Raw genomic sequence first — 56,392 nt, 5'->3', positions numbered from 1 at the left:
GGATCTGCCCGGCCCGGCCGCCGCCCTGCTGGCGGGCTGGGACCACCGGCTCGACGCCGCCAGCCCGGCGGCCCTGCTGTTCGAGATGTGGTGGCACAAGCACCTGGCCCCCGCCCTGCTCGATCGCGCCACCGCCGACCCGACGGTGCGGACCCTGCTCGGCGAGGGCGACGTCTCCACCCTGCTCGCGGCGCTGGAGCGCCCCGATCCCGGCCGAGCCGTCCTCCTCGCCGCCACGCTCGATGCCGCCTTCGCCGAATGCATCGGCCTGATGGGAGAGGATACGGCCGCCTGGGCCTGGGGCCGGCTGCATCACGGCTTCTTCGAGCACCCGCTCGACCGCCGCCACGACATCGGCCCGCTGCCGATCGGCGGCTCGGGCTCGACGGTGATGAACACCCATTACCGCCTGCCCGACTTCCGCGCCACCACCGGCGCCTCATTCCGGATGGTGGTGGATGTCGGCGCCTGGGACGAGAGCCGCTTCATCAACGCCCCCGGCCAGTCCGGCGATCCGCGCTCGCCGCACTATGCCGATCTCGCGCCGACCTGGGCGGCCGGGGGCTACCTGCCGCTGCTCTATTCGCGCGCGGCGGTGGACGCGGCGGCGGAAAGCGTGATCGAGCTGGTACCGGCGGAAGCGCAGTAGCGCGAGGCTGCGCCGCACACTGGACTCTCCGTGGCGACCGAGCCTCGGTTCGTCATCGTCGCGACAATCAATCGCCGACATTGAAAGGAACGATAGGGTGATCCGGGGGGCTCCGACGGCCGGCAGGGCTGCAGGGCCCGGTCCGCCCGGCCAAGTGGGAGGCTGCCTTGACGCTACGATCCCCCGCACGCGGCTTCGCCCGGATCGCCCTGGCCTCCTGCGCCCTCGCCATCGGGCTCGGGCTGGCCGGCCCGGCGGCGGCGGCGCGCTACGGCCTCGTCGTCGGCGTCGACGACTACGACCCGCCGGTCAACAAGCTGCAGGGCGCGGTGAACGACGCCCGGGACATCGCCGCGGCGCTGCAGGGCGCCGGCGTCGACCGAATGATCCTGCTCACCGACAAGGCGGTGACCAAGGAGAAGGTCAAGGCCGCCTGGGACAGCCTCCTGGCCGAAGCCGCGGCCGGGGACACCCTGGTCTTCACCTATGCCGGCCATGGCGGCCAGGAGCCGGCCGCGGCTGGCGACCCGAACCATCCCGACGGCTTTGCCGAGACTTTCATCATGGTCGACTACGACCTCACCGGGCCGGGCCTGGCGAACCGGATCCTCGACGACGAGATCACGGCCTGGATCAAGGACGCGGAGAAGAAGGGCGTCCATGTCGTCTTCGTCGCCGATTCCTGCCATTCCGGCGGCATGACCCGCGGCGTCACCCTGGGGCTGACCTATCGCGCCGTGCCCAGGCTGAAGATCTCCCGCGAGGACCTCCTGAAGTTCGCGCCGCCCGTGCCCTCGCAGGACCGCACCGTAGCCGAGGCCGACAGCGTCACCTTCCTGGCGGCCGTCGCTGCCGACCAGCTCTCGCCGGAGATCCAGATCGACGGCAAGCCCCGCGGGGCGCTGTCCTACGCCTTCGCCCGTGCGCTGGAAGGCGCCGCGGACGCCGACCGCAAGGGCGCCACCACCGAGCAGCAGCTCACCGCCTTCGTGCGGGCGACGATCCAGCAGCGCACCGACAACCAACAGTTTCCGCGCTCCCTGCCGGCCCTGCCGCGGCCGATCGTCGTGCTCGCGCGCCGGGACGTGGCCGCGGCACGGCCGCCGGCCGACACGGACCTGACCAAGGCGATCGCGGTCGCCGAGCAGGTGGCCCTCGACGACACGCTGAAGCTCGCCTATCGCGGCGGCGCCGGTCCGGCCGAGGTCAAGGGCGCCGTCGTCGTCCCCGACGAGGACGCGGCCGATCTCGTCTACGACATCGCGGCGCGCACGGTGGAGAAGCGCGTCGCCGGCATCGTCGCCGAGGATGTGGCGCCGGAGGGGCTGCCCGGCATCGTCGCCAAGTGGCGCGCCATCGCCTTCCTCAAGGCCGAGGCCGGACGCGGCATCGTCCCCTTCGACATCGTCGAGGGCGCCCGGGCGCACCACATCGGCGAGCGGGTGACCGTGCGGCTCGACGACGGCCCCCACCCCTTCATGACGCTGTTCAACCTGCCGCCCGACGGCAAGGTGGAATTCCTCTATCCCGCCTCGCCCGCCGAGCGCGACACCGCCTGGGCCGGCAAGACCTTCAGCTTGCCCCTGCAGGTGAAGGACCCGCCCTTCGGCTCCGAGCACCTCGTCGCCGTGATGACCGACCGGCCGATGGACGACCTGCACCAGGCCCTGCGGACGCTCACCAGCCCGCAGGCGGCGACCGACCTGCCCGCCATCCTGCAGCAGGCGCTGCAAGGCCAGGCCGTCTCGATCGGCATCGCCAACGTCGTCACCAGCGGCGCGCCGTAGGGAGCCGGCCGCTCGTCCTGTCGCCGACATTGCCCGGCGACCTCCGTGCCGGCGTTCCCGGCATGATCCCGCAATCCCGGGGCCTCGGAACCCCGGTGGCTCTCCTGTGCGGCCCATGGGCCGACTACGGCCCCGTCGGCGATCGCCCCTCGCCGAGCGCTCATCGGACCAGCCCCTGTGTCCTCACCCCGGAAAGTGGCACGCCACCTTTCGCCCCGCGCCATGCTCGGCCAGGGCCGGGCGCTCGGTACGGCAGCGGTCCTGGGCGATCGGGCAGCGCGGGTGGAAGCGGCAGCCGGCGGGTGGCTTGAGCGGGCTCGGCACGTCACCCGACAGGATGATGCGCCGGCGCCGGCCTCCGGGGGTGGCCTCGACCACCGGCACGGCCGAGATCAGCGCCTGGCTGTAGGGGTGGGCCGGGGCGTGGAACACCGCCTCCGAGGGGCCCTCCTCGACGATGGAGCCGAGATACATCACCGCGATGCGCGTCGACACCTGGCGCACCACCGACAGGTCGTGGGCGATGAAGATGTAGGTCAGCTTCAGCTTGTCCTGCAGGTCGGCCAGGAGGTTGACGATCTGGGCCTGCACCGAGACGTCGAGGGCCGAGACCGGCTCGTCCAGCACGATCAGGTCGGGGTTGAGCGCGATGGCGCGGGCGATGCCGACGCGCTGACGCTGGCCGCCGGAGAACTCGTGCGGGTAGCGCTGGACATGGTCCGGCAGCAGGCCGACGAGGTCGAACAGCTCGGCGACGCGGGCGCGGATGCCGGCGGCGTCAAGGCTGGTGTGGACGCGCAGCGGCTCGGCCACCAGGTCGCCGACCCGCCGGCGCGGATTGAGCGAGGCCGAGGGGTCCTGGAACACCATCTGCAGGCGGCGGCGGAACGGACGGAGTTCGGCCGCCGAGCTGGCGGTGATGTCGGCGCCCTCGAACAGGAGCTGGCCGTCGCTGATGTCGTAGAGCCGGACCAGGCAGCGCGCCAGGGTGGACTTGCCGCAGCCCGACTCCCCCACGAGGCCGAGGGTCTCGCCGCGCCTCACCGTCAGCGAGATGGTGTCGACGGCATGCACGGTGCGCCGGCCCTCGGCCGAGAAGCGGGTGCCGATGGAGAAGCGCTTGGAGAGCGCCCGCGTCTCGAGGATGGGCGGATGCGAGCTGGTCATGGCGTCGCTCCGGCTTCGGCCACGCGGAAACAGGCGGCGGCATGGGCGCCGTCGCCGAGGGCGGGCTTGCCGGCGGCGCAGGGCTCGTAGGCCACCGGGCAGCGCGGCGCGAAGGCGCAGCCGGGCGGCAGGCGCAGCAAGGACGGCGGCGAGCCCGGGATCGCCGGCAGGCGATGCGGCTTCTCGCCGGTCAGCGGCGGGATCGAGCCGAGCAGCGCCCGCGTGTAGGGATGCCGCGGCTCGGCGAAGAGCGCCGCCCGGCTGCCGCGCTCGACGACGCGCCCGGCATACATCACCATCACCCGGTCGGCGAGCTCGCAGACCACGCCCATGTCATGGGTGATGAATACCACCGCCGAATTGTGGGTGGCGCGCAGCTTGCGCACGAGGTCGAGGATGCCAGCCTGCACCGTGACGTCGAGCGCCGTGGTCGGCTCGTCCGCCACCAGCAGCGCCGGATTGCAGGACAGAGCCATGGCGATCACCGCCCGCTGGCGCATGCCGCCGGAGAGCTGGTGCGGGTAGCGCGACATCGCCTCGCGCGGATTGGGGAAGTTGACCTCGGCCAGCAGTTCCTCCACCCGCGCCAGCGCCGCCGACCGGGAGATGCGCCGGTGCGCCCGGATCTGCTCGGCGATCTGCCAGCCGATGGTGTAGACCGGCGTCAGCGCCGTCATCGGGTCCTGGAAGATCATGGCGATCTCGTTGCCGCGCAGGCGCCTGAGCTCGCGCGACGGCAGCCCGACCAGTTCGCGGCCGCGATAGCGGATCGAGCCCTCGATCACCGCGTTGGGGTCGGTGATCAGGCCCATCACCGCCAGCAGCGACACCGTCTTGCCCGAGCCGGACTCGCCGACGACGCCGAGGATCTCGCCCTCGCCGAGGTCGAACGACACGCCGTCGATGGCCTTGACCACGCCCTCGTCGGTGCGGAAGGAGACCCTGAGGTCGCTGACCGACAGCATCATGACGTCTTCACACGCGGATCGAGCAGGATGTAGACGAAGTCGACCACGGCATTGGCGATGACCACGAACATCGAGGCATACATCACCGTGGCCATGATCATCGGCAGATCCAGGCTCTGCAGCGCGTCGTATGTCAGCTTGCCGATGCCCTGGAGGCCGAAGACCACCTCGGTCAGCAGGGCCGAGCCGCCGACCAGCGCGCCGAAGTCGAGCCCGAACAGGGTGACGAAGGCGATCAGCGAGGTGCGCAGCGCGTGGCGCAGCAGGATGCGGGTTTCCGACAGGCCCTTGGCGCGGGCCGTGCGGATATAGTCCTCCTGCATGGATTCGATGATCGCCGCCCGCAGCACCCGCCCGTAGATGCCGATATAGAGGATGGCCAGCGTGATCCAGGGGATCACCAGGGTCAGGAACCAGCCCTTGGGGTCGTCGGAGAAGGCCTTGTAGCCGAGCGGCGGCACCCAGGAGAAAGCCCAGGTGTCGTGGTAGCGGCTCTGGGTGATCAGGTTCATCACCTCGCCCAGCCAGTAGACCGGCATGGAGATGCCGATCAGCCCGAGCGCCATCAGCAGCCGGTCGAGCCAGCTGTCGCGGGTGGCCGCGGCGACGACGCCGATCAGGATCGAGAACACCACCCAGAGCACCGCGGCGCCGAAGACCAGCGACAGCGTCACCGGGATCGAATCCAGCACCGCCGGCACCACCTTCCAGCCGCGGTTGACGAAGGAGGTCAGGTCGCCGGTGATGAAGATCTTCTTCATCATCAGGGCGTACTGCACGTAGAGCGGCCGGTCGAAGCCGAAGCTGTGGCGCACCGCCTCCAGCACCTCCGGCGCCGCGTTGCGGCCGGCGATGCGCGCCGCCGGATCGGCGCCGGGCGTGGCGAAGAAGATCAGGAAGACGATGACGGAGATGCCGAACATCACGAACAGCATCTGTCCGAGGCGGCGCAGGATGGCGTAGATCATGCACCGCGCCCCAGCCGGATCTTCGAGCGCGGGTCGAGCGCGTCGCGCAGGCCGTCGCCGAAGACGTTGAGCGCCATCACCGAGACCGCGATGGCGATGCCGGGGGCGAGCGCCACCACGGGCCGCGTGTAGAGCAGCGCCTGCCCGTCCTGGATGATGGTGCCCCAGCTCGCATCGGGCGGCTGGACGCCGATCGACAGGAAGGACAGCGCCGATTCCGTCAGCATGTTCAGCGCCATCATCAGCGGCACGAACACGATCAGCGTGGTGGTGATGTTGGGCAGGATGTCGCGCCAGAGGATGCGCGGGCCGGGCACGCCCAGATTGACGGCGGCCAGCACGAACTCGCTGCTCCGGAGCGCCAGCACCTGGCCGCGGATGGGCCGAGCCACATAAGGAATGTAGACGATGCCGATGATGATGATCGGCAGCCACAGGCTGCCCGATTCGATGGTGATCGGCCCGATGGCGATACCCTGGGCGATCGTGACGATCGAGAGCGAGATCGCCAGGAGATAGATCGGGAAGGCCCACAGGATGTCGAGCAGGCGCGACAGCAGCGTGTCGGTGACGCCGCCGAAATAGCCGGCGACCAGGCCCGCGGCGGTGCCGAGCAGCAGGGTCAGCACCGTGGCGACGCCGGCGATCATCAGCGAGTTGAGGCCGCCGTAGAGCAGGCGCGCCATCACGTCCCGCCCTTGGTTGTCGGCGCCGAGGAAGTAGTTGCCGAGCCGCCAGGTCGGGCCGAGCGGCGTGTAGCCGAGCCCGAGCCCCTCGGTGGACTGCTCCATCACCGGCACCTCGGCGCCGTCGATGGTGATGACGGCATCGAGCGTCGACATGAAGGGATCGACGCCGGCCCAGCGCGCATAGAGCGGCGCGCTGAGGCAGGCGACGACGATGATGAGGAAGACGGCCAGGGCTGCCATGGCCGTCCGGTTGCGCGTCAGCTTGGCGAAGGCGAGGGCCCAGGGCCCTCGCGTCCGGCGCGGCGCGGCGACGACGTCGGTCGACACGAGAGCCACCCGTCAGCCTTGCGTCACTTCACCCAGGACTGCGTGACGATCCAGTAGAACTGGGCGTTGAACTGGAAGTTGCCCAGGCGCTTGCTGACGAAGTCGACATGCTTGGGCGTGAACAGCGCCACCGCCGGCGCCTTGTCGGTCACCTCCCTGTCGACTTCGGCCCACAGCTTGTTGGCGCCGTCCTGGTCGGTGACGCCGAGATCCATCGCCTGCTTCATCTTGGCATCGATGTCCTTGTCGCAGAAGCCGGAGATGTTGATGGAGGAATCGGAGCCCTCGCGGAAGCTGTCGCAGCTGAACAGGATGTTCAGGAAGTTCGAGGCGGCCGGATAGTCCTGGTACCACTGGCTGACCGACATCTGCACCTTGTTGTTGGTGTTCTGGATGTAGGTGAACTGCAGGTTCGGCGAGATCGGCTTCACGTCGGCCTGGTAGCCGATGCTGGTCAGCACGCTCTGCAGGTAGACGCCGATGGCGCGCGACACCGCCGTGTCCTCGACGATGACCGTGACCTTCTGGCCCTTGGTGCCGGACTCCTCGACCAGTTGCTTGGCCTTGGCGAGGTCGGGCGCGGTCCACTTCGTGCCCGGATCCTTGGTGAAGGGGCAGTAGTCGACATGGCCGGGGAAGTTCGGCGGCAGCACCTGGCAGACCGGCGTCGCCAGCACCTTGCCGCCGAACAGGTTCACCAGCGTGTTTCGGTCGACGGCATAGGCCACGGCCTGACGGGCCTTCTCGTTGTCGAACGGCGCGAGGCGGGTGTTGAGCGGGGCGTACCACCAGGCGGTCAGCGGCGAGATGTGCACCTGGTCCTTGTACTTGGTGCCGATCTCGACCAGGCGGTCGGTCGGCGGCTGGTCGTACATCCAGTCGGCCTCGTCCTTCTGGATCGCGGTGACGGCGGCTTCCTCGGTCAGGCCGAAATCATACTGGACGACGTCGGGATAGCCGTCGGGCTGGGCTTCCTCGCTCCACTGTTTGAAGTGGGGGTTGCGGGTCAGCGTCATGCCCTTGTTCGGATCATAGGCCGAGATCATGTAGGCGCCGGTGCCGGGCAGCGGGTTCGAGCCGACGTCCTCGATCGGCGAGCCGGCGGGCAGGATCACCGCATGCGGCATCGCCAGCTTGTCCATGAACTCGGCATCCGGCTTGGCGATGTTGATCGTGATCGTGCCGGCGGCCTCGTCGCCGCTGATGCCGCCCTCCAGCGTGCAGTCCTTGGGCGCGGCCAGGCATTTGTCGGCGCCGAGGATGCCGGCATAGAAGGTGCCCGAGGTCGGGCCCGACACCTTGAAGATACGCTGGAACGAGGCGATCACGTCCTTGACGCCGAGATCGGCGCCGTTCGAGAACTTGATGCCCTTGCGCAGCTTGAAGGTGAAGGTCTTGCCGTCGTTGCTGACCTCCGGCATGGCCTCGGCGAGGTCCGGGACGATGACGAAGCCGTCCTTGCCGGCAGCCTTGCGGAAGGCGACCAGCCCGTCATAGAGCGGCTGGAACACCTGCCAGTACTGCAGCGTGTAGTTGATGTGCGGGTCGAGCGTGCCGGCGGCCGAACGCGCCAGCATGCGCAGCGTGCCGCCGCGATGCTCCTGCAGATACTCGGCCTTGGCCGGAGCCTGCCAGCCCGCGGCCAGCAGCGCGGCGGCCGACGCCGCCAGGAACAGTCTCTTCATCATCATGCGCCCCTTCTGGTTGTCACGCCGCTCAGCGTCGTTTGGGAACAAGTGCTTCGGTTATCGATCGGGTGCAACCTTTCAGCCGTCATGGCCGGGCCGGCGCCCTGTTTCCGAACGGCGGCTCACCGGTCGTGCCGGTCGAGGAACTCGCCGACGATCCGCATGCATCGTTCCGTCTCCTCCACATGCGGCATGTGGCTGGACTCCTCGAAGATCTCCCAGCGCGATCCGGCGATGCCGTCCTTGTAGGGCTGCACCGTCGCCGGCGTCGCCTCGTCGTGGCGCCCGGAGAGGATCAGGGTCGGGACGTCGATCGCCGGCAGGCGGTCGATGATGCTCCAGCTGCGCAGCGTGCCGATGACGAAGAACTCGTTCGGCCCGTTCATGGTGTTGTAGACGGTCGGGTTGCGCTTGACCTGCTCGAAGCTCGCCGTCACTTCCGGCGGGAACGGCGCCACGCGGCAGACATGCCGCTCGTAGAAGGCCATGGTCGCGGCCTCGTAGTCGGGATGGTCGGTGGTGCCGGCCTGCTCGTGCCGCGCCAGCGTTTCGCGCACGTCGGCCGGCAGGTCGGCGCGCAGCCGATTGGCCTCGCTCACCCACAGCTCCATCGAGGCCGGCGAGTTGGCGATGGTCAGCGACCGCAGCCCGCTCGGCCGCCGCACTCCGTATTCGGCGCCGAGCATGCCGCCCCAGCTCTGGCCGAGCACGTGGAAGCCGCCGCGGATGCCGAGATGGTCGACGAGGTTCTCCAGCTCGTCGACGAAGAGCTGCGGCGTCCAGAACTCGGCGCCCTTGTCGGGCAGCAGCGTGGAGTTGCCGCAGCCGAGCTGGTCGTAATGGACAACCGCCCGGCCCTGCAGCGCCAGGAGCTTGTAGGAATCGACATAGTTGTGGGCGACCCCCGGCCCGCCATGGAGGATGACGACCGGCGTCTTGCCGGCGCCGAGCTCGCCGGACACCCGGTACCACGTCTCATAGGAGCCGAACCCGGCCCGTCCTTCCCTGCTTGCGATCGAAGACACCGTCCCGTCCCCTCCTGCCGTCCGAACCTATGTGCCGCCGCCCGGCGCAGCGCCGTTCCAGCCCGCGTGAACCCACTGCTCCAGCAATTGCACGCCGAAGCCGCGCGCGCCCTGCCGGCCGAGCGGCCGGTCGCCGTCGGAGAATTCCTTGCCGGCGATGTCGAGATGCACCCAGGGACGGTCGGCGGTGAAATGCCGGAGGAAGGCGGCGGCATAGGGGGCATCGCCGTCCTCGAGGTTCCTGGCATGGTGCCTGAGATCGGCGAAGGGCGAGTGCAGCCCCTCCTCATAGGCCCGGTCGAGCGGCATGCGCCAGAAGCGCTCGCCGACCGCCTCGCCCGCCCCGATCAGGCGCGCGGCGATGGCGTCGTCCGTGGCGAACAGCCCGGCGAAGACGCTGCCGAGGCCGCGCATCACCGAATAGGTCAGGGTCGCGAGATCGATCATCGCCGCCGGCTGGAAGCGCGTCGCCGCGTAGTGGAGGCAGTCGGCCAGCAAAAGCCGCCCTTCGCAATCGGTGTCGAACACCTCCACCGTCTGCCCCGACAGGGTGGTGATGATGTCGCCGGACTTGAACGCCTTGCCCGACGGCAGGTTCTCGGCGAAGCCGAGCACGCCGACGGCGTCCACCGGGCTGCCCTGCCGGGCAAGGGCCAGGAACAGGCCGGCGACGGCGGCCGCGCCGGCCATGTCGCCCTTCATGTCGAACATTTGCGGCCCGGTCTTGGCGCACAGGCCGCCGGAGTCGAAACAGATGCCCTTGCCGACGAAGGCGAGCGGCGCGCCGCCGCTCCCGCCGCGATGGCGCAGGACGACGACGACGGGCGGGTGCTGCGACGACGAGCCGACCGCCAGCAGCGCATTCATGCCCAGCCGCCGCAGCTCGGTCTCGTCGAGCGCCTCGATCTCGACGCCGGCCTCGCGCAGCGGGCCGAGATGGTCGAGGACGTTGCCGGGATGCAGCATGTTGGCCGGCAGGTTCACCAGCCGGCGCGCGAATTCGACGCCTTCGGCGATGGCGCCGACCCGCGCCATGTGCGGGGCGAGCTCGACCTCCGGCACGCCGACCAGTTGCACGCGCCAGGCCGCATCCGCCGCGGCCACCGGACGCTGCCGGCGCAGGTCGAAGCGGTAGCGCCTGAGCCTGAGGCCGAGCGCCAGCCGCGCCAGGACTTCCCCCGCCGGCAGCGCGGCGTCCTCGGCGGCGTCGAAGAGGATCGTCGCGGCGTCCTCCTGCTCCCGCTCCAGATGCGCGGCCAGGGCGCCGCCTGCCTCCGCGGCCGACAGGGCGGTCACGGCCCGCGCCTCGCCGAGGCCCAGGACGACGATGCGGCGTGCCGCCACGCCGTGGGGAGCCAGGATGTCGACGCATTCCCCGGTCCCGCCGCAGAAGCGCGGGCCGGCGCAGGCGCGCGCCAGGGCTCCGCCGGTCTCGGCGTCGAGCGCCGCGGCCCGCGGCCCCAGCCCGGCCTGCCCCCAGCGCAGGACGACGATCACCGGCGCATCGGCGGCAATCGCGTCGGCGGTTTCAAAGACGGGAGGCGGCGACTCGGGCATTGCATGGTCTCGAATTCATCTGACAAAGCGTTATCGCAAGGAGGCAGGCCGGAACAAGCACGCCTTCGCCGGGATCCGCCGACGCAGTCCGGAATTTGCCGGGCGCCACCCGGCGCCGGGCGAACCGGCCACAGCGCCGGGACGACACGCCGATGCGCCGGTCCGCGCCCCTCGGACGGAGCCTTGCGGGACGGGCGTCGAAGGCCTTCGAGGATCCGATCATTCCGTCATGTTTTGCGCGCAGTGGACGGCGGGGGCCGTGGCCTTGGCAAGGCACTTGCAGTACAGGCTCGATCATGCGCCGGGCCTGACGAGGCCGGCAGGGACGGGAGCGGACTTGACCCATGATCGCGAGACCTCTCGCCGTCGCGCGCGCTGCATGCGGCGCACCGCGCGCCCGGCCAAGCCACGCGGGCGGTCATCGCCGGCCATCGGCGAAGGCGCGGATGCGGCCGGCCGCCGCCCCCTCCCCTGACGATGCGCTGGACTGGAAGGATTTCACGCCATGAAGGACGTTTCTCCGAAGGCTCTCATCGCCGGCCTCGCCCTCGGCGCGGCGGTGACCGGCCCGGCCCTCGCCAACGACACCAGCGCGGTCATCGGCGTCGGTGGCCTGGAGCTCACCAGGTCCGACGACATCGCAATGGCGAGCGAGGACCTCTACCTGTCGCCGAGCGAGGTGCGCGTGCGCTATGCCTTTCGCAACGAGAGCCGGCGCGACATCACCACGACCGTCGCCTTTCCGCTGCCCGACATCGACCAGGACGATTTCGGCACGATCGTCTTCCTGCCGGCGGACAAGGAGAATTTCGTCGACTTCCGGGTGACGATCGACGGACAGCCCGTCCAGCCCAGGCTGGAGGAAAAGGCGATCGGCGGCGATGGCGCCGACGTGACGGAAGCCGTCAAGGCCGCCGGCCTGCCGCTCAATGCGCGGCTGCCCGGATGGAGGGAGAAGATCGCCGCCCTGCCCCGGCAGGCCCGCGAGAAGCTCGTGCACCAGAAGCTCCTGCAGCGCGATCCCGGCGCCGAATCCGGCGATCCCTCCCCGGACTACTTCGCCACCTGGACGCTCAGGGCGGCCTTCCACTGGGACCAGACCTTTCCGGCCGGCGCCACCGTGGCGGTCGACCATCGCTACAAGCCGATCGCCGGCGGCGTCTCGGTGTTCGCGGACCAAGGCCAGCTCAAGGACTACAAGGCCTATTGCCTCGACGACCAGGGCAAGGCCGGCCTGCGCCGGCTGCTGAAGCAGACCGCGCAGGCCGCCGATGCCGATCCGCAGGCCCCGGCGGGCATCGCCCCCCTCGAGGTGGCCTATGTGCTGAAGACCGGCGCCAACTGGAAGGGACCGATCGGCGACTTCCGCCTGACCATCGACAAGGAGAAGCCGGACGCGATCCTCTCCCTCTGCCTGCAGGGCCTCAGGAAGACCGGGCCGACGACCTTCGAGCTGCGGCAGACGGACTTCACCCCGAAGGAGGACATCCGTTTCGTGGTCTTCAAGCCGTAGGGCCAGCCGACATCGAAACCGATGGTGCCGGCATTGCCGGCCTCCCGAAGCCCTGCGCTCGATCCGATTGCTCAATCTCCAGGCTGTCGCGTGCGGCCCGTGCCGGACCCCGGCGCCGGCGAAGATCGGCGGCGTATGCCGCGACCGGGCGTCGGACGCCTGCGAAGCCCCCTGCGCACGACCACATCGACGATCGTTTTGTGACAAATGATCGCCCTGTGACAGACCCAGAATACCCTATCGGCACCCCTCGGAGACAGCACGCCGGGGCCAACGACAGATCTGCCAAGATATCCCGCACAATGCTCAAATATGCAGCAGACAACTTATACGTGCTTTTCGCCCTGAGATATCAGTGTCATATTCATCTGCGACAGTGCTTCTGTCGTTGTTCGCAGTCTGGAAATGGGGATACTATGGACGATCAAGCCGTAGCAGCAACGTTGACCGCCGCCATTCTTGCCAAGACTGAGTTCCCGACCGGCAAGGATCCCGTCGCGGTCGCCGTCTACTCCTATCGGCGCGTGCTGAAGAGCGTGGCAAGAGTCCATGCCGCCGAAGACCGCTTGGCCGCCCAAGCTTCGATCGGCGTCGTGCGCGACGACAAGCCGGCCCTCCTCAAGTCCTGGCAGAAGAAATGAGGCCGCACGGCTGACCCCTGCTTCAGGGGCTCCGTCGCGTCCTCCGGCGGCGGCCCGAGTTCCGATCCGTCGCTGCCCGCCGCGGATCGCCTCTCGGGCCGCCGCCACGCCAGGTTTCCCCCCGAGGCTCACCATCGGCCGTCCGCCGAGCTGCTCAGGAGAATTCCGATCGTCCCGGCGCCCAGTCCCGGGCAGGCCTGCGGACCGGCCAGCCACTGGAATGCTCCGGTGCAGACGTCGTCGACGAACGGGTCGAGGAGCCCGGCGACATCCGACCATGCCCGGCGCGTGAGACGCCAGGCAAAGCCCGGCTGCCGCCCGCATCGAACGACGCCGTCGTCGGTTCCGGCTGCGATCATCGTCAGCGTGCAACCCGCGACCGGGAAAAAGCCGGGCAAGGCATCCACCACACAAGATTGCATCGCCCCTGCGGCCAATCCTTCGGCTGCGCTGCGCAGGGCCAGGAACTCCCGTCGCGCGGTCCCGTGGATCCGGACCAGCGGACAGGCTGCGGCGCCCTGCTCCAGGAATTCCAGGCGCATAGCCCCTCGTCCCCCTGCCGTTGATCGGGCGGGCAGATTACGCCGGTTCACGGGCGTCGGCCGGGCTTGCGATCGCCGACGATGGAAACCCGATCGATCGATTGTCGCCACGAACCATCGGGGAGTAGATGTAACACTTGAAAATGGGCGTGGGAGGGTGCGGCAAGGCCGGCGGTTCCCCGCGCAGGCGAAGCCGCTCGGGGACTGCGGATGCAGGAGATGCCACATTGGTTTGCGCGCCGGTATAATTCGGTCTCGGCCCGCACCCGCGAAACCGATCCCGACGCGCAGTTCCAGATCCGGCAAATCCATGCGGAACGCCACTCTTCCCGCCTGTCGACCATCGATGTCGACGACGTCTATGTCCTCGGCCTTCACGACCGGGGCGGGATTGCGATGGCGGGCGCAATCCATGACGATGCGCTGACGGCCGTCTTCCTGTGGGGCGAGGGAACGACCTTCAATCGGCAATTGAGCGACGTGCCGCGCCTTCGCGTCCTGGGGCCGGGAACGGAATTCGACCTGAATCTTCCGGGCCGCTATCACCTCATGCGGATCGGATTGCGCGCCGAAAGGCTCGACGCGCTGCGCGAGGCAAGCCCGGCCGATTCGAGGCAGCGCCTCTGGCAGATGCCGGGCGTGCACGAAGGGGGCTTTGCCCCTGGTGCGGAACTGGGACTCCAGCAGCGGCTCCTGCGCACGACCGCCTTTGCCGAGGCGGCGGCGCGCAGCGGCCATGACTTTCACGACGCCCTGGCGGCCGCCGCCAGCGAGACGGGAGCCGCGCTCATGCGCACGCTCGCCGGCACGGAGGAACCGCCGACGCAAGGCATGCAGAATTACAGCCACCGCCGCATCGTCGACGCCGCGCTGACCATCCTGCACGGCAGCCCCTACGCCCCCGTCTCGGTCAGCGCCGTCTGCGAGACGCTCGGCATCGGCGAGCGGATGCTGCAGCGCGCCTTCGTGGACCGCTTCGGGATGAGCCCGCGCAGCTACGAACGGGAAAGGCGGCTTCGCGCGGCGCATGGCCTCATCCTGACCGACGGCAATCAGCTTTCGATCACCGATATCGCGATGAGCTTCGGCTTCTGGCATCTCGGCCGCTTCGCTGGCGCCTATGCGGCGCTCTTCGGGTGCTCGCCGAGCGAGACCCGGCGGCGCATCTGGGGCATCCCAACGGAGACGTCATCGATGCTGCCGGCCTGAGTCGAACCGCCGGCCGCCGATCATCGCGGGAGCGACGATGGCATCGGCGGCATTGCATGCCGGACAGGACCGGCTTGTCGGAAAACGGATAGTGGCATGCCGGGTTTGGGGCGATCCTCGAAGCCCGGCCATCGGCGTGGCCGGGGCGGGAGCTTTCCCCTCTGCCTGCCCGTCAAGACAGGCACCCCGGTGGGAGCATCGCCGATCATAGTGTGGACGACCGCCCCCGGACAGGGACGGCCGGCCTTTCGCGAGGAGTAGACATGGGGAGAACAGCAACAACCCGATTGCGCTGCCGACAGGATGCATCCTGGAAAACCCGGCATCCCTGAAACGCAAGCTTATCGATGCAAAAATTCAAAATTGTAATATATAATTATTATAACTTTCTGGACAAAACATCATTATACTGTTCCATTTTTTAAAAACATTCAAAATTCCTGCGAACATCATTCGGTAAACAAGCATGGTCGTGCAATCTTCGCTGGTCTTCTCGACATGTGATTTGCCCAGGCGGGAGCAGTTCGACGCCTGGCGCAGCTTCATGGCCCCGGTCGTCGATATGGAGCTGCTCGAAAGTCCGTCCGCCGGCTTTCCGGCCGAGCAGACCGTGTGGAACCTCGGCAGCCTCGTCCTGACCCGGGCGCTCCTGCCGGGCGGGCAGTACCGCCGCCGGTTCCGGCATTTGCGCAAGAACCCCCTGGACCATTGGTGCCTGGTGCTGTCGGACGACCGGGGACGGCCCGGCGACGCGGCCTGGGACGGGGCGGGCGGGAGCCGGCAGCTCGGCATCCGGTCGCTGGCCCGGCCCTTCGAGGGCGAGGCGGCGGACTGCTATGTCCTGTCCCTGTTCATCCCCCGCGACCTGTTCGGGGGCGCGGCCAGCGCGCTCGATGCGATCCAAGGCGAGATCGGCGATGTCGGCGCCAGGGGGATCCTGGCCGACTACCTGCTGAGCCTGGCCGGCCGCATGCCGCAGGTCGGCGTCGACCAGGTCGGCCAGATCGCCGAAGCGACGAGGGCGCTCGTCGCCGCCTGCCTGGCGCCGAGCACCGCGGACATGGCCGTGGCGCGGCCGGTGATCAGCCTCACCATCCTCGACAAGGCCCGCATCGCGATCCAGAACAATCTGCAGAAGCCCGGCTTCGGGCCGGGCCAGCTGTGCCGGACGGTGTCGGTCTCCCGCTCGCGGCTCTACCGCCTGTTCGAGCCGCTCGGCGGCGTGACGCACTACATCCAGCGCCAGCGCCTGCTCCAGGCCCACGGCATGCTGTCGGACGGCAACAACACCGAGACCATCAATCGGATCGGCGAGCGTTTCGGCTTCCTCGACGCATCCGGCTTCAGCCGGTCGTTCCGCAAGGAGTTCGGCTACAGCCCGAGCGATGCACGCACGGCTGCGCTGTCCGGCTTCCCGCGCTCGCCCTCTCCGCCGCGCAGCTTCCGGGCGCCCCCGCCGAGCGCCAGCCCCCTCGGCGACACCCTGCGGGCCCTCCACGCCTGACCGGGGAATGCCGCCTACCCCTCGAACGTCACCCGCCCGTCGCAGATCGTCACGCGCGGCCGCACCGTGTGCAGGGCTTCCGGATCGGTCGCCTCCAGGTCGCCGCCCAGCACCACCACGTCGGCGAGCAGGCCCGGCGTCAGACGGCCCTTGCGGTGCTCCATGAACTCGACATGGGCGCTCTCGCTGGTGTAGCTGCCGAGCGCCTGCATCAGGGTCTGGCGATGGTCGGGCAGGCCGGGCTTCCAGGGCCTGCGCACCATAGCCGCCTGGATCGAGCCGATCGGATCGAGCGGCGACACCGGCCAGTCCGTGGCGAAGACCATCGGGGCGCCGGCGGCGCGCAGGGTGTTCCAGGCATAGGCGTAGGGCCAGCGCGCCTCGCCGATACGCGACAGCGTGGGCTCCAGCGGCAGGCCCATCGTGCCCGGAGGATGCGGCGGCTGCATCGAGGCGACCACGCCGAGGGCCGCGAAGCGCGGGATGTCGGCGGGGTGGATCACCTCGATGTGCTCGATGCGGTGGCGGCTGTCGCGCCGGCCGTTGGCGCGCCGCGCCGCCTCGTAGCCGTCGAGCACCATCCGTACCGCCCCGTCGCCGATGGCGTGGACGGCGATCTGCAGGCTGCGCCGGTCGGCCTCGACGGCGACGGCGTCGAAGGCCTCGGCCGAGAACAGCGGCTCGCCGCGCCAGCCCGGCCGGTCGGCATAGTCCTCCACCATCACCGCGGTCCAGGCGTCGAGCACGCCGTCGACGAACAGCTTCACCAGGCCCGAGCGCAGGTGCTCGGAGGCGTAGCGCTCGCGCATCGCCTCGGCCTTGTCCAGCATGTCGAGCGTCATGAAGGACTTGTAGTGGAACGGCACCCGCGCCCGGCTGATGACACCGCCGTCGCGGTTGACCTCGTCGATCAGCTCGAGCTGGTAGAAATTGCCGTCCATGGCCTGCAGGCTGGTGATGCCCAGGCTGGCGCAATAGGCGAGGCCGCGCCGGATCGTCGCCCGGTCATGCGCCCGCTCGGCCGGGCTCGGCGCCGGGTCGGGCTCGCCGCCGGTGGAGAGGCCGAGCCGCTCGCGCGCGCCGGATGCGCCGCGCTCGATCACCGGGGTGAAGGCCTCCATCTCGCGCAGCTCGCCGGCGGCGAGGCCGTCCTCGGCCATGACGATCTCGTTGCCGGGCCGGAGCCGGCGCCCGTCGAGCACGCCGCCGAGCGCCAGCGCCGCGGTGTTGGCCCAGGCGGTGTGGTGGTCCGGGGCGAACATGATGAAGGGCCGGTCGGCGATGATCGCGTCGAGATCGTGACGCGTCGCCCGCTCGGTCTCGGAGAGGATGGTGTAGTCCGCCGACTGACCGATCAGCAGCGGCTCGTTCGGCCGCGCCGCCGCGAAAGCCCGCACGGCCTGGGTCAGCGCCTCGCGGCCCTTGACGCCGAGGAGGTGGAGTTGCTCGAGCTCGGCCGCGCCGGAGAACAGGTGCAGGTGCCCCTCGTTGAAGCCGGGCAGCACGGTGCCGCCCCCGGCGTCGATCACCCGCGTCGCCGGCCCGCGCCACGCGGCGATCTCTGCATTCGAGCCGACTGCGGCGATGGCGTTGCCGACGACGGCGACCGCCTCGGCCCGCGGCGCCGCCGTGTCCATGGTGAGCACCCGGCCATGGGTGATGATGATGTCGGCATGAGCAGGCATGGCGATCGTCCGGAAGGCAGGGTTGTGCGCGGGCTTATGCGCCGTGGCTGTCGAGAGATGGAGCGGCGGCCGGGCTGGCCGCGGCTACGAGACCGGCACCGGCCGGCCGAGACGGGCCGCCGTGCGGATCGGGCCGGCGGCACGGTGCGTCACCCGCCGAACGAGGCCGGCGGCCGGACAGTTCCATCCTTCGCCGATGCCGGCGAACCGCGTCACGCGGATGGTCACCGAACCCATTCGCCGCCCTCCTGCCTTGCGTCTGTTGCAGAGAGCGCCACCGATGTCGAGCCCGCTGTCACAGTTGCGGCCCCGCGCCGCGCAGCCGCGGCACCGCCGCGACCAGGGCCTGCGTCGCCTCCGCCTGCGGCGCGGCGAGGACGGCCCCGGGCTCGCCGGCCTCGACGATCCGTCCGTCCTGCATCACCGCCATCGCGTCGGCGACGGCGCGCACCACGGCGAGATCGTGCGAGATGAAGAGATAGGCCGTGCCGATCGCCGCCTGCAGGTCCTTGAGCAGGTTGAGCACGCCGGCGCGCACGGAGACGTCGAGGGCCGAGACCGGCTCGTCGAGCACCACCAGGGCCGGCCGCGTGGCGACGGCGCGGGCGATGGCGACGCGCTGACGCTGGCCGCCGGACAGCTCCGACGGCAGCCGGCCGGCAAGCTCGGCGGGGAGGCCGACCTGGGCCAGCAGGCCGCGCACCGCGTCCGCCAGGCCCGCCGGCGGCGCCGGCCGGTGGAGGCGCAGCGGATCGGCCAGGATGCGGCCGATCGAGGCGCGCGGGTTGAAGGCGGCGAGCGGGTCCTGGAACACCATCTGGAAGCGCGGCCGCAGCGCCCGGAGCCGTGTCCCCGCAAGGGCGGTGATGTCGGCGCCGCCGAGACGGATCGTGCCGGCGTCCGGCTCGATCAGCCGCATGACGAGGCGCGCCAGCGTGGTCTTGCCCGAGCCCGAGGCACCGACCAGCGCCAGCGTCTCGCCGCGCCGGACGGCGAGGTCGATGCCGGCGAGGCCGCCGGCGCCGCGCCCCGGCCGTCGGGCGATGCCGCTGAGCTCCAGGACCGGCGGCTCAGCCATGCCGCGTCTCTCCGAGCAGGGCCGTGTCGATCTCGGGCAACCGCGCCCGCCGCGGCGTGTCGAGGCCGATATGGGTGGCGATCAGCGCGGCGGTGTAGGGGTGCCGCGGCGCCGCCAGCACCGCGGCCGCCGGCCCCTCCTCGACCAGCCGGCCGCGATGCAGCACGGCAATGCGGCCGGCGCGCTCGGAGGCGAGCGCGATGTCGTGGGTGACGAAGACCAGCGTCAGCGCCCGCTCGCGCACCATCTCGTCGAGCAGGTCGGCGATGTGGCGCTGCACCACGCTGTCGAGGGCGCTGGTCGGCTCGTCGGCGATCAGCAGCACCGGGTCGCCGGCGAGCGCCGCGGCCAGGGCGATGCGCTGGCGCTGGCCGCCGGAGAACTCGTGCGGGAAGCGCCGCGGCCGCTCCGGGCCGCCGGGGATGCGCACCCGGTCCATCAGCTCGGCCGCCCGCGCCAGCGCGGCGCTCCGGCTGCCGCCGCGATGAGCCCGGACCACTTCGGCGATCTGGTCGCCGACCGGCATCACCGGGTCGAGGCTGCCGCCGGGGTCCTGGAAGACCACGCCGATGTCGCGCCCCGGCCGCGGCACGCGGCCCAGCGCCGGAAAGGCGATGGCGCCGGCCTGGCGGGCCGTGCGCGGCGTCAGCCCGGCGACGGCCATGGCCAGGGTCGACTTGCCCGAGCCGCTCTCGCCGATGATCGCCAGCCGCTCGCCCGGCATCAGCGCCAGGTCGACGCCGGCGAGCGCCGGCGCGGGAGCTCCGGCATAGGTCACTGTCAGGCCGCGGACGTCGAGGAGGGGCTCAGCCATGCGCCCTCCCCGGCTCCGCCGCCAGCCCCCGGCCGGCGAGGTGCACGGCCAGCACGCTCGTCACCAGCGCGAGGCCGGGCACGATGGAAAGGAAGGGCGCGGTACGCAGCACGGCCCGGCCCTCGGCGATCATGCTGCCCCAGCTCACCCGGTTGGGATCGCCGAAGCCGAGGAAGGACAGAGCCGCCTCGATCAGGATGGCGGCCGCCACGGTCACGGCGGCGAGGGAGGCCACCGGGCCGAAGGCATTCGGCAGCACCTCGCGGAAGGCGATGGCCAGGGGATGCATGCCCATGGTCCGCGCCGCCGCGACGAAGTCGCGCTCGCGCAGCGACAGCACCTCGGCCCGCATCACCCGCGCCGCCGGTGTCCAGCCGCCGAGGGCGATGGCGAACACCAGGGTCGGCACGCTCGGTCCGGTGACGCTCACCGCCGCCAGGGCGAGCAGGAAGCCGGGCACGGTCTGGAAGGCCTCGGTGACGCGCATCAGCACCTCGTCGGCGAGGCCGCCGAGGAAGCCGGCCAGCGTGCCGACGACGCTGCCCGCGCCGAGCGCGGCGGCAGCCGAGGCCAGTGCCACCAGGAGCGTCGTGCGCGAGCCGTGCAGCAGTCCGGCCAGCACGTCGCGGCCGAGCCGGTCGGTGCCGAGCGGATGCGCCGCATCGGCGAAGGGGCGCAGCAGCGGCTCGCCGACGATGGCCAGCGGGTCGCCGGGCGCCAGGAGCGGAGCGGCCAGGGCCAGCAGCGCGAGCAAGGCCAGCAGGGCCGCGCCGAGCCGTCCCTCCCATGTCGGCGGCCAGGCGAGCCTCATCGGCCGGTGCTGCCGACACGGGGGTCGAGCCGGGCATAGGCGAGGTCGACCGCAAGATTGGCGAGGATGACCGCCACCGCGCCGCAGAGGATGACGCCGAGCAGCAGCGGCATGTCGCGCCGCGCCACCGCCTCGGCGGCGAGGCGGCCGAAGCCGGGCACGGCGAAGACGCTCTCGATCACCACGCTGCCGCCGAGCATCGAGGCCGCCTGCAGCCCGAGCATGGTCACCACCGGCAGCAGGGCGTTGCGGGCGACGTGGCGCCAGACGATGCGGCGGCGGGCGAGGCCGCGCGCCTCCAGCGCCCGCACGAAGGGCTCGTGCCAGAGCGCGGCCATCCGGTCGCGCATCAGCCGGAGATAGAGGGCGAGATAGACCAGGGCCAGCGCCGCCACCGGCAGGACGAGGTGGACGGCGATGTCGGCGAGGCGCGCCGGGCCGGTCTTGCCGGAGGCGATCGTCTCGATGCCGCCGACCGGCAGCCAGCGCAGCTCCACCGCGAACACCGAGATCAGCACCAGGCCGAGCCAGAAGCCCGGCACGGCATAGAGGGCCAGCGAGGCGAGCGACAGGGTCCGGTCGCGGACCGATCCCGGCCGGGCGCCGGCGAGGACGCCGAGCAGCGAGCCCAGGCCGAAGGCGAGCGCCGTGGCCAGGCCCATCAGGGCGAGCGTCACCGGCAGGCGCTCCACCACCACGTCGCGCACCGGCCGCCCGAAGGCGGTGGACCAGCCGAGATCGCCTTGCGCCAGGGCGCCGGCATAGGCGGCGAAGCGCTGCAGGGGGCCGCCGTCGAGCCCCCATTCGGCGCGCAGGGCGGCGATATGCGCGGCGTCCGCACCGCCGGCGCCGGCGAGATAGGCATCGACCGCATCGCCAGGCGCCGCCTCCAGCAGGAGGAAGCTGCCGACCAGCACGATGGCGAGTACCGGCACCGCCCCGGCCAGGCGGCGCAGCACCGCGCCACCGAGATGCGCGGCCGCCGCCGCTCGCCGCGTTCCGGCGGAGGGGATGAAGAGCTCCGGATCGGCCGGGATGGCGCGCCCTCCTCTGTCGATGCCCCGCCCCCGGAGCGCCCGGCGACGGAGCGGAGGACGGCTATTGCCGCATCCAGGTGTCGGCCCAGTTCGACACCGCCCAGCGCGGGTTGTCGGAGACGTTCTGCACCTCGTCGCGCGCCACGGTGATGAAGCTGAACTCGGCGACGTTGATCAGGGGCAGGTCCTTGGTCACCGCCTGCTGCAGCGCCTTGTAGAGGGCGATGCGCCGGGCATCGTCCAGCGTCGAGGCCGCCTCCTGGATCAGGCGGTCGATCTCGGCATTGGCATAGCCGTACTGGTTGGAAAACGGCACCCCGGCGGGCAGGCCGCTCTGGAACAGGATGGTGGTGGAGATCGCCGGGTCCTGGCGGTAGACCGGCGTCGCCACGGCGATGTCGAAGGCATGGTCGGTGTAGACCGCCTTGAGATGCGCCGGCGTATCGTTGGCGACGATCTCGGCATCGATGCCGATCTTGGCGCAGGCCTGGCGCAGATAGTCGCCGAACTGCTTGGTCTCGTTGAAGAACGGCGCCGGCAGCAGCTTCAGCCGGAAGCGCACGCCGTCGGCGCCGCGCTTGTAGCCGGCCTCGTCCAGCAGCGCCTCGGCCCTGGCGGGGTCGAAGGCCGGCAGCGTCGCGCCGGGATCGTGGAATGTCCCGTCCGAGGCCGGCACCGGACCGTTCGAGGGCTTGGCATAGCCCAGGAAGATGGTCTTGACCACGAAGTCGCGGTCGATGGCGTGGGCGAGAGCCTGCCGCACCCTGAGATCCGCCAGCTCCTTGCGGCGGTGGTTGATCTCGACGATCAGCTGGTAGGTCAGCCCCTCATAGCCGTTGGTGTAGACCTTGAGGCCCGGCACCTTGGCGATGCGGCCGAGGTCGGCCAGGGGCACGGCGGAGAAGGCCGCGAGCTGGATCTGCTCGGCCTCCAGCGCCGCGGCGGCCGAGGCCCGGTCGGGCAGCACCTGGAAGACGATCTCGTCGAGCAGCGGCGCGCCCTTGTCCCAATAGGCGTCGTTGCGCTTGAGCAGGTAGTATTCGCCCGGCCGGTGCTCGGCGAGCTTGAACGGGCCGGTGCCGATCAGGGCCTGGTTGGCCGGGTTCCTGGCGATGTCGCCGCCCTCGTAGACGTGCTTGGGCACGACCGAGGTGACCACCGGCAGGGCGTTGCGGATCAGTTGGAACGGCGTCGGCGTGGAAAAGCGCAGCACGGCGGTGCGCGCGTCGGGCGTGTCGACGGCCTCCAGCGCCTTGAACACGACGCGGCCGAGGTTCTGCAGCTTGCGCCAGACCTCCAGGGCGGAGAAGGCGACGTCGGCTGAGGTGAAGGGCTTGCCGTCATGCCAGGTCACGCCCTCGCGCAGGCGGAAGGTGACGGACTTGCCGTCGGGCGAGCCCTCCCAGGCCGTGGCGAGGCGTGGCGAGAGCCCGTCCTTGCCGTCATAGGATTGCTCGGCCAGGGCCTCGACCACCTTGCTCGCGACGAAGAACACGCCGTTCGAGGCGATGATGGCGGGGTTGAGGTTCGGCGGCTCGCTGTCCGCGGCGACGACGAGACGCCCGCCCCGCACCGCCTCGCCAGCCCGCCCGGGCCGCGGCAGGACCAGCAGCGCGGCGGCGCCGGCGGACCCGGCAAGGACGAAGCGGCGGGTGATCGGCGTCATGGCTCGGCTCCCGGACGGAAGATCGGCAGTGCCCGCCGGGCTATCGGGCCTCGAGGCCACGGCGGGACGGCTTCGGGCGAAGCGCCGGCACGATAAATCCCGGCCGTCGGCAAAGTCCAGCGCGCTCGGGAGCGAAATCCCATGGCTTCGGGAGAGGCCCGGGCCTCACCAGTGGAAGGCGTCCGTCATGTGCCGGCGGCCGAGCAGGAAGGCGTCGGCGACCAGGCGCAGCGGCGCCTCGTCCACGTCCGAGCCGCCGGCGGCGATGAGCTCGGCCCAGCGCTCATAGATGCGCTCATATTCCTGCGACGGCGCGCCGACGGCGGGCTGACCGTCGACCGCCAGTCGCGTGCCGCCCTCGGTCAGGCGCAGCGCCAGGCCGTCGGCGGTCTCGACCTCGATGGTCCAAGTCTGCTCGCCCTCCTGGCGCCAGTCGAAGGCGGCCGTCAGGCTCGCATCGTCCGGCCCCTGCGCCGCCGCGAACGCCAACGTGGCGGCGATCGGCGTGTCGCTGTTGTCGGGGAACACGAGGTCGGCCCGGGCGATCGAAATCGGTCCGGGCAGGATCTCGGTGACGATCGACAGGGCGTTGATGCCCGGGTCGAACACGCCGAAGCCGCCGGCCTGCCAGACCCAGTCCTGGCCGGGATGCCAGTGCCGCACGTCTTCCTTCCACTGCACGTCGAGCCGCCGCACGACGCGTCCCGCCAGCAGCCGGCGCGCCTCGACCACCGCCGGGTTGAAGCGCGAATGCCAGGTGGCGAACAGGCTGCGATCATGCCGGGCCGCGGCCGCGACGACGGCTGCGAGCTCGCTCAGCGTCGTCGCCGGCGGCTTTTCCAGGAGCACGTGCTTGCCGGCGGCGAGCGCCTGCAGGGCGATATGCGTGCGGGCGTCGGGCGGCGTGCAGATCGAGACGGCGTCGATGCCGGGCACGGCCGCCGCCATCTCCTCCAGCGTCCGGAAGGTCGGCACGCCCGGCACGGCGACGCCGCGCTGGCTGACGACGGCGGCGAGCTCGAACGCCCCGCTTGCCGCGATGACGGGCAGGTGCTGGTCATGCGCGATCTTGCCGAGACCGACAATGCCGACGCGATAGGGAGCCATGGTCGATATGTCCTCACGCTCGCCAGCGGCGCTCGGCCGAGCGCCACGGGTCGGCCGGCTATGCCACGATTTGGCAGGCGAGGCCAGCCGCCGCCGGCCTGTGACCTGCCCGGCGTCCTATGGCAAAATCCGCCATCCCCTCCTAAAACCGGAGCAGGACGGCGCGGAGCTCGCGGATACGGTTGACAAATCGGAATATTTGTCTGACAAATCCACCGAATGGTGGATCCGGCATTCGCACCGCACCCGCCCGGACAAGACGATGGGACGTTGCGGGGGAGAACTGGGATGGCACGAAGCCCTGACGGGGCCGGCGGTGGCCGCACGCTGCACAGCCAGGCGGCTGCTCGCATCGGCGAACGCATCCTTTCCGGAGAATGGCCGACCGGCACCACCCTGCCGACCGAGGCGGATCTGTCGCGCGAGCTCAGCGTCTCGCGGGCCTCGCTGCGCGAGGCGATCAAGCTGCTCGCCGGCAAGGGGCTGATCCGCTCGACCCCGCGGCGCGGCACCGTGGTGCAGCCGCGCTCCAACTGGAACCGGCTCGACCCGGACGTGCTGGTCTGGCAGGCCTTCGACGGCCCTTCCGCCAGCTTCGTGCGCGACCTGTTCGAGCTGCGCCGGATGATCGAGCCGCAGATCGCCGCCTTCGCCGCGGAACGGGCGAGCGAGGAGGCGCGCAAGGCGATCGCCGACGCCTTCCGCGACATGGAGGCGGCCGGCGACGTCCAGGCCTCGATCCTGGCCGACCTCGCCTTCCATCGCGCCATCCTGCTCGCCTCCGGCAACGAGCTGCTCGCCTCCTTCGCGCCGGCGATCGAGGCCTCGCTCTCCGTCTCCTTCAAGGTGTCGCGCGCCAACATGATGACGCAGGACCATGTCGTGCCGCTGCACCGCGCCGTGGCCGAGCCGATCCTGGCCCGCGACGCCGAGGCCGCCCGCCAGGCGATGATCGCCCTGCTCGACCGCTCGGAGCGCGATGCCGCCGCGGCGGTGACCGCGACCCGAAAGGGCGGCAAGCCCGCCTGAGATCGATGATCGGGAGAGGACGGCCTGCGCCGGCCGATGGCGCCGAGCATTCGCCCGGCGGCGGAGGCGCGATCGAAACGAGGGGCGGACGCCGTGCGCAGGACGATAGAGACCATTGAAGGCGATACGGCCGGCGCCAGCTATTCCTTTTCCGCCTATCATTTCGACGGCCCGGCGGACGGGCCGTCCGCCTACGTTCAGGCGGCCCTGCATGGCGACGAACTGCCGGGCGTGGTGGCAATTCATGCCTTGATGCCGATGCTCCGGAGAGCCGAGGACGAGGGCCGCCTGCGTGGACGGATGACCGTGGTGCCGTCGGCCAATCCGATCGGCCGCGCGCAATATCTGTTCGGCTATCCCCAGGGGCGCTTCAAGCTCGACAACCGCACCAACTTCAATCGCGAATTCCCGCTGCTGGCGACCCCCGGGGAGATGCCGCCATCGAGCACCGATCAACGCCTCACCGCCGATCAGCGCCTGAAATGCCGTTTGCTCGAATTGTCCAAAGGGCACGATATTGTCCTCGATCTGCATTGCGACGACGAAGGGGTCCCGTTTCTCTATGTGCCGAAGGCCCTCTGGCCCGCGATGGCCGATTGTGCAGCGGCGATGAACATGGCGGCGGTCGTGCTGTGGGAGGGCAGCTCCGACGCGACGTTCTACGAAGCGGTCTTGCATCCCTATCTGTCCGCGCCGCCGGACGTCGCCAGACTCGACACGCGCGTGGTCGCCACGGTCGAATATCGCGGCATGGCCGATGTCGACGAGGGCCTGGCGCGATCCGACGCGGCGGGCCTGTACCGGCTGCTCGTCCGGCGGGGCGTGATCGAAGACGATGCGCCCGAGCCGGTCGGCGCCTTCACCGGCATCGTCGCCCCCAACGAATGGATCGAGATGGTTCGAGCACCGAGGGCCGGAGCGGTTCTCTACCACGTCAAGCCGGGCGACCGGGTCGAGGAAGGCGCGCCGCTGGCGACGATCGTCCGGGATCCGGGCGAGGACGATGGAACCGTCACCATAACGGCGCCGCAGGCAGGATACATCCTCACGCGTCGCGTTCAGCGCGGACTTCGCGCCGGCGACGATGTCGTGAAGCTGGTCGGCCGACGGCCGAGCGCCTCGCACAAGGAGGGAGCGCTCGAAAGCTAGGGCGTGTGATCAGATATGGTTTCGGGCCCGGTTGCCCCCCGTGTTTGCGGCGCTCTTCCTCACGGCCCGTGCGGGTTCTCGACCCGCGGCCAGATCTCGCGCGCGAGCTTTTTGTAGTCCGTCACCCGCGGGTTCGAGGGATAGGGCGCGCCGGCATCGATATAGACCACCTCGGCGGCGATCGGCGCGAAGCCGGCGTAGAAATGGTTGGTCGACTTGATCAGCAGGATATCCCTGGCGGCGAAATCGATGCCGAGATTGGAGAAGATGTCCGGCTCGAAGGTCTGGGTGCGGTTGGTGTTGAGGATCACCGCGACGTCGTGCCCGACCAGCCGCACCACGGCGCTGGCCCCCAGCGTCACCCGGCTGGCGCCGAAGCTCTGCCAGCCTTCGGGCACCGCCCGCACGACGTCGACCAGCGCGTCGACCGGCGCGCCGCCGTCCGGCCCGGCCTTGCCGCCGAAGCGCAGCTGCAGGCGCGCACCCTCCCCCGCCGCCAGGCAGAAGGTGACGGCGACCGGATCCCAGATCGTCGCCACCGCGACATTGCCGATGCCCCGTTCGAGGATGCGGCGCAGGATCAGCGTGCCGTCGCCGGCGACGCCTCCGCCCGGATTGTCCCAGACGTCGGCCACCACCACGGGCTTGCCGGGCCGGCCCGCCGCGACGGCCACGGCCCGATCGAGCCCGGCATCGATGCCGAGCATCGGCATCGAGGTCCGCCCGCGCAGGGCGAAGAGTTCCAGGCCGAGCCGGCGCGCCAGCGCCGCCCCGGCCGCCGGGTCGCCGTCGCTGACCACCAGCATCTGCGTGCCGAGCTCGGGCACGTCGCCGGCCATGAAGCCGTGGATCAGCGACACCGACAGGATGCCGTCCCGGCCCTGCAGCGCCTTCATCCGGTCGACGAAGCCGCGCATCGGCTCGCGGCTGGTCGGGAAGACGTCGATCATCCGGCAGTCGAAGGTCGAGATCACCGGCCGGATCTCGCCCCTGAGCGTGCGCAGGGCGAGGTCGACCACGTGCTCGGCCCGCTCGACGAAATCGGTGTGCGGGAATTCCAGGAAGGCGGCGAGGATGTCGGCGTTGGCGACGCGCCGCGCCGTCAGGTGGCTGTGCGGGTCGAGCTCCGCGGCAACCAGCACATCCGGCCCGACGATGGCGCGCACGCGCTCCAGGAGGTCGCCCTCGCAATCGTCATAGCCTTGCGCCACCATCGCCCCGTGCAGGCCGAGGATGACCGCGTCGACCGGCAGGGCCGCGCGGAGTTGCTCGAGGATCTCGTCGCGCAGCGCCTCGTAGGCCTGCCGCTGCAGCAGCCCGCCGGGCTCGGCCCAGGTGGCCGTGCCCTCGATCAGGGTGAAGCCCTCCTCGTGCGCCCGGCGGCGGAGCACCACGACCGGCGCCGAGCACAGGGTCGGCGTGTCGGGATGCTCGCCCGGCCCGGCATAGAACGCCGCCTCGAAGCTCGCCCGGTCGGTCGGGACCGGCGAGAAGGTGTTGGTCTCGGTGGCGAGCGAGGCGGTGAAGATGCGCATGGCGAGACCTTTCCTGTCGGCCGGGCCGGCCGTCACTTGACCGCGCCGAGCGCCAGCCCGCGCACGAGATAGCGCTGCAGCCAGGCGAAGATCACCGCCACCGGCACGGAGGCGAGCACGGCCGCCGCCATCACGTAGTGCCACTCCACGGTGTAGCGCCCCGCCACCAGCGAGAACACCTGGATCGGCAGGGTGTAGCTGCCCTGGGTGCGCAGCATGGTCAGGGCGATGACGAACTCGTTCCAGGCATTGATGAAGGTGAAGATCGCCGTCACCACCATGGCCGGCACGGCGAGCGGCAGGAAGACGACGATCAGCGTGCGCCAGCGCCCGGCCCCCTCCATCCAGGCCGCCTCCTCCAGGTCGCGCGGGATGGTGGTGAAATAGCTCTGCAGCATCCAGACGCAGAAGGCGATGTTGAAGGCGACATAGACCAGGGTGAGAACGTTGAGGCTGTCGATCAGCCCGACGCCGACGACCAGCCGGAACAGGCCGATCACCAGCACGATCGGCGACAGCATCTGCGAGACCAGCAGGAACTGGCGAAAGGCGCCGCGTCCGGCGAACTCGTAGCGGCTGAGCGCATAGGCGGCCGGGATCGACACGGCGATGGTGACCAGCGTGGTCAGCACCGAGACGTAGAGCGAGTTGGCGAGCGCCGGGCCGAAGCCGGAGGAGACCCACATCTCCGGAAAATTGCTCCAGGCGATCTCGCTCGGCCACCAGGTCGGATCGTGCACTTCGGTGGCCGGCTTCAGCGCCGTGATCAGCATCACCGCGAAGGGGAACAGCACCACGACCACCACCGGCGAGAGCAGGACCCAGAAGACCAGCGAGCGCACGAGCTTCCTGCCACGGGTCGTCATGCCTTCTCCTCCCGCATGGCCAGCCGGACATAGATCAGGGTGAAGACCAGCAGGATGGCGAACATGATCAGCGACACCGCCGCCGCCTCGCCCAGCCGCCCCAGCCGGAAGCCGAGCTTGTAGAGATAGGTGACGAGGATGTCGGTGGAGTTGGCCGGCCCGCCCTGCGTCGTCGCCCAGATGATCGGGAAGGAGTTGAAGACGTAGATGGTGTTGAGCACGAAGGCGATGTTGACGAAGGGGCGCAGCAGCGGCAGCGTGATCAGGCGGAACTGGTCCCAGCGCCCGGCGCCCTCGATCGCCGCGGCGTCGTAGAGGTCGTCCGGCACCGAGGACAGGCCGCCGAGGAAGATCGTCACCGTGAACGGCACCGAGACCAGGATGCCGATCAGGATCTGCATGGGGAAGGCCGTCGTCGCCTCGGCCAGCCACTGGATGTTGGTGTCCATCAGGCCGAGCCCGCGCAGGCCCGAATTGAGCATGCCGCTCTCCCCGTTCAGGGCCCAGCGCCAGACGATCGCCGTCATGGTCAGCGACACCGCCCAGGGCAGCATGATGATGATGCGGGCAAGGCCGCGGCCGTAGAAATCCTCGTTGAGGATCAGCGCGATCGGCACCGAGACGACCAGCGTGCCCAGCACCACCGCCGCGGTCCAGACCAGCGTGCGCCAGAGGGCGGCGATGAAGTCGGGGTCGGCGAAGACGGTGCGGAAATGGTCGAGGCCGATGAAGCCGCGCATGATGCCGAAGCGGTTGACGTCATGCACCGCCAGCGCGCCGATCTCGTAGAGCGGCATGACGATGACCAGCACCGCGAGCAGGAAGCTCGGCAGGATCAGGACATAGGGGGCCGGGGTGCGTCCCATGGCGGCTCGGAGCAAGGAGTGATCGTGGAACGATGATCGCGAGCGGCCTCGCTCGGCACACCCCTCTCCCGGCCGGACTGGTGTCGGCACATATCCTGAGGATCGGGCGAGACGGGTGGAGACAAACTGAGGCAGGACGCTTGCGTCTTCCCTCCCCCTTGCGGGGAGGGATAAAGGGTGGGGGTCGTCGAGAACAAAGCACGCCCTTTCCTAAAGGACCCCGACCCCTTATCCCTCCCCGCAAGGGAGAGGGGATTGGCCGACGCCCCGCCTGAAGCCTCATGAACGACTTGCGCGCCCATTTTAGCCGGCCGGGAAAGGGGGGTCTTGGGTCGCGCCGGCCTAGCCGCCCCGCCTCTACTTCTTCGCCAGCACGGCGTCGGCCTTGGCGGCCGCCTCCTTCAACACCGGCTCGATGTCGGCAGGCTTGCCGAGATAGATCTTCTGCAGGGCGTTGGACGTCTCCTGCGCGATCTCCTCCCAGCCCGGGATCACCGGGGCGAAGCGCGCCTTGGGCAGCAGCGAGGCGAACACCTTCAGGTCCGGATCGTCGGCGAACATCGGGTCGGCCGCTTCCTTGGCGTTGACCGGCAGGAAGCCCTCGACCTTGTCGAAGGCGGTGCGCTCCTCGGTGGTGAACAGGAAGTCGAGGAACTTCCAGGCCTCGTCCTTCACCTTGGAGTTCTCGAACAGCACGATCGAGTCGGTCACGCCATAGGTGCCCTGGTCGCCGTTCGGCCCGGCCGGGATCGGGGCGACGCCGTAATTGAGCTTGGGCGCCTCCTTCTTGATCTGGCCGGACAGGAACGGCGCGGTGATCACCGTGGCGACCTTGCCCTGCTTGAACAGGTTCTGCACGTCCTCGCGCGCATAGGAGGTGACGCCCGGCTGGGTCAGGCCCTCGTCGATGAAGCTCTTGTAGAGCTTGGCCGCATCCAGCGCCGCCGGGCTGGAGAGGCCCGACTTGCCGTCCTTGACGATCTCGCCGCCATAGGACCACATCCCATAGTAATAGTAGACGTCCGTCTCGATCTCCTTGCCCTGCAGGCCGAAACCATAGGTCTCGCCGCCGAGCGCCTTGATCTTCTCGGCCGCGGCCTTCAGGTCGGCCCAGGTCTTGGGCGGCTCGGTGACGCCGGCCTTCGCGAAGATGTCCTTGTTGTAGTACATGGCGCGGGCCGAGGCCGCGATCGGCAGGCCGTAGACCTTGCCGTCCATCACCGAGGGCGACAGGAAGGTATCGATGAAGCGCGCCTTGAACTCGGGCGTGACGTAGCTGTCGAGCGGAGCGACGATGCCCTGGCTGACATAGTCGAGCAGCCAGCGCGTGCCGATGATCGACAGGTCCGCATTGGCGCCGGCGGAGATGTCGGTGGTCAGCTTCTGCTGCAGGTTGTCCCACGGCACCACCTCGATCTGGATCTTGGTGCCGGGGTTGGCCGCCTCGAAGGCCTTGGCCGCCCTTTCGAAATAAGGGCCGGTGCCCTTGGAATATTCGGCGATGGTGACGCGCACCGTGCCGGCCTCGGCCGCGGTGCCGAGCGCCAGCAAGCTCGCCCCGGCCAGGAGAAGGAGGTTTCGTCCGAACATCATGTGAAGCAGCCCTTCTGTTTGCGATGGCGACGGACGGGAACGGTTTTTCAAGGTCCGGCCCCGGCCTTCCGGACGGGCCGGAGGCACGGCGCACCGGGTTCCCGGCACATGGCCCCTGCCCCGGGCGCTAGGCCGGCAGGCGGGAGGTAGGACACTGTTCTATGTAATTTAATTTCTTGCAAGCGAGAAATTTCTGCCAATCCTGTCCGATCTCATGTTGCTTTTTTTCACAAACGGTCCTTCACTCCACGCTTGTCCCCAGCGCCACCCTCCCGCGGATCCCCGATGACGGCAGCCCCGGACCGTTCCTCCCCCTTCCGTCTCGACGGGCAGAGCGTGCTGGTCACCGGCGCCGGCGGCGGTCTCGGCCGCGCCATGGCCGCCGCCTTCCGCGCCGCCGGCGCGACCGTGTCGGGCGCCGACCGCGAAGCCGGCCTGCTCGACGGCCTCGGCCTTGCCGAGCGCCATATCTTCGACCTCGCCGACGCCAGGGCGGCGGCCGCCGCCGCGGAGCGGCTGCTCGCCGGGCGCGGCGCGCCCGACATCCTGGTCAGCAATGCCGGCTATACCCGCGCCGAAACCCTGGACCAGGTCGACAGCGCGGTGTGGGACAGCGAGCTTGCAATCAACCTCACCGGCGCCTTCAACTTCGTCGCGCCGCTGGTCGAGGCCATGGCCCGGCGCGGGCGCGGCACCGTCCTGTTCATCGCCTCGGTCAACGGCCTGGCCCATTACGGCAATCCCGCCTATTCCGCCGCCAAGGCCGGCCTGATCGCCTATGCCCGGGCGATCGCCATGGAGCGCGGCGCCGCCGGCGTGCGCTGCAATGTCATCTGCCCCGGCTCGGTGCGGACCCAGGCCTGGGATCACCGGTTCGAGCGCGACCCCGCGATCGCCGGACAGGTGCTGCCGCATTATCCGCTCGGCCGCATGGTGACGCCCGACGAGGTGGCGAACACCGCCCTGTTCCTCGTCTCGCCCGCCGCCTCCGGCATCACCGGGGCAGTGCTGCCGGTGGATGGCGGCCTGACCGCCGGCAATCTGCGCTTCGTCAACGACGTGATCGCCGGAGGACGCTGACATGGCTTCCCTGAAGATCAGCAACCTGGTCAAGGCCTACGGCACGGCGCGCGTGCTGCACGGCATCGACCTCTCGGTCGCCGACGGCGAGTTCATCGTGCTGGTCGGCCCGTCCGGCTGCGGCAAGTCCACCCTGCTGCGCATGATCGCCGGGCTCGACGACATCTCCTCCGGCCAGATGTGGATCGGCTCGCGGCTCGCCAACACGCTGCCGCCGCAGCAGCGCAACATCTCCATGGTGTTCCAGAGCTACGCCCTGTTCCCGCACATGGACGTGCGTGCCAATGTCGGCTTCGGCCCGCGCATCCGGCGCGAGGCGCCGGCGGCGATCGAGGCCAAGGTGCAGAAGGCGGCCGCCACCCTCAACCTCGGCGACTATCTCGCCCGCCTGCCGCGCCAGCTCTCCGGCGGCCAGCGCCAGCGCGTCGCCATGGGCCGCTCGATCGTGCGCGAGCCCGACCTGTTCCTGTTCGACGAGCCGCTGTCGAACCTCGACGCCAAGCTGCGCGTGCAGATGCGCACAGAGATCAAGGCTCTGCACCAGGCGCTGAAGACCACCATCGTCTACGTCACCCACGACCAGATCGAGGCCATGACCATGGCCGACCGCATCGTGGTGATGAACGGCGGGCGGATCGAGCAGGTCGGCTCGCCGCTCGACCTCTACGACCGGCCGGCCAACCGCTTCGTCGCCGGCTTCCTCGGCTCCCCGGCCATGAGCTTCATTCCCGGCACGCTGGAGCGCGGCGACGGCGCGCCTCGGCTGCGCACCGAGGCGGGCTTCGCCCTGCCGGTCGGCGAGACCACGGCCCGCTCGGGCCAGGCGGTGGAGATCGGCATCCGTCCCGAGCACTACCGCCCGGCCGCCGACGGGGAGGGCTTTCCCTACGCGGTGGAGGTGATCGAGCCGACCGGTGCCGAGACCCATCTCTTCGGCGCCATCGCCGGCACGCCGGTGCGCTGCGTCTTCCGCGAGCGCCTCGCCGTCGGCCCGGGCAGCACGCTGATGCTGGCCGCCGACCCGCGGCACGTCCACGTGTTCGACGCCGAAACCGGTACGAGGCTCTAGAAGCGCCATGTCGCCGCCGCCCATCGACATCGTCGCGCGCCTGCGCGAGATCGCCGAGCAGGGCAGCCGATCCGACCAGCGCGTGGCCGCGGCGATCCTGGCCGATCCGGAGTTCGCCACCCATGCCGCCATCGCCCGCCTGGCCGAGCGCGCCGAGGTCAGCGAGCCGACGGTCACCCGCTTCTGCCGGGCGCTCGGCTGCGAGGGCCTGCGCGACTTCAAGGTGCGGCTGGCCCAGGCCGTGGCCATGGCCGGGCGCTATCTCGCGGTGCCGGCCGAGGGGCGTGACACCGGCAACCGCGTGCCCACCGCCATCGCCGCCGGCGCCTGCGGGGCGATCGAGATGGTGTGCGCCGGCGTCGACACCGGCGACCTCGCCGAGGCCGGCCGCATCCTGGCCGCCGCCCGCATGGTGCGCACCTACGGCTCGGGCGGCGCCTCCTCGCTGGCGGCGATCGAGATGGAGAACCGGCTGTTCCGCCTCGGCCTGATGGCCTCGGCCTGCATCGACGGCGAGATGCAGCGCATGACCGCCGCGGCCGCCGACGCCGGCACGGTGATCATCGCCTATTCCGTCTCCGGCGACGTCCGCCCGCTGATCGACGCCGTCGCCATCGCCCGCCACTACGGCGCCCGCACCATCGCCGTCACCGCGCCGGGCTCGCCGCTCGCCGCCGCCGCCGGCCTGGTGCTGCCGTTCCGCATCGACGAGGGCACCAATGTCTACCGCCCCTCGCCCGCGCGCTATGCCCTGCTCGCCCTCACCGACATGCTGGCCATGACGACTGCCGAGCATATCGGCGCCCCGGCGGTGGAACGCATGCGGCGGATCAAGCATCATCAGGGCCTGGTCAAGCGCAACGCCCTGCACCTGCCGCTCGGAGACTGAACGCCATGTCCCTCGACACCATCGACACCCCGGCCGTGCTGATCGACGTCGATCGCGTCGAAGCCAATCTCGCCCGGGCGCAGGCCTATGCCGACGCGCACAAGCTCGCCCTGCGGCCGCATATCAAGACCCACAAGCTGGCGCGCTTCGCCCGCCGCCAGGTCGAGCTCGGCGCCGTCGGCATCACCTGCCAGAAGATCGGCGAGGCCGAGGTGATGGCCGACGCCGGCATCGCCGACATCTTCCTGCCCTACAACATCCTGGGCGCGCGGAAGCTTGCCCGGCTCGAGGCGCTGGCGCAGCGGGTGCGCCTGTCGGTCACCGCCGACAGCGCGGTGACGGTGGCCGGCCTGGCCTCGGTCTTCACCGACCCGGCCCATCCGCTCTCCGTGCTGGTCGAATGCGACACCGGCGCCGGCCGCTGCGGCGTGCAGACGCCGGAGGCCGCGCTGGCGCTGGCGCGGACGATCGATGCGGCGCCGGGCCTGCGCTTCGGCGGCCTGATGACCTACCCGCCCGCCGGCAAGGCGGCGGAGGTCGGCGGCTGGCTGGCCGGGGCAGCGGCGCTGCTGGCCGAGGCGGGGCTGAAGCCCGCCGTCATCTCCAGCGGCAACACGCCGGACATGTGGCACGTCCATGACGGCGCGTCCGTCACCGAGTCCCGGCCGGGCACCTACATCTATCTCGACCGCTACCAGGTCGCCAAAGGCGCCGGCAGCCTGGAGGATTGCGCCCTGACCGTGCTGGCCACCGTGGTCAGCCGGCCGACCGAGACCCGCGCCGTCATCGACGCCGGCTCCAAGGCGCTGACCAGCGACCTGCTCGGCATGACCGGCCACGGCCTGATCCTGGGCTATCCCGAGGCGGTGATCACCACGCTGAGCGAGGAGCACGGCGCCGTCGACCTCAGCGCCTGCCCGGTGAAGCCGGCCATCGGCGAGCGCCTGCGCATCGTCCCCAACCATGCCTGCGTGGTCTCGAATCTGTTCGACACGGTGACGCTGGTCTCCGGCGATGACGTGGTCGAGGTGGTCAAGGTCGACGCGCGCGGCCGGGTGGGCTGAAGCGGCGCCGTTCCCGGTCGAGGCGCCCGGCCGCCACGGCCCGCCGCCGCGATCCCGATGGGCGACGCGCCCAAACGGCCGCGAAAGGAGAAGGCCGCCGACCATGCCGGGCCGGCCCGGTTCGCGACCGGCCGCGAACGCTCGTTGCCGTCGCCGGCGTTCACTTCAGCCGCATCGCCCGGAGGGCCACGCGCACCTCCCGCGTCAACTGGGTCAGCGAGCCCATCAGCAACGCCAGCGCGAGCACGAAGAGAACAGCGACGCCCCGTTCGTGCTGAACGGCGAAGAAGGCGCAGACGAAGGCGACGATCAACAGGGCGGCGGTGCTCAGCGCGCTGAGGACGGCCAGATAGATCGCATGGTTCAGCAGGACGATTCGACGCGTGAACAAGGCCGACAGCATTGCCGCCGCCTCCTCGGACCGTCCGGCGGTGGCCTCGGCCTCCCGGCTGCGATCGATCACCCGCTCCAGGCGGGTAATAAGGATCGAGAGGTAGCCGGCCACCGAGCCGAGCAGAAAGGCCGGCGCCGTGGCATGGCTGATGACCTGGGTGAGGTGAGCGATATCGGGCGTATCATGCAGCATGCGATTCAGCCACGAAGCGATTCAATGTCCCCGTCACCGCGATCGGGTCCCCGATCGCCGGCGGCCGGGCCGGAATTCGACAGCTGCAAACAATGTCCTTTCATCCATCTCGGCAGTGTCCCTGTCGCCGGCGCGAGGACGGCCGCGGCACGACCATCGCAATCCGAACAGGGCTCCTTCCACGACAAGTATCGCCAGCGCCTGCGCATCATCGCCAGTATCTTACGGTAGCGTACGCTGAATCCGTCGGACCGAGGTCGCCTCCACGCAAGATGGCCCCATGTTCGAAAGGCGGCGATCCCGGGCGGACGGGCATGCCATCGGAGCAGGCAGCCCCGTTGCCGTCAATCCCGCATGAGGCCCGAGCCGGGCTGGATCGCATCGAGGCCCGGAAGTCCTGCTCGCCCGACGGCGTGGAGGTTCCCCGCCCGTCATCATCGAGTGCCTCGATCGATCGGCCCGGATGCGGCTCATCACGAAAACTTGCGCAGGCCGGTATCGGACTGGTCGGGATCGCGGCGGCGCCTCATCGGGACAGCCCTGCCCCTTCGGGACGGCCGGCAGCGGCGCCCATGGAGCTTCTGCCCGGGATCGGGGAGTCCGGCCGGATATCGCCAGCTCCCCTCCCAGCCGGGCGCGAGGCCGGTGGGAAGACCGGGAAGCCCTGTTTCATTTCGAGTTAAGGCGTGGATACTACCGTTCCGCAAGGTGCGGGATGGACCGGGAATTTGTCGTTCTTCAAATTCCGTGATTTCGGCTTGACCGTGAAGCTGCCGCTGCTGATCGTCGCGACGGCGGCGAGCATCGCCGTTGCCGCAGCGCTGACGGCTTCCTACACCGCCTATGTCACCTCCGAGGGGCTGATCCGCACCCGCCTGGCCGTCGTCGCCTCCACCAAGCGCGACCAGCTGGCGGCGCTGCTCGATTCCGTGCGCAGCGACCTGCAGTCCGCCGCCAACAATCCTGCCGTGGTGCGATCGCTGGACAATGTCGCCATCGGCTTCAAGATCCTGTCGCCGGTCGAGCGCCAGGGCCTGCGGGCCAAATATGCCGGCAACGTCACCCTGTCCAACGACGCCGCCAAGGGGCTGTCGGACTTCTACGGCTCGGCCTATGGCGCGCTGCACCCCTGGATCAGCAGCTTCGCCGCCAAGCACGGCTACCAGGACATCGTCTTCATCGATCGTGACGGCAACGTCGCCTACACCCTGGCCAAGCGCAGCGATTTCGGCACCAACGTCGCCGATCCCGGGCCCCATCCGACCGTGCTCGCCACCCTGTTCGAGCGCCTGAGGACGGCGCCGGAGAGGGAGACCATCGTCACCGACTTCGCCGTCTACCCGCCGGCCCGCACCCCGGCCGCCTTCGTCGCCGCCCCCGTCCATCAGACGCTCGGCAGCGTCACCAGCTTCGTCGGCGTGCTGCTCTTCCAGCTGCCCGAGGCGGGGATCGACCGGATCCTCAAGCAGGGACAGGGCTTCGGCTCGCGCGGCGAGGCGCTGCTCGTCGGCCGGGACGGCCTGCTGCGCTCCGACTCGCGCTTCGGCTCCGGGCACGACGTCCTGTCCACCCGCTTCGACGACCCGGCGCTGATCGCCGGCGGCGAGGAGGTCCGCCTTGCCTATACCAGCGGCTATCGCGGCCGGATGATCGCCGCCGCCGCGCCCTTCGTCCAGGACGAGTTCAACTGGTCCGTCGTCGCCGTCGAGCCGACGGAGGAAGTGTTCAAGCCGGTCGACCGCATGATGTGGTCGATCATCGCCGCCTGCATCGTCGCGGCCGCGATCCTGACCGCGGCCGCCATCGTCGTGGCGCGGCGGATCGCCCGGCCGGTGTCCGAGCTGGTCGACCGCTTCGGCGCCGCCCTGCAGAACATGCCGCACGGGCTGTGCATGTTCGATGCCGAGCAGCGCCTGATCCTGTGCAACGACCAGTATCGCAGCATGTACGGCCTGCCGCGCCACCTGACCCAGCCGGGCACGCCGCTCGACCGGATCTTCGCCTGGCGCATCGGTGCCGGCAACGCCCCGGCGGACGTGCCGGCCTATCACCGGGAGATCATCGCCGCCGGCCAGGGCGCCGCCTCCAGCATCCGCGCCGCGCTCGCCGACGGGCGGACCGTGCTGGTCATGTACCGGCCGATCGCCAGCGGTGGCTATGTCGCCACCCACCAGGACGTCACCGAGGCGATCCGCGCCGAGGAGCGCATCCGCCACATGGCCGCGCACGACGCCTTGACCGGCCTGCCCAACCGGATGCGCCTGCGCGAGCGGATGACGGCGGCGCTGGCGCGTCTGCAGCAAGGCGAGCGCTTCGCCGTGCTCTGCCTCGACCTCGACCGGTTCAAGGCCGTCAACGACACGCTCGGCCACCCCGTCGGCGACCTTTTGCTGCAGGAGGTGACGCGCCGCACCGGCTCGTGCCTGCGCGACATCGACACGCTGGCGCGCCTGGGCGGCGACGAGTTCGTCGTCATCCGCCCGGGCCTCGACCAGCCCGAGCAGGCCGGAACCCTGGCGCTGCAGCTGATCGAGGAGCTCGGCCGCCCCTTCGAGCTCGCCGGCCATCAGGTGGTGATCGGCGCCAGCGTCGGCATCGCCCTCGCCCCCGACGACGGCACGGACGTCGACGACCTGCTCAAGAATGCCGACATGGCGCTCTATCGCGCCAAGGCCGACGGGCGCGGCAGCTATCGCTTCTTCGAGCTGGAGATGGATGCGCGGCTGCAGCGCCGCCGCCAGCTGGAGCTCGACCTGCGGCACGCCCTCGCCGAGCGGGAGTTCCAGCTCTCCTACCAGCCGCTGATCGACGCCCGCAGCCTGGAGATCGTCGGCTGCGAGGCGCTGCTGCGCTGGAAGCACCCGCAGCGCGGCACGGTGCCGCCGGCCGACTTCATCCCGCTGGCCGAGGAGACCGGCCTCATCATCCCGCTCGGCGAATGGGCCGTCCGCACGGCCTGCGCCGACGCGGCGCTCTGGCCCAAGGGCAAGAAGGTGGCGGTGAACCTCTCGCCGGTGCAGTTCCGCAGCCCGGTTCTGGTCCACACCGTGGTGTCGGCCCTGGCCGGCTCCGGCCTGTCGCCGGCCTGCCTGGAGCTGGAGATCACGGAATCCGCTCTGCTCGCCGACCAGGACGCCACGCTGATAACTCTGCACCAGTTGCGCAGCCTCGGCATCAAGATCGCCATGGACGATTTCGGCACCGGCTATTCCTCGCTGAGCTATCTGCGCGCCTTCCCCTTCGACAAGATCAAGATCGACCGCTCCTTCGTCGGCGAGAGCGACCGGGCGCCCGACAGCCGCGCCATCATCGCCGCCGTCGCCAGCCTCGGCCAGACGCTCGGCATGGTGACCACGGCCGAGGGGGTGGAGTCGCGGGAACAGTTCGAGGCGGTCCGCCGCAGTGGCTGCACCGAGGTGCAAGGCTATTACTTCAGCCCCCCCTTGCCGGCCGACGAGATCGGCGCGTTGATGCGGAGGGGGCTGGCTGCAACCGCCTGACAAGGCCGGCCTCGGCCGTGGAGACCGTTCGATGATCCGATGGCTTGCCGCCGTCCTTGCCGCCGCCCTCCTCGCCGCAGCGCCGGCGCGCGCCGACGACGCCGCGGCCCAGGCGCCCGACCCCGGTCCCTTCCGGCTCGGGACCCAGCCCTGGATCGGCTACGGGCCGTGGGCGATTGCCGCCCGCGACGGCCTGTTCGACAAGCAGGGCCTGACCGGGGTCGATCTCGTCGGCTTCGGCCAGGACAAGGAGATCAACGCGGCGCTGGCCAGCGGCCAGCTCGACGGCGCCAACGTCGCCACCCACACGGCGATGGGCATGATCGCCGCGGGCCTGCCGGTGCGGATCGTCATGCTGCTCGACGTCAGCACCACCGCCGACGCCGTGCTCGCCACCGGCGACATCCGCTCGGTGGAGGACCTGCGTGGCCGGCCGGTCGCCTTCGAGCAGGGCAGCACCTCCGACATCCTGATCAACCGCGCCCTCCTGGCGCACGGCATGAGCATCGCCGACATCCAGCCCGTGCCCATGCCTGCGGCGGATGTCGGCGGCGCGCTGATTGCCGGCCGGGTCCCGGCGGCCGTGACCTACGAACCCTACCTCGCCGCGGTCCGGGCCCAGGGCCGCGACGTGCGGGTGCTGTTCACCGCCGGCTCGGAGCCCGGCCTGATCAGCGACGTGCTGATCGTGCGCGAGGACGTGCTGCGCCGGCGCCCCGGGCAGGTCGTCGCGCTGCTCAAGGCCTGGGACGCAGCGCTGGACCGCTACGCCGCCGACCCCGCCCGGGGCCGCGCCGTCATCGCCGAAGCGGTCGGCTCCAACGCGGCGGAACTGAGCGCGGCCTTCGACGGCGTCAAGTTCTACTCGCTCTCCGACAACAAGTCCGCGCTGACCGGCAGCTTCGCCTCCGCCACTCTCCGCGACATCGCCGATGCCGCCCGCGAGGCCGGCATCTTCGCCACCGACATCTCCGCCGCCGGCATGATCGACGGCAGCTTCGTCGCCGCCGCGTTCTGAGGAAGCCGGCGGCACGGCCGGTCCGCACCATGCCGGCATTCGCGTCCTTGCCGCCTGCGGGGCCGCACGCCATCTCTCCCTTCACCGCCGATCGCCGGAGCGTTTCCCGGGCCGCCCGGCGGCAGGGCCCGTCCGGCGGGCACAGTTCAGCGAGGCTTCCTTGGCTCTCAAACGGCAATTGCGGCTCGGCGCCTTCATGCGGCCGACCACCATCCATACCGGCGCCTGGCGCTATCCCGGCGCTTACCCCGATGCGAACTTCAACCTCGCCCATATCCAGCGCTTCGCGCAGACGCTGGAGCGGGGCAGGTTCGACGCCTTCTTCATGGCCGATCACCTGGCCGTGCTGAACATGCCGATCGAGGCGCTCAAGCACAGCCATACCGTCACCTCGTTCGACCCGCTGACGCTGCTGCCGGCGCTGGCGATGGTCACCCGCCGGCTCGGGCTGGTCGCCACCGCATCCACCACATTCGAGCAGCCCTATCTCATCGCCCGGCGCTTCGCCTCGCTCGACCATATCAGCGGCGGCCGGGCCGGCTGGAACATCGTCACCACCTCCAACCCCGATGCCGCGCTGAATTTCGGCATGGAGGAGCACATGGAGCATGACGAGCGCTATCGCCGGGCCCGCGAGTTCTACGACGTGGTCACCGGCCTGTGGGACAGCTGGGCCGACGACGCCTTCGTGCGCGACGTGGCGAGCGGCGTCTACTTCGACCCGGCCCGGCTGCATGTCCTCGGCCACAAGGGACCGTATCTGTCGGTCCGCGGCCCGCTCAATATCGCCCGGCCGATCCAGGGCTGGCCGGTGATCGTGCAGGCGGGCTCGTCCGAGGCCGGCCGGCAGCTCGCGGCCGAGACGGCCGAGGTGGTGTTCGCCGCTCCCTCGCAGCTGGACGACGGCCGGGAGCTTTATCGGGACATCAAGGGCCGGATGGCGGCGCTCGGCCGCGATCCCGACCATCTCAAGATCCTGCCGGCCGCCTTCGTCGTCGTCGGCGACAGCCTGGAGGAGGCCCGCGACAAGCGCGCCCGCCTCGACGGCCTCGTGCACTACGAGAGCGCCCTCGCCTCCCTGTCGATCGCGCTCGGTCACGACGCCGCGCGCTTCGACCCGGATGCGCCGCTGCCGGAGATCCCCGAGACCAACCAGAGCAGGAGCGGGCGCGAGCGGGTGATCGCCCTGGCCAGGCGCGAGAACCTGACCGTCCGCCAGTTGGCGCAGCGCCTCGGCGGCTATGCCGGCCTCGCCTTCGTCGGCACGCCCCGGACCATCGCCGACGCCATGGAGGAATGGCTGGCGAACGAGGCGAGTGACGGCTTCAACGTCATGTTCCCCTACCTGCCCGAGGGCCTCGACGACTTCGTCGACAAGGTGGTGCCGGAATTGCAGCGCCGCGGCCTGTTCCGCCGCGAGTACGAGGGCGCGACCCTGCGCGAGAATCTCGGCCTGCCCCGGCCGGAGAACCGGTTCTTCCCGGCGGGCGGATGAGGCCGCACGCCGACCCGAGAGGGGCGGGCCGAAGCCCGCCCCTCCCGCTACTCCACGATCCGGGTGACGATGCCCGAGCCGATGGTGCGGTTGCCCTCGCGCATGGCGAAGCGCGCGTTCACTTCAAGGGCGACCGGCTTGCCGAGCGCCACGGTGAAACTGGCGGTCTCGCCCGGCAGGATGCGATCACGCTCGGCGCCGAGCTCGATCGTGCCCATGACGTCGGTCGTCCGGAAATAGAACTGCGGCCGGTAGTTCCGGAAGAACGGCGTGTGGCGGCCGCCCTCCTCCTTCGACAGGATCCAGGCCTCCGCCTCGAAGCACCGATGCGCCGCAAGGCTGCCGGGCTTGGCCAGAACCTGGCCGCGCTCGATACTCCTGCGCTCGACCCCGCGCAGGAGGCAGCCGACATTGTCGCCGGCCACGCCCTGGTCGAGGATCTTCTGGAACGTCTCGACCGACGTCACCACCGTGCGCCGGGTCTCGCCGAGGCCGACGATCTCGACCTCGTCGCCGGCCCGGACCACGCCGCGCTCGACAAGGCCGGTGACCACCGTGCCGCGCCCGGCGATGGAATGCACGCCCTCCACCGGCATCAGGAACGGCCGGTCCTTCGGGCGCTCGGGCAGCAGGATGTGGCTGTCCAGCGCCTCGAAGAGCCGAACGATCGCCTCGTCGGCGAGCGGTCCCCGCTCGCCGGCCAGGGCCTTGAGGGCAGAGCCGCGCACGAACGGGGTCGCGGCGCCGTCGAAGCCGTGCCGGGTCAGGAGCTCGCGCGTCTCCAGCTCGACCAGGTCGACCAGCATGGCGTCCCCGGCCGCATCCACCTTGTTGACGAACACCACCAGCCGCGGCACGCCGATCTGGCGGGCCAGCAGGATGTGCTCGCGCGTCTGCGGCATCGGCCCGTCGAGCGCCGAGACCACCAGGATGGCGCCGTCCATCTGCGCCGCGCCGGTGATCATGTTCTTCACATAATCGGCGTGGCCGGGGCAGTCGACATGGGCGTAGTGGCGGCTCGCCGTCGAGAACTCGACATGCCCCGCGGCGATGGTCAGGATCTTGCTGGCATCGCGCGTGCCCTGGGCGGCCGAGGCGCGGGCGACGTCGTGGTAGGGCACGAAATCGCCCCAGCCGCGATCGGCCGAGACCCGGGTCAGCGCCGCCGTCAGCGTGGTCTTGCCGTGATCGACATGACCGATCGTGCCGACATTGCAGTGGGGCAGGCTACGATGAAACTTCTCCTTCGCCATGGGAATGCTCCTGGCAGGCTCTCGTCTGGATTTTTCAGCGATATCGGCACCACGAGAGCCATCCGGTGCCCGAGACCGCGTCTGCGGTCGGGCGGGAAGGCTGCGTCAGGACTGACGGGCGTTCAGGCTCGAGGCAGAGCGAATGCGGCCGGGGAATCGATGTCCCCGGATATCGTCAGCGCTATGAGCTGCGACAGCCGCATGGTTCGGGCGCCCTTTCGGCGTGAAGAGTGGGCGTGGCATATAGCGTAGCGGCAGGTCGGAGACAAGGTTGGGTCGCATGGGCTGGGTCGCATGGGGCAGCCTGCCGCTCCGGCCCTCGAACGCGTCGAAAAGGCGGAACCGACGAGCGCGATCGCCGACCTGTTCCTGAAGCTGGCCTTGAACGGCCCGGTGCACAGGCGCGAGCTCGTGGGCTGCTCGGACGAGGAAGTGGCGGCCGCAGTCAACGTCATCCGGCCACGTTCGAAATGAGATGGGTCTGCCGGCCGCAGCCCGCCGGGACACTCCGGCGGCCTGGCCGCCACAGCCTGCGAGCCCGGCCGATGCCGGGCTCCGATCCTTCGCGTCGTCGTCCTTCCCGTCACCAGCGCGCCAGGCCGAGCAGCTTCTCGCCGAGCGGCGTCAGCCGGGCGGTTTCGGCGTTGTACTTCTCCCAGTCCCGCGGATCGCCCGGGAAGGCATCGCGCTTGGGATGGTCGCGCTCGCGCCACAGCCGGATGCGCTCCTCGCGCCCGGCGTCGTCCTCCCACTCGGCCGGATGCATGGAGATGTACTGCGCCATGCGCACGCGCCCGTCGGCGTGGTTGGGCCGCACCCCGTGCGCCAGCAGCGAGTTGAAGATCAGGAGGTCGCCCGCCTCCATGTCGATGTTGACGACGGAGAGGCCGGCCATGTCGGGATGCATGGGGTCCCGATCGGCGGGCTGGGTGCGCTCCCAGGCGTCGAAATTCTCGAACAGCTCGGGCACGCACTGGAAGCCGCCGACGTCGCCGTCCTGCCGCTTGAGGCTGAGCACGCCCTGCACGCCGACGGGAAGCGGCCGGATGGAGGTGTCGACGTCCCAGTGGATGAAGCCGTGCGGATTGCCCTTCACCCGCTTCGGCGGATTGAGGTTGGCCCGGTCGATGGTGACCCAGAGATCCTCACGGTCCCAGATGTCGACGAAGGCTTCGTAGACGCGCTGCTGCATCCGGTTGTCCCAGAGATATTGGTGATTGTAGATCTCCAGCATCCCGGTGTTGTTGAGTTCCTTCATCTTGTGCTCCCGGCGCTGCGGTGCGTACCAGGTCGCGGGATCGTCCGGATCCTTCTCGTCGAAACGCCAGAGCAGCTCGACGAGCCGCTCGACATTGGCGGCCGGCACGGCCTGGCGGACGATGACATAGCCCCTGGTCGTCCAGTGACGCCAGTCCGCCTCGGACAGGACCCGCAGCGGCAGGGTCTTGCGGATGTCCTTCAGCTGGGTCGTGGACGTCGTGGTCGGATGGGCGTCGCGCTTCACGGCTGCGGTGGCCTGCAAGGTCTCCTCCTCTTCCTCGAATGCGTGGGCGATGGGGACAGGATAGGCCGACCCCGCCCGCCATGTTGGCTGAGGCTGGCAATCTCTGATACTATTCTGGCGTCCTTGCTCCCGAGCACGCCGCGTGAAGGCCTATCTGGAAAGACTGCAGCCCCCAGCCGACGCGTCATGGAGCATGCTCAACCGGCGCCTCGACGACGGCATTCCCTTCGAGTGGCACCACCATCCCGAGTTCGAGCTGACGCTGACGCTCAATTCGCGCGGACAGCGCTTCATCGCCGACCATGTCGGCCGCTACGACGATGGCGACCTGGTGCTCGTGGGCCCCAACCAGCCGCACAGCTGGGCCTCGACCGACAGGATCGACCCGGCGCAGCCGCACACCGCCCTGGTGTTCTGGTTCACCCAGGCCTGGATCGACCGCTTCGGCGCCGGCGTCCCGGAGTTCGAGCCGATCCGGGCGCTGGCGGGCCGGGCTGCCGCCGGCCTCCAATTCTCGCCGGAAGCGGCCGCGGCCGTGCGCGACGACTGTCAGCGCATCTTCGACCTCGCGCCCGCCGGGCGCCTTCTCGCCCTTCTCGACATCCTCGGCCGCCTCGCCGGCGACCGCGGCGCCGTCCCGCTGGCGCACCTGCCGGTTCCCGTGGTCGCCGGCGGCAGCCGCGAGCGCATCGATCGCCTGCTGACCCATATCCACCGGACCTATCGGCGCAGGCTCGCCCTGGAGGATCTGGCCGAAGTCGCGGCGCTCAGCGTCTCGGGCATGCACCGGATGTTCGTCAAGCACACGCAGCGGACGATCTCCGCCTATGTCGCGCAGTTGCGGATCGGCGACGCCTGCGCCCGGCTTTCGGACACCACCCAGCCGATCCGCCACATCGCCGGCGTGGTGGGCTATGCCTCGCTCGCGAATTTCAACCGGCGGTTCCTCGCGCTCAAGGGCATGACGCCCCGGGCGTACCGGGCGATGTTCGCCGCGCCGCCGCGTCGCCGGCTCCGGACATAGGATGAGGCCCGCGCCATGCCAGATCCATGCGGGTTCCCCCCCGATGCGTCCACAGTGCCGTCACAGGTTCGCGTCAGGCTCAGCACGGTACCGCGTGAGCCGGGAGGATGCGGTCATCGTCGATGCCATCGCTCCCGCGGCTCCCGCATACGGCCCCTCGGATTGCCCGACCCAGGATCGAACCCATGGATATCAAGCGCAACGGGTCCCAGCCCTCCCGCAAGGGGCCGGCCGAGTATTTTTCCGGCACGGTGCGGGTCGACCCGCTCTCCCATGCCGACGAGCCGGCCCGCGTCGCCGGCGCCAGCGTCACCTTCGAGCCCGGCGCCCGCACCGCCTGGCACACCCACCCGCTCGGCCGGCCCCTGATCGTCACCGCCGGCTGCGGCCGGGCCCGGCGCTGGGGCGGCCCGGTCGAGGAGATCCGTCCGGACGACATCGTCTGGTTCCCTCCGGGGGAGAAGCACTGGCACGGCGCCGCGCCCTCCACGGCCATGACGCATATCGCCATCCAGGAACAGCAGGACGGCAAGACCGTCGACTGGCTGGAGCAGGTCGGCGACGCACAGTACAAGGGCGAGGGCAAGACGGCGTGAACCGCAGGCCCCTGCCCGTGATCTTGCCCGCCGCCAGACGCCACAACGGTCCAAGGAGCCGCAGACCCGATGAAGAGCGCAGCCACCGCCGGCGAGTCCCCGTCCCGGCTGATCGATGCGAGGATCGAGGAACTGGGCGACTGGCGGGGCATGACGCTCGCCCATGTCCGCGCCCTCATCCGGCAGGCGGACCCCGACGTGGTCGAGGAGTGGAAGTGGCGGGGCGTCCCGGTGTGGTCCCACGCGGGCCAAATCTGCACCGGCGAGACCTACAAGAGCATCGTGAAGCTGACCTTCGCCAAGGGCGCCTCGCTCGAGGACCCGTCGCACCTGTTCAACGCCAGCCTGGACGGCAATGTCCGGCGCGCCATCGATCTTCGCGAAGGCGATGAGATCGATGCGGATGCCTTCATGGCGCTCGTGCGGGCTGCGGTGGCCCTGAACCGGCCCCGGAGCCGATAGCCGGCTCGGGAGCCGGACGCAGGTCGCCGTTCCGCGCGCCCCTCAACTCTGCGCCTCCTCGCCGGCGGACTTGGCCGTCCGCTTGCGCGCGGCGACGGCCCGGCCGAAGGTCCGGTTGATTTCCTTCAAGCTCGCAATCGTGGGGCCGCGCGGCGGTGAGCCCGCATCCGGCTCCTTTGCACCGGCTGCGCCGACGCGCTCGCCGAGCCTGCCGCACAACTCGCGCATCAGCACCGCGGCCATCAGGTTCTCGCCCGCCGACAGCCGCTCAACCTCGGCGAGAGCCAGCGCGATCAGGTCGGCGTCGGTCATATGATCGGATCATCGGCAGCGGCGCATAGGTACTAATCCGTATCAGTTGCCGCGCGATTCGTACCGCCGACGAGCTTGCCAGCCAGGAACGCCATCACCGGATCGTGGCGGAGCTGTCTGCATCGGGGCGTCTCCCCAAATTCGTAAGAGGGGCAAAACCCCGGGCAGGTGTCGGCGAAACGGGTATTGAGAAGGCAGTACGGCCAAAAAAACTCTGTGCTTTCAACGGCACAATTTTCGTTGTGACCCGATGCCTTGAGTGTGTGCCCGGGGTTTTGCCCCTCTTGCTAAAATCGAGTCAAGTTGTTGTCGCAACTCAACTTTCTCAAATCTGACGCCGATATGCCTGTCCGCCGTGAGATATCCGGGCTAAAGCGTTTTGCGATTCGACGGATCCCATCAAGTCGCAAAGACGCGTCGAAACAAGGAGTTAGAGCAAAGCGCGTCTTCACCAAAACGCGCTTTGCTCTAGCCCTGCCGCGCCGGCCAGCGCTCGAACACCGCCCGCGCCGACGCGGGGATCGGGGTCGGCCGGCGCGAGGCCATGTCGATGGCGACGACGACGCAGCGCGCCGCCGCGGCGCAGGCGCCGTTGGAGAACAGCGCCTGGCGCAGGCGCATCGAGCTCGTGCCGACATGCTCCACGCCGCTCGCCGCCTCGACCGTGCCGGGCCAGTTGAGCTCGCGGAGATAGTCGATCTCGAAGCGCACGATGGCAAAGCCGATTTCGGCGGAGAAGGAGATGCCGGCCTCGAACACCAGCGCCGTGCGGTTGCTCTCCATCAGCGAGCCGAAGGCGCCGTTGTTGATGTGGCCGAGGCGGTCCATGTCGGCAAAACGCAGCTCATGCCGCGTCCGCCAGGGCAGCGCGTCGATCGCCGGAGCCGGTTCGCGCATGGTCGTTTCCTTCGCTCGGCCGCCGCGCGGCCCTGACGCCTCAGGCCTCGCGCGGCCGCTTGTGGCCAAAGCCCTTGCCCTTGCGGTGGGGCGGCTTGCCACCGCGGGGGCTCCGGGCCGACCGGTCGACCGGGCCGGGCGGCGCGGCGGCCGGCTCGATGCGGGCGTCCTTGCCCTCGCCCTGGCCGCCGCCCTGGCGAACGGCGGCGGCGAAATGCTCGGCGGCCGCGGCCGAGACCTCGAACTTGGTCTCGCGGTCGAAGATACGGATGGCGCCGATGGCTTCGCGATCGACATCGCCGCGCCGGCACAGCATCGGCAGCAGCCAGCGCGGATCGGCGTTGCTGCGCCGGCCGACGGTGACGCGGAACCACACGCTGCCGTCCGCCCCCTGCGATGGCGCCGTCCTGCCGCGATCGCGCGGACCGGCGGCCCGCGGCTCGCGCGCGTCGCGGCCGAAGCCGGGATCGCCGACCTCCTCGGGCGCGGGATGGCGCAAGCGATAGACCCGCACCAGCGCCGCGGCGATCTCCTCGGCCGAGCGTTCGGCCAGCAGCGCCCGCGCCGCGGCGATGTCGTCCTCGCCCGCCTCCTCCGTCAGCAGCGGGTCGACCAGCAGGCGTTCCTGGTCGAGCCGGCGGATCTCCTCGGCGGTCGGCGGCGGGGTCCAGTCCGCCTTCAGCCCGGCGTCGGCCAGCAGCCGCTCGGCCCGGCGGCGCTTCGAGGGCGAGGCCAGGATGACGCTGATGCCCTTGCGGCCGGCCCGGCCGGTGCGGCCGCTGCGGTGCTGCAGCGCCTCGGCATCGTGCGGCAGGTCGGCATGGACGACGAGCCCGAGATTGGGCAGGTCGATGCCGCGCGCCGCCACGTCGGTGGCGACGCAGACCCGCGAGCGCCCGTCGCGCAGCGCCTGCAGCGCCTGGTTGCGCTCGTGCTGACTGAGCTCGCCCGACAGCGCCACGGCGGAGAAGCCGCGTTCCTGCAGCGTCGCCTGCAGGTGGCGCACCGCCTCGCGCGTGTTGCAGAACACGATCGCCCCCGGCGCCTCGACGAAGCGCAGCACGTTGACCACCGCGCGCTCCACTTCCTGGCCGTGCACGCGGATGGCGCGGTATTCGATGTCGGCATGGCCGGACTCGCCGCCCATCACCTCGACGCGCAGGGCGTCGCGCTGGTAGCGCCGGGCCAGCGCCACGATGCCCTTGGGCAGGGTGGCCGAGAACAGCAGCGTGCGCCGTTCCGCCGGCGTCGTCTCGAGGATGAACTCCAGATCCTCGCGAAAGCCCATGTCGAGCATCTCGTCGGCCTCGTCCAGCACCACCGCCCGCAGCGTGCCGACCTTGAGAGCGCCGCGTTCGAGATGGTCGCGCAGCCGCCCCGGCGTGCCGACGACGATATGCGCGCCCTCGCCGAGAGCCCGCTGCTCGCGCCGCGGATCCATGCCGCCGACGCACGACACCACCCGCCCGCCCGCTGCGCCATAGAGCCAGGCCAGCTCGCGCTGCACCTGCAGGGCGAGCTCGCGCGTCGGCGCGACCACCAGGGCCAGCGGCTCCGCGGCCCGCCCCAGCGCCTGCGCCTCGCCGAGGAGGTCGGCGCCGATCGCCAATCCGAAGGCGACCGTCTTGCCCGAGCCGGTCTGGGCCGAGACCAGGAGGTCGCGGCCGACCGCCGCCTCTTCCAGCACCGCCGCCTGAACAGGGGTGGCGACGGTGTAGCTGCGTTCGGCGAGCGCCGACGCCAGCGCCGGGTGGGTGGGAGGAAAGGTCACGTCAGGGCCTCGAATTCGGCGCAGCCATTGCGGGTCCGGAGCGGGCCCCCGGGCTTCGACACCGCGATCGGATCTGCTCATAGAGGGAATCTCGCGGCCGCGCCATGGCGGTGCCCATGGCGTTCACATCGATTTCGCCGGCCGGGGTGCCGGACCGGCGGCGTTTTCCTGGCGGCGATGCGGCCGCAACCCGCCGGCGACGGCGCGGCGCCGCCGCCGTTTGCCGCCGGCAGCATGCGGGAATTTCGACGCAACCGAACGGGCCGGACACAGCGCCCGCGGCAATTCCGCGCAACACTGCGCGCACCCCGGGCGCAGGCGGCCTGCAACGCGCCGGCGGGAGAGCCGTGCAAGGCCGGGGGTGGACGGCCGGGACGGTCGCCGGGCTCGGCCCCTTCGTCGCCCTGCTCGGCGAGGATACCGGGGTCCTGTTCGAGACCGCCGACGCCGCCCTCTACCGGGCCAAGGGACTGGGCCGGAACCGGGTGCAGGCCGTCAATCTCGACCAGCCGGCGGCGCCGGCCGTCGCCCTGGAACGCTGATGCCGGCCTTGGCCGCGACGGCGGCGAGTGCGCCGTAGTCGATCTTCGAGCGGTGCCGGCGGTCGAGCGGAATGGCTTCGACCGGCACCGCCCTGAGCCCGCCGAGCGCCTCCGCGCCGGCTGTCCAGGCGGCGCGATGCTTCATGTCGCCGGCAATGGCCAAGGCCGGCGGGTCGCTTCCGGGGATCAGCGCCGCCTGTCGCACGCCCGGCCAGAACCGCGCCGCCGCTTCCACGGGGAAGGGGTGGAACCGCCCGGCCCCGGCGCCCTTGCGGCCGAGCAGCCAGAGCCGCCCCTCGTCGTCGAGCCGGCCGGCATCGCCGGTGCGGTGCCAGATCGCGCCGTCGCGGGCGAGCTTGGTGGCGGCGTCGGCGGCGGGATCGAGATAGCCCTTGTTGACGTGGTCGCCGGTGACGATGATCTCGTCCTCGATCAGCTCGAGCCGGATCGCCCCGATCGGCCGGCCGGCCAGCAGGCCGGCGCCGCCGCGCATGGCGGACCAGTCGCCGGCCGAGATCGCCGCCAGGGCCTGGTGGGCGATCGGCTCGGCTTCGGTCGAGCCGTAGACCGCGACGATGTCCTCGGTCCGCAGCCGGTCGGCGAGGCGCTGCAGCAGGTCGGGGAACACCGGCCCGCCGCCGGTGAGCACGGTGCGCAGCCCCGGCACCGGCGTGCCCTCGGCCAGCACGGCGCAGATCGAGGGCGGCACCAGGGCCCGGGTGACGCCGCGCGCCGCCGCCAGCGCGGCGATCGCCTGCGGGCGCACCCGGTCGTGCCGCGCCAGCTTCCAGTCCGGCAGCACCGAGGTGATGCCGAGGCCGAGATTGGCGATGACGAAGACGGGAAAGGCGACGAGGTCGACGGCGGGCTCGCCGCCGACATCGAGCAGCTCGCCGACGCAGGCGTTCTGCGCCGCAAGGAAGCCGTGGCTGCGCAGGATCGCCTTGGGCCGGCCGGTCGAGCCGGAGGTGAAGGAGATCAGCGCGGGATGGCCGGGACCGGCGGCATTGACGGGATCGCCGGCGCCGGCCGCCGCGTCGAGGCCGAGCCGCAGCGGCGCGGCCCGCAGCTCCGGCAGCAGGAGGCCGAGACCCCGGTACCAGCCGCCGCCGAGAAAGGCCTTCGGCGCACTCGCCCGTGCCGCGTGGCGCAGCCCGGCGAGGCCGAGCGCCGGCTCGGGGAACACCACCACGGCGCCAAGCCGCCATAGCGCGGCGATGGCGGCATAGAGGTCGATGCCGAGCGGCATCGCCATCAGCACCCGGTCGCCCGGGCCGATGCCGCGGCCGCGCCAGGCGAGCGCCAGCCGGCGCGAGCGCTCGGCCAGCGCCCCGAAGCTCGCGGCTTCGCCGCGCGGGGCGACGATCGCCGTCCGCCCGCTCCAGCGCTCGGCATTGGCGAGGAACGGCGCGAGCAGGTTCACAGCGGCCGGCCCATCAGGGCATAGCGCCGGAAGACCTCGGCGCCGTAGCGGCTGCTGCGCTGGCACAAGACATTGTCGACATGCATCAGCGCATGGATTACCGTGTCGTAGCCCAGCTCCAGCGCCCGGCGGTGAAAGCTGTCGGCAAGGACATGGCCGACGCCGCGCACGCCGCTGGCATAGGTCTTGAGGATCGCCGTGCGCGGCGCGGCGCCCTCCAGCCGGTCCGGCAGGCCGAACAGGAAGCCGACGAGCCGATCGTCCGGCGCATGGGCGAACAGCACGAAGCGCGGATCGACCAGCGGCAGCACCGGCTCGTAGAGCTTCAGGAAGGCCTGCCGCTCGATCGGCTTGAAGAAGCGGTTGCCGGCGAAGCTCGCCGCCGACATCTCGAACAGCCGGTCGACGAAGCCGGCCGCGTCGCGCCCGTCCCAGGCGGCGACGCGGATGCCCGGCATGGAAGCGGTCTCGCTGCCGACGGCGTCCGCCAGCCGGGCGCGGGCCGAGACATAATCGGAGATCGCCGAGAACCCGGCCGCCCGGAACGCCGCGAGGTCGTGCGCAGCGCTGACCGGCTCCATGGCGAAAGGCGGCGAGCCGTCGCTTTCGCAGACGAGGCGGTAGCGGTGCCAGGTGTCGCCGTCCATCGGCCCGACCAGGGCCTGGAAGCCCTCGGCGCGCAGGAGGTCCGCGGCCTTGTCGAGCAGCGCCCGCCCGCTCGCCGCGTCCTCGCAGGAAAAGCCGCCGAGCGCGGCCGTGCGCAGCCCGTTCCAGGATGGCCCGTCGCGATGGATCGTGCCGGTGGCGCCGGCAACGGCCAGGACTTGCGGCAAGGCGCTCATGCGAAGACTCCCTTGGTCAGGAACAGGGCGAGCGGGGCGACGATGGCGACGGCGAGGACGCGCGGGCTGCGATAGCGCTCGAACAGCGCGGGCCGCAGCAGGCCGGCGGCCGTGGCGAGACCGAGCGCCGCCGCGGTCCAGGGCCAGAGCGGCCCGTGCCAGGCGGCCTCGTCGGCCTTCCAGCCGGTGAGGAGATGCGCCGCCGCCATCAGCGCGGCGAAACCGGGCACGGCGAGCCAGCGCCGGCGTCCGCCGAGGGCGAGTGCCAGGAAGGCCGCCGCCATGGCGGCGAAGGTGAGGTTGAACAGATCCACGGTCGGCCGCTCGAAACAGCGGCCGACGAACAGCCAGAACACGCTGGTCCCGGCGATGACCGCGAGCACGTCGAGGTCGGGATAGGGGCTGCGGCAGGGCCGCAGCCGCCGCGCCGCCAGATGCGCCAGGATGGCGACGACCGGCAGCACGGCGTTGCGCGGCTGCACGATCGAGCAGACCAGGAAGATCAGCACGGTGTAGGCGCTGGCCGCATGCCGACCCAGATGCAGCGCCGGCGCCAGGGCCAGCATCAGGGCCGTGGCGGCGACGAACAGCAGGGCGAGCCCGGCCAGGGCCGGGGCGGGCGTGGCGAGATGGCTCGCCAGCAGGAAATGCAGGCTGAGCGGCACGAAGAGATTGTCGAGCCCGCGCCAGGATTCGGCTTCGACCAGCGCGCCGAAGGCCGCCACGATCAGGCCGAGGACGATGACCGACAGCCGCGGCGCGTCGGTCATCGCCAGGAGCAGGATCATCGCCAGGAGCCAGGTGACGACGAAGAAGGCGACGACGCCCTCGATGCTCTTGGCCCCGGCCTCGACGGCGAAGCGGCGGCGGCCGTAATGCGAGCCGACCAGGGCGGCGGCCGCATCCGACAGCGTCAGCACCAGGATCGGCAGCACGTAGAGGATCGGCTGGCCCTGCGAGGAGAAGAACAGGAAGCCGACGGCGAGGCTGAGATAGATCTCGCCGTGCGAGCGCCGCTCGACCGCGTGCAGCGTCGAGGCGAGGCCGCTGCGGGCGAACATCGGCAGGCGCAGCACCAGCATCACCGCGACCGAGGCCAGCACCAGCGCCGCCACCGGCCAGCGCTCGGAGAAGGTGAGCGGCAGGGTCAGCGCATAGAGGCCGGTGGCGACATGCACGATCTTGCGCTGCAGCTCGGCCGGCAGCGCAAAGCGCCGGGCGGCGCGCTTGACCGCGGCCATGGCGCCGAGCAGCAGGCCGATCGACAGGACGATCAGGCCGAGATTCGCCGCCACGTTCATCCCGGCAGCGCCTCCTCGACCACGAAGTCGGAGTAGAAGAAGGCCTTGTCCATGGCCTTGCCTTCGTCCTCGACCGCCTGCAGCCGCCGGACGCGCCCGGCGAAGGCCGCCGGCGCGCGGCGCGGCACCATCATGTTCCAGTAGACCAGGCGGGCGCCCGGCCGCGCCGCGGCCAGCACCGAGTCGTAGACCGCGGCGAACGCCGTCTCGTCCATGTATTCGAATATGTCGGAGAGGTTGAAGCCGTCGGCCGTCTCGCCGGTGGCGACGAAGCGCTCGAGCGCTCCCGGCCGGATGTCGAGCCGGTCGAGCCGGCCGCGGATCGTCTCGAAATGTTCGGGCCGCCAGGGCAGCGGCAGGGCCTCGTCATGGGTGCCGGTCAGGATCCAGCGCAGATAGGGATTGCGGCGCGGGTCGAGGTCGACCGCGGCATGGCGGATGCGCCGCGCCACGTGCTCGGCGAGGCTGCCCTCGACATGGTCGAAGAAGGCCGGGTCGCGCCCGAGGGCCCCCATCACCGCCCTGGAGAAGAACAGGTTCAGCAGGAGCCGCCAGCGCCAGGTGTCCCAGCGCTGGCGCATGAACACCTCGCGCACCGCCCTGGGCCGCTGGTGGAACACCGCCTCGACCGTGGCGCGGCTGTGGACCAGCGGCAGCAGGCGCGTGCGCAGGATGCGGAAATAGCGCTCGAACTTGCCGACGCCGCCGAGGCCGTAGGCCTCGACATCGGCTCGCCGCCCGGCCCAGAAGGCCTGGTCCCCGGCATCGAGCGTGGCGGCCACGCGGTCCAGCAGCGCGCCGCGCCGCTCGGAGGGACGCGAGCCCATCAGCTCCAGGAAGGCGGCGTGGTCGAGCCCGCGATACATCGCCATGCGGATGCGCAGGCAGGCGAGCTGGGCCGGCGAGAGGTCGACGACCACGACGCGCGCGGGGTCGAGCGTCAGCATCGCCAGGGCATTGTCGCCGGCCGAGCAGATCGACACCAGCGTCGCGCCGGGCGCCGAGCCGAGGCCGTGCAGCAGCACGTCGGCATCCTCCCAGAGCTGGGCGTAGCGGATGTGGTCGAAACGCGCCTTGCCGGCGATCTGGCTGTCAACCATCGATCTTCCTCACCGTGCCGGCGGCGCCGTCGACCTCCAGCCATTCACCCGAGCGCACCCAGTCGGTCGCGCCCTTGAGGCCGACGACGCAGGGGATGCCGAGCTCGCGCGCCACGATCGCCGAATGGGACAGCAGGCTGCCGCGCTCGACCACGATGGCCGAGGCGTTGGCGAACACCGCGATCCAGCCGGGATCGGTGTGGCGCGCCACCAGGATGTCGCCGCGCTCCAGGCTCTCGCTGCGCGGGTCGCGCACCACCCGCGCCCGCGCCCGCACCAGGCCGCGCGAGCAGGCGGTGCCGGCGCGCTCGGCGCCGGCGGCCGTCGCGACGATGCCGGCCGTGGCCGCGGCCAGCCCGGCGACGACGCCGCCGCGCACGGTCAGCCGCTCCGGCGGATCGGGCCGCATCGCGGCCGCCTGCATCTCGGCCTTGCGGACGGCGACGAGGCCCTTCAGGTCGGCGGTGACGCCGGCGCCCTCGATGGCACCGAGCACTTCGGCGACGGTGAGCGCCAGCACGTCGCGCGGCTCCGCGACGAGGCCGTGGGCGTGGAGCTGCCGGCCGATAGCCAGGAACAGCCGGCGAGCCCGGCCGAAGATGCGGGTGCGCTCGAAGCGCAGGTTCTCGCGATCGCGCACCCGGTCCTTGGCCCAGCCGACGAAACGGGCGGCCAGGACACGCCGCAGCGGCCGGCCGGCGAACAGCGCCGCGAGCCGCGCCGCGGCCTCGCCCTCGGGCCGCTGCGGCCCGCCCCCGGCCCGGGCGGCGCCGGCGATCGAGGCGAGCAGCGGCCGCGGATCCTCGTCGAGCGTGATGCTTTCCAGCTTCAGCTCTTCGGTGCAGCGGTCGCCGAACTTCTCCAGATAGGCCGCGACCTCGGCCGCCAGCGCCGGATGGCCGGCGAGCGCATCCCGATCGCCGGCCGCCAGCCGGCCGAGCAGGGCCTCGTCGCCGGCCGCCATGGCGCCCATGCGGCGGATGCGCTGCGCCGGCTCGGCCGAGACGATGTCGCCCTGGCCGATCATGATGTCGTTGTGCACGGCGAGCCCGGCCTCGCCGGCCCAGCGGCCGATGAGCTTGCGCGAGGCGCCGAAAGCGATCATGCACAGGAAGTCGTTGATCAGCGGCGCGTCCCAGCGGTCGAGCAGGTCGGCTTCGATACGCCGGTATTCGCCGGCCAGGGCCGAGAGCG

The 56,392-nt window shown here is 70.7% G+C and carries 51 protein-coding genes (1 of these 51 cut by a window edge); 20 read left to right on the top strand and 31 right to left on the bottom strand.

All coding sequences use genetic code 11. The features are described from left to right. Together AC27L4_RS30630 and AC27L4_RS30625 are read left to right on the top strand one after the other, a co-directional pair. Window positions 1-649, top strand: the final stretch of a protein-coding gene (locus tag AC27L4_RS30630) for a penicillin acylase family protein (RefSeq protein WP_487146452.1). 1,634 nt of this gene lie to the left of the window's left edge; only the last 649 of its 2,283 coding nucleotides appear in the window; its start codon lies beyond the left edge, outside the window; the stop codon is at window positions 647-649. Window positions 650-816: 167 nt separating this feature from the next. Continuing rightward, on the top strand, window positions 817-2,436 hold the full coding sequence (locus AC27L4_RS30625) for a caspase family protein (protein WP_487146449.1): 1,620 nt from the start codon (window positions 817-819) through the stop codon (window positions 2,434-2,436). Window positions 2,437-2,619: 183 nt separating this feature from the next. On the opposite strand, the gene AC27L4_RS30620 is transcribed toward AC27L4_RS30625, so the two are convergent. The 7 genes from AC27L4_RS30620 to AC27L4_RS30590 all read right to left on the bottom strand — a co-directional run bounded on the left by AC27L4_RS30620 (window position 2,620) and on the right by AC27L4_RS30590 (window position 10,825). Continuing rightward, on the bottom strand, window positions 2,620-3,603 hold the full coding sequence (locus AC27L4_RS30620; protein WP_487146447.1) for an ABC transporter ATP-binding protein: 984 nt from the start codon (window positions 3,601-3,603) through the stop codon (window positions 2,620-2,622). Next, window positions 3,600-4,571 carry an ABC transporter ATP-binding protein gene (locus AC27L4_RS30615; protein WP_487146446.1) on the bottom strand — a complete coding sequence of 324 codons (972 nt, stop codon included), beginning with the start codon at window positions 4,569-4,571 and terminating at the stop codon, window positions 3,600-3,602. Before AC27L4_RS30615 ends, AC27L4_RS30620 begins: the two co-directional genes overlap by 4 nt. Beyond that, on the bottom strand, window positions 4,568-5,539 hold the full coding sequence (locus AC27L4_RS30610) for an ABC transporter permease (protein WP_487146445.1): 972 nt from the start codon (window positions 5,537-5,539) through the stop codon (window positions 4,568-4,570). The genes AC27L4_RS30615 and AC27L4_RS30610 overlap by 4 nt, the downstream gene beginning before the upstream one ends. Beyond that, complete coding sequence (locus tag AC27L4_RS30605; protein WP_487146444.1) at window positions 5,536-6,555, bottom strand: ABC transporter permease; 1,020 nt, start codon at window positions 6,553-6,555, stop codon at window positions 5,536-5,538. Before AC27L4_RS30605 ends, AC27L4_RS30610 begins: the two co-directional genes overlap by 4 nt. 23 nt (window positions 6,556-6,578) lie before the next feature. Continuing rightward, on the bottom strand, window positions 6,579-8,246 hold the full coding sequence (locus AC27L4_RS30600) for an ABC transporter substrate-binding protein (protein ID WP_487146443.1): 1,668 nt from the start codon (window positions 8,244-8,246) through the stop codon (window positions 6,579-6,581). Window positions 8,247-8,365: 119 nt separating this feature from the next. Then, complete coding sequence (locus tag AC27L4_RS30595) at window positions 8,366-9,268, bottom strand: proline iminopeptidase-family hydrolase (RefSeq protein ID WP_487146442.1); 903 nt, start codon at window positions 9,266-9,268, stop codon at window positions 8,366-8,368. Window positions 9,269-9,295: 27 nt separating this feature from the next. Then, the gene (locus AC27L4_RS30590) at window positions 9,296-10,825 is read right to left on the bottom strand and encodes a leucyl aminopeptidase (protein ID WP_487146439.1); all 1,530 of its coding nucleotides are present in this window, start codon (window positions 10,823-10,825) and stop codon (window positions 9,296-9,298) included. Window positions 10,826-11,330: 505 nt separating this feature from the next. Here AC27L4_RS30590 and AC27L4_RS30585 point away from each other — a divergent pair. Then, window positions 11,331-12,338, top strand: a complete 1,008-nt coding sequence (locus AC27L4_RS30585) for a DUF4424 domain-containing protein (protein ID WP_487146438.1) — start codon at window positions 11,331-11,333, stop codon at window positions 12,336-12,338. 416 nt (window positions 12,339-12,754) lie between these two features. Continuing rightward, window positions 12,755-12,979, top strand: a complete 225-nt coding sequence (locus AC27L4_RS30580; protein ID WP_487146437.1) for a hypothetical protein — start codon at window positions 12,755-12,757, stop codon at window positions 12,977-12,979. Window positions 12,980-13,107: 128 nt separating this feature from the next. On the opposite strand, the gene AC27L4_RS30575 is transcribed toward AC27L4_RS30580, so the two are convergent. After that, window positions 13,108-13,521 carry a hypothetical protein gene (locus tag AC27L4_RS30575; protein WP_487146436.1) on the bottom strand — a complete coding sequence of 138 codons (414 nt, stop codon included), beginning with the start codon at window positions 13,519-13,521 and terminating at the stop codon, window positions 13,108-13,110. Between the two features lie 210 nt (window positions 13,522-13,731). On the opposite strand from AC27L4_RS30575, the gene AC27L4_RS30570 reads away from it, so the two are divergent. Further along, a complete protein-coding gene (locus AC27L4_RS30570) occupies window positions 13,732-14,730 on the top strand; it encodes an AraC family transcriptional regulator (protein ID WP_487146435.1) in 999 nt (332 codons plus the stop codon). Between the two features lie 466 nt (window positions 14,731-15,196). After that, window positions 15,197-16,234 carry a helix-turn-helix domain-containing protein gene (locus AC27L4_RS30565; protein ID WP_487140289.1) on the top strand — a complete coding sequence of 346 codons (1,038 nt, stop codon included), beginning with the start codon at window positions 15,197-15,199 and terminating at the stop codon, window positions 16,232-16,234. A 14-nt stretch (window positions 16,235-16,248) separates the two neighbouring features. On the opposite strand, the gene AC27L4_RS30560 is transcribed toward AC27L4_RS30565, so the two are convergent. The 8 genes from AC27L4_RS30560 to AC27L4_RS30525 form a co-directional block, all read right to left on the bottom strand. Further along, window positions 16,249-17,919: an amidohydrolase gene (locus tag AC27L4_RS30560; RefSeq protein WP_487146434.1), complete on the bottom strand. Its 1,671-nt coding sequence runs from the start codon at window positions 17,917-17,919 to the stop codon at window positions 16,249-16,251. Between the two features lie 84 nt (window positions 17,920-18,003). Continuing rightward, entirely contained in the window at window positions 18,004-18,156 is a 153-nt protein-coding gene (locus tag AC27L4_RS30555) for a hypothetical protein (RefSeq protein ID WP_487146433.1), read from the bottom strand. 58 nt (window positions 18,157-18,214) lie between these two features. Further along, window positions 18,215-18,997, bottom strand: a complete 783-nt coding sequence (locus AC27L4_RS30550) for an ATP-binding cassette domain-containing protein (protein WP_487146432.1) — start codon at window positions 18,995-18,997, stop codon at window positions 18,215-18,217. Further along, a complete protein-coding gene (locus tag AC27L4_RS30545) occupies window positions 18,990-19,811 on the bottom strand; it encodes an ABC transporter ATP-binding protein (RefSeq protein ID WP_487146431.1) in 822 nt (273 codons plus the stop codon). Before AC27L4_RS30545 ends, AC27L4_RS30550 begins: the two co-directional genes overlap by 8 nt. Further along, window positions 19,804-20,622 (bottom strand): ABC transporter permease, encoded by an 819-nt coding sequence (locus tag AC27L4_RS30540; RefSeq protein WP_487146430.1) that lies wholly within the window; start codon window positions 20,620-20,622, stop codon window positions 19,804-19,806. Before AC27L4_RS30540 ends, AC27L4_RS30545 begins: the two co-directional genes overlap by 8 nt. Continuing rightward, the gene (locus AC27L4_RS30535; RefSeq protein WP_487146429.1) at window positions 20,619-21,581 is read right to left on the bottom strand and encodes an ABC transporter permease; all 963 of its coding nucleotides are present in this window, start codon (window positions 21,579-21,581) and stop codon (window positions 20,619-20,621) included. The genes AC27L4_RS30540 and AC27L4_RS30535 overlap by 4 nt, the downstream gene beginning before the upstream one ends. A gap of 139 nt (window positions 21,582-21,720) precedes the next feature. Beyond that, on the bottom strand, window positions 21,721-23,325 hold the full coding sequence (locus tag AC27L4_RS30530; protein ID WP_487146428.1) for an ABC transporter substrate-binding protein: 1,605 nt from the start codon (window positions 23,323-23,325) through the stop codon (window positions 21,721-21,723). A gap of 165 nt (window positions 23,326-23,490) precedes the next feature. Then, on the bottom strand, window positions 23,491-24,432 hold the full coding sequence (locus AC27L4_RS30525; protein WP_487146427.1) for a Gfo/Idh/MocA family protein: 942 nt from the start codon (window positions 24,430-24,432) through the stop codon (window positions 23,491-23,493). 288 nt (window positions 24,433-24,720) lie between these two features. On the opposite strand from AC27L4_RS30525, the gene AC27L4_RS30520 reads away from it, so the two are divergent. Then, on the top strand, window positions 24,721-25,461 hold the full coding sequence (locus AC27L4_RS30520; RefSeq protein WP_487146426.1) for a FadR/GntR family transcriptional regulator: 741 nt from the start codon (window positions 24,721-24,723) through the stop codon (window positions 25,459-25,461). 36 nt (window positions 25,462-25,497) lie between these two features. After that, the gene (locus tag AC27L4_RS30515) at window positions 25,498-26,610 is read left to right on the top strand and encodes a peptidase M14 (RefSeq protein WP_487146425.1); all 1,113 of its coding nucleotides are present in this window, start codon (window positions 25,498-25,500) and stop codon (window positions 26,608-26,610) included. Between the two features lie 59 nt (window positions 26,611-26,669). Here the strand turns inward: AC27L4_RS30515 and AC27L4_RS30510 are convergent, their stop codons facing one another. The 4 genes from AC27L4_RS30510 to AC27L4_RS30495 all read right to left on the bottom strand — a co-directional run bounded on the left by AC27L4_RS30510 (window position 26,670) and on the right by AC27L4_RS30495 (window position 31,470). After that, window positions 26,670-28,145 (bottom strand): M81 family metallopeptidase, encoded by a 1,476-nt coding sequence (locus tag AC27L4_RS30510; protein WP_487146424.1) that lies wholly within the window; start codon window positions 28,143-28,145, stop codon window positions 26,670-26,672. Between the two features lie 32 nt (window positions 28,146-28,177). After that, the gene (locus AC27L4_RS30505) at window positions 28,178-29,011 is read right to left on the bottom strand and encodes a carbohydrate ABC transporter permease (protein WP_487146423.1); all 834 of its coding nucleotides are present in this window, start codon (window positions 29,009-29,011) and stop codon (window positions 28,178-28,180) included. Then, a complete protein-coding gene (locus AC27L4_RS30500) occupies window positions 29,008-29,877 on the bottom strand; it encodes a carbohydrate ABC transporter permease (protein WP_487146422.1) in 870 nt (289 codons plus the stop codon). The genes AC27L4_RS30505 and AC27L4_RS30500 overlap by 4 nt, the downstream gene beginning before the upstream one ends. Before the next feature lie 357 nt (window positions 29,878-30,234). Next, on the bottom strand, window positions 30,235-31,470 hold the full coding sequence (locus tag AC27L4_RS30495; RefSeq protein WP_487146421.1) for an ABC transporter substrate-binding protein: 1,236 nt from the start codon (window positions 31,468-31,470) through the stop codon (window positions 30,235-30,237). Window positions 31,471-31,755: 285 nt separating this feature from the next. On the opposite strand from AC27L4_RS30495, the gene AC27L4_RS30490 reads away from it, so the two are divergent. From AC27L4_RS30490 to AC27L4_RS30475, 4 genes are read left to right on the top strand one after another with little or no spacing between them, the layout of a single operon-like run. After that, window positions 31,756-32,550, top strand: a complete 795-nt coding sequence (locus AC27L4_RS30490; protein WP_487146420.1) for an SDR family oxidoreductase — start codon at window positions 31,756-31,758, stop codon at window positions 32,548-32,550. A gap of 1 nt (window position 32,551) precedes the next feature. Beyond that, on the top strand, window positions 32,552-33,619 hold the full coding sequence (locus AC27L4_RS30485; protein WP_487146418.1) for an ABC transporter ATP-binding protein: 1,068 nt from the start codon (window positions 32,552-32,554) through the stop codon (window positions 33,617-33,619). A gap of 7 nt (window positions 33,620-33,626) precedes the next feature. Then, the gene (locus tag AC27L4_RS30480) at window positions 33,627-34,508 is read left to right on the top strand and encodes a MurR/RpiR family transcriptional regulator (protein WP_487146417.1); all 882 of its coding nucleotides are present in this window, start codon (window positions 33,627-33,629) and stop codon (window positions 34,506-34,508) included. A gap of 5 nt (window positions 34,509-34,513) precedes the next feature. Further along, window positions 34,514-35,572 (top strand): D-TA family PLP-dependent enzyme, encoded by a 1,059-nt coding sequence (locus AC27L4_RS30475; RefSeq protein ID WP_487146416.1) that lies wholly within the window; start codon window positions 34,514-34,516, stop codon window positions 35,570-35,572. Window positions 35,573-35,732: 160 nt separating this feature from the next. On the opposite strand, the gene AC27L4_RS30470 is transcribed toward AC27L4_RS30475, so the two are convergent. Beyond that, on the bottom strand, window positions 35,733-36,158 hold the full coding sequence (locus AC27L4_RS30470; protein ID WP_487146415.1) for a DUF2721 domain-containing protein: 426 nt from the start codon (window positions 36,156-36,158) through the stop codon (window positions 35,733-35,735). Window positions 36,159-36,886: 728 nt separating this feature from the next. Here AC27L4_RS30470 and AC27L4_RS30465 point away from each other — a divergent pair. The 3 genes from AC27L4_RS30465 (at window position 36,887) to AC27L4_RS30455 (ending at window position 42,171) form a co-directional block, all read left to right on the top strand. Continuing rightward, on the top strand, window positions 36,887-39,658 hold the full coding sequence (locus AC27L4_RS30465) for a bifunctional diguanylate cyclase/phosphodiesterase (RefSeq protein ID WP_487146414.1): 2,772 nt from the start codon (window positions 36,887-36,889) through the stop codon (window positions 39,656-39,658). A gap of 31 nt (window positions 39,659-39,689) precedes the next feature. Then, window positions 39,690-40,676, top strand: a complete 987-nt coding sequence (locus AC27L4_RS30460; RefSeq protein WP_487146413.1) for an ABC transporter substrate-binding protein — start codon at window positions 39,690-39,692, stop codon at window positions 40,674-40,676. A gap of 196 nt (window positions 40,677-40,872) precedes the next feature. Next, the gene (locus AC27L4_RS30455) at window positions 40,873-42,171 is read left to right on the top strand and encodes an LLM class flavin-dependent oxidoreductase (protein WP_487146659.1); all 1,299 of its coding nucleotides are present in this window, start codon (window positions 40,873-40,875) and stop codon (window positions 42,169-42,171) included. A 47-nt stretch (window positions 42,172-42,218) separates the two neighbouring features. On the opposite strand, the gene tuf is transcribed toward AC27L4_RS30455, so the two are convergent. Then, entirely contained in the window at window positions 42,219-43,424 is a 1,206-nt protein-coding gene (gene tuf, locus AC27L4_RS30450) for an elongation factor Tu (protein WP_487146412.1), read from the bottom strand. Window positions 43,425-43,718: 294 nt separating this feature from the next. On the opposite strand from tuf, the gene AC27L4_RS30445 reads away from it, so the two are divergent. Then, a complete protein-coding gene (locus AC27L4_RS30445) occupies window positions 43,719-43,898 on the top strand; it encodes a hypothetical protein (RefSeq protein WP_487146410.1) in 180 nt (59 codons plus the stop codon). Window positions 43,899-44,007: 109 nt separating this feature from the next. Here AC27L4_RS30445 and AC27L4_RS30440 read toward each other — a convergent pair whose 3' ends face one another. Continuing rightward, window positions 44,008-44,946 (bottom strand): phytanoyl-CoA dioxygenase family protein, encoded by a 939-nt coding sequence (locus AC27L4_RS30440; protein WP_487146409.1) that lies wholly within the window; start codon window positions 44,944-44,946, stop codon window positions 44,008-44,010. Window positions 44,947-45,070: 124 nt separating this feature from the next. Between AC27L4_RS30440 and AC27L4_RS30435 the strand changes: the two genes are divergently transcribed. The 3 genes from AC27L4_RS30435 (at window position 45,071) to AC27L4_RS30425 (ending at window position 47,010) form a co-directional block, all read left to right on the top strand. Beyond that, the gene (locus AC27L4_RS30435) at window positions 45,071-45,952 is read left to right on the top strand and encodes a helix-turn-helix domain-containing protein (RefSeq protein WP_487146408.1); all 882 of its coding nucleotides are present in this window, start codon (window positions 45,071-45,073) and stop codon (window positions 45,950-45,952) included. Window positions 45,953-46,137: 185 nt separating this feature from the next. Continuing rightward, complete coding sequence (locus AC27L4_RS30430; protein WP_487146407.1) at window positions 46,138-46,548, top strand: (R)-mandelonitrile lyase; 411 nt, start codon at window positions 46,138-46,140, stop codon at window positions 46,546-46,548. 69 nt (window positions 46,549-46,617) lie between these two features. Further along, on the top strand, window positions 46,618-47,010 hold the full coding sequence (locus AC27L4_RS30425) for a DUF1801 domain-containing protein (RefSeq protein WP_487146406.1): 393 nt from the start codon (window positions 46,618-46,620) through the stop codon (window positions 47,008-47,010). Window positions 47,011-47,052: 42 nt separating this feature from the next. On the opposite strand, the gene AC27L4_RS30420 is transcribed toward AC27L4_RS30425, so the two are convergent. From AC27L4_RS30420 to AC27L4_RS30410, 3 genes are all read right to left on the bottom strand, one after another. Beyond that, the gene (locus tag AC27L4_RS30420) at window positions 47,053-47,322 is read right to left on the bottom strand and encodes a hypothetical protein (RefSeq protein ID WP_487146404.1); all 270 of its coding nucleotides are present in this window, start codon (window positions 47,320-47,322) and stop codon (window positions 47,053-47,055) included. A gap of 468 nt (window positions 47,323-47,790) precedes the next feature. Further along, window positions 47,791-48,219 (bottom strand): acyl-CoA thioesterase, encoded by a 429-nt coding sequence (locus AC27L4_RS30415; RefSeq protein ID WP_487146403.1) that lies wholly within the window; start codon window positions 48,217-48,219, stop codon window positions 47,791-47,793. Window positions 48,220-48,259: 40 nt separating this feature from the next. Further along, on the bottom strand, window positions 48,260-49,990 hold the full coding sequence (locus AC27L4_RS30410; protein WP_487146402.1) for a DEAD/DEAH box helicase: 1,731 nt from the start codon (window positions 49,988-49,990) through the stop codon (window positions 48,260-48,262). Window positions 49,991-50,337: 347 nt separating this feature from the next. On the opposite strand from AC27L4_RS30410, the gene AC27L4_RS30405 reads away from it, so the two are divergent. Next, window positions 50,338-50,532 (top strand): hypothetical protein, encoded by a 195-nt coding sequence (locus AC27L4_RS30405; RefSeq protein WP_487146401.1) that lies wholly within the window; start codon window positions 50,338-50,340, stop codon window positions 50,530-50,532. Here AC27L4_RS30405 and AC27L4_RS30400 read toward each other — a convergent pair. The 5 genes from AC27L4_RS30400 to AC27L4_RS30380 form a co-directional block, all read right to left on the bottom strand. After that, entirely contained in the window at window positions 50,486-51,955 is a 1,470-nt protein-coding gene (locus AC27L4_RS30400) for an AMP-binding protein (RefSeq protein WP_487146400.1), read from the bottom strand. The genes AC27L4_RS30405 and AC27L4_RS30400 overlap by 47 nt on opposite strands. Next, window positions 51,952-52,797 (bottom strand): hypothetical protein, encoded by an 846-nt coding sequence (locus AC27L4_RS30395; RefSeq protein ID WP_487146399.1) that lies wholly within the window; start codon window positions 52,795-52,797, stop codon window positions 51,952-51,954. Before AC27L4_RS30395 ends, AC27L4_RS30400 begins: the two co-directional genes overlap by 4 nt. Further along, window positions 52,794-54,098, bottom strand: coding sequence for a diacylglycerol/polyprenol kinase family protein (locus tag AC27L4_RS30390; RefSeq protein WP_487146398.1), 1,305 nt, complete (start codon window positions 54,096-54,098; stop codon window positions 52,794-52,796). Before AC27L4_RS30390 ends, AC27L4_RS30395 begins: the two co-directional genes overlap by 4 nt. Continuing rightward, window positions 54,095-55,198: a BtaA family protein gene (locus AC27L4_RS30385; RefSeq protein ID WP_487146396.1), complete on the bottom strand. Its 1,104-nt coding sequence runs from the start codon at window positions 55,196-55,198 to the stop codon at window positions 54,095-54,097. The genes AC27L4_RS30390 and AC27L4_RS30385 overlap by 4 nt, the downstream gene beginning before the upstream one ends. After that, on the bottom strand, window positions 55,191-56,392 hold a 1,202-nt coding region (locus AC27L4_RS30380), incomplete at its 5' end, for a PEP-utilizing enzyme (protein ID WP_487146395.1). The genes AC27L4_RS30380 and AC27L4_RS30385, both read right to left, overlap by 8 nt.

Source organism: Labrys sp. Lb11, assembly GCF_057554225.1.
This window is presented reverse-complemented; position numbering and strand designations above follow the sequence as displayed.

Coding starts and splice junctions, on each gene's coding strand:
- AC27L4_RS30620 (WP_487146447.1), bottom strand. CDS start 3,603: ATGACCAGCTCGCATCCGCCCATCCTCGAGACGCGGGCGCTCTCCAAG.
- AC27L4_RS30615 (WP_487146446.1), bottom strand. CDS start 4,571: ATGATGCTGTCGGTCAGCGACCTCAGGGTCTCCTTCCGCACCGACGAG.
- AC27L4_RS30610 (WP_487146445.1), bottom strand. CDS start 5,539: ATGATCTACGCCATCCTGCGCCGCCTCGGACAGATGCTGTTCGTGATG.
- AC27L4_RS30600 (WP_487146443.1), bottom strand. CDS start 8,246: ATGATGATGAAGAGACTGTTCCTGGCGGCGTCGGCCGCCGCGCTGCTG.
- AC27L4_RS30590 (WP_487146439.1), bottom strand. CDS start 10,825: ATGCCCGAGTCGCCGCCTCCCGTCTTTGAAACCGCCGACGCGATTGCC.
- AC27L4_RS30585 (WP_487146438.1), top strand. CDS start 11,331: ATGAAGGACGTTTCTCCGAAGGCTCTCATCGCCGGCCTCGCCCTCGGC.
- AC27L4_RS30580 (WP_487146437.1), top strand. CDS start 12,755: ATGGACGATCAAGCCGTAGCAGCAACGTTGACCGCCGCCATTCTTGCC.
- AC27L4_RS30575 (WP_487146436.1), bottom strand. CDS start 13,521: ATGCGCCTGGAATTCCTGGAGCAGGGCGCCGCAGCCTGTCCGCTGGTC.
- AC27L4_RS30570 (WP_487146435.1), top strand. CDS start 13,732: ATGCAGGAGATGCCACATTGGTTTGCGCGCCGGTATAATTCGGTCTCG.
- AC27L4_RS30565 (WP_487140289.1), top strand. CDS start 15,197: ATGGTCGTGCAATCTTCGCTGGTCTTCTCGACATGTGATTTGCCCAGG.
- AC27L4_RS30560 (WP_487146434.1), bottom strand. CDS start 17,919: ATGCCTGCTCATGCCGACATCATCATCACCCATGGCCGGGTGCTCACC.
- AC27L4_RS30555 (WP_487146433.1), bottom strand. CDS start 18,156: ATGGGTTCGGTGACCATCCGCGTGACGCGGTTCGCCGGCATCGGCGAA.
- AC27L4_RS30550 (WP_487146432.1), bottom strand. CDS start 18,997: ATGGCTGAGCCGCCGGTCCTGGAGCTCAGCGGCATCGCCCGACGGCCG.
- AC27L4_RS30545 (WP_487146431.1), bottom strand. CDS start 19,811: ATGGCTGAGCCCCTCCTCGACGTCCGCGGCCTGACAGTGACCTATGCC.
- AC27L4_RS30540 (WP_487146430.1), bottom strand. CDS start 20,622: ATGAGGCTCGCCTGGCCGCCGACATGGGAGGGACGGCTCGGCGCGGCC.
- AC27L4_RS30530 (WP_487146428.1), bottom strand. CDS start 23,325: ATGACGCCGATCACCCGCCGCTTCGTCCTTGCCGGGTCCGCCGGCGCC.
- AC27L4_RS30525 (WP_487146427.1), bottom strand. CDS start 24,432: ATGGCTCCCTATCGCGTCGGCATTGTCGGTCTCGGCAAGATCGCGCAT.
- AC27L4_RS30520 (WP_487146426.1), top strand. CDS start 24,721: ATGGCACGAAGCCCTGACGGGGCCGGCGGTGGCCGCACGCTGCACAGC.
- AC27L4_RS30515 (WP_487146425.1), top strand. CDS start 25,498: ATGGCGCCGAGCATTCGCCCGGCGGCGGAGGCGCGATCGAAACGAGGG.
- AC27L4_RS30510 (WP_487146424.1), bottom strand. CDS start 28,145: ATGCGCATCTTCACCGCCTCGCTCGCCACCGAGACCAACACCTTCTCG.
- AC27L4_RS30505 (WP_487146423.1), bottom strand. CDS start 29,011: ATGACGACCCGTGGCAGGAAGCTCGTGCGCTCGCTGGTCTTCTGGGTC.
- AC27L4_RS30500 (WP_487146422.1), bottom strand. CDS start 29,877: ATGGGACGCACCCCGGCCCCCTATGTCCTGATCCTGCCGAGCTTCCTG.
- AC27L4_RS30495 (WP_487146421.1), bottom strand. CDS start 31,470: ATGATGTTCGGACGAAACCTCCTTCTCCTGGCCGGGGCGAGCTTGCTG.
- AC27L4_RS30490 (WP_487146420.1), top strand. CDS start 31,756: ATGACGGCAGCCCCGGACCGTTCCTCCCCCTTCCGTCTCGACGGGCAG.
- AC27L4_RS30485 (WP_487146418.1), top strand. CDS start 32,552: ATGGCTTCCCTGAAGATCAGCAACCTGGTCAAGGCCTACGGCACGGCG.
- AC27L4_RS30480 (WP_487146417.1), top strand. CDS start 33,627: ATGTCGCCGCCGCCCATCGACATCGTCGCGCGCCTGCGCGAGATCGCC.
- AC27L4_RS30475 (WP_487146416.1), top strand. CDS start 34,514: ATGTCCCTCGACACCATCGACACCCCGGCCGTGCTGATCGACGTCGAT.
- AC27L4_RS30470 (WP_487146415.1), bottom strand. CDS start 36,158: ATGCTGCATGATACGCCCGATATCGCTCACCTCACCCAGGTCATCAGC.
- AC27L4_RS30460 (WP_487146413.1), top strand. CDS start 39,690: ATGATCCGATGGCTTGCCGCCGTCCTTGCCGCCGCCCTCCTCGCCGCA.
- AC27L4_RS30455 (WP_487146659.1), top strand. CDS start 40,873: ATGCGGCCGACCACCATCCATACCGGCGCCTGGCGCTATCCCGGCGCT.
- tuf (WP_487146412.1), bottom strand. CDS start 43,424: ATGGCGAAGGAGAAGTTTCATCGTAGCCTGCCCCACTGCAATGTCGGC.
- AC27L4_RS30445 (WP_487146410.1), top strand. CDS start 43,719: ATGGGGCAGCCTGCCGCTCCGGCCCTCGAACGCGTCGAAAAGGCGGAA.
- AC27L4_RS30430 (WP_487146407.1), top strand. CDS start 46,138: ATGGATATCAAGCGCAACGGGTCCCAGCCCTCCCGCAAGGGGCCGGCC.
- AC27L4_RS30425 (WP_487146406.1), top strand. CDS start 46,618: ATGAAGAGCGCAGCCACCGCCGGCGAGTCCCCGTCCCGGCTGATCGAT.
- AC27L4_RS30420 (WP_487146404.1), bottom strand. CDS start 47,322: ATGACCGACGCCGACCTGATCGCGCTGGCTCTCGCCGAGGTTGAGCGG.
- AC27L4_RS30415 (WP_487146403.1), bottom strand. CDS start 48,219: ATGCGCGAACCGGCTCCGGCGATCGACGCGCTGCCCTGGCGGACGCGG.
- AC27L4_RS30395 (WP_487146399.1), bottom strand. CDS start 52,797: ATGAGCGCCTTGCCGCAAGTCCTGGCCGTTGCCGGCGCCACCGGCACG.
- AC27L4_RS30390 (WP_487146398.1), bottom strand. CDS start 54,098: ATGAACGTGGCGGCGAATCTCGGCCTGATCGTCCTGTCGATCGGCCTG.
- AC27L4_RS30385 (WP_487146396.1), bottom strand. CDS start 55,198: ATGGTTGACAGCCAGATCGCCGGCAAGGCGCGTTTCGACCACATCCGC.